Source organism: Pseudomonas sp. B21-019 (genome assembly GCF_024749225.1).
GTDB lineage: Bacteria > Pseudomonadota > Gammaproteobacteria > Pseudomonadales > Pseudomonadaceae > Aquipseudomonas.
The window spans coordinates 2,231,987-2,289,657 of the sequence record NZ_CP087193.1 but is presented as its reverse complement, the minus strand read 5'-3'; the positions used below and the strand labels follow the sequence as shown (position 1 = coordinate 2,289,657).

Annotated in this window: 40 protein-coding genes, 1 tRNA gene and 3 pseudogenes (2 of these 44 running past the window's edge); 28 read left to right on the top strand and 16 right to left on the bottom strand. The window is 54.9% G+C overall.

Features of this window, described 5'->3' with window-relative positions:
* Nucleotides 1–591: the 5' end (the start) of a glutamate--tRNA ligase gene (gene gltX, locus LOY36_RS10260; protein ID WP_018928106.1), read on the bottom strand. 891 nt of this gene lie to the left of the window's left edge; 591 of the gene's 1,482 nt are visible here — the first part of the coding sequence; it begins with the start codon at nt 589–591; the stop codon falls past the left edge of the window.
* A 189-nt stretch (nt 592–780) separates the two neighbouring features.
* A complete protein-coding gene (gene uvrB, locus LOY36_RS10255) occupies nt 781–2,796 on the bottom strand; it encodes an excinuclease ABC subunit UvrB (protein ID WP_019582112.1) in 2,016 nt (671 codons plus the stop codon).
* A 336-nt stretch (nt 2,797–3,132) separates the two neighbouring features.
* Here uvrB and LOY36_RS10250 point away from each other — a divergent pair, with 336 nt between their 5' ends.
* Nucleotides 3,133–4,329, top strand: a complete 1,197-nt coding sequence (locus LOY36_RS10250) for an amino acid aminotransferase (protein ID WP_019649342.1) — start codon at nt 3,133–3,135, stop codon at nt 4,327–4,329.
* 140 nt (nt 4,330–4,469) lie between these two features.
* Nucleotides 4,470–4,670, top strand: a complete 201-nt coding sequence (locus LOY36_RS10245) for a hypothetical protein (protein ID WP_258673267.1) — start codon at nt 4,470–4,472, stop codon at nt 4,668–4,670.
* Here the strand turns inward: LOY36_RS10245 and LOY36_RS10240 are convergent.
* Nucleotides 4,667–4,897, bottom strand: a complete 231-nt coding sequence (locus tag LOY36_RS10240; RefSeq protein ID WP_019649343.1) for a hypothetical protein — start codon at nt 4,895–4,897, stop codon at nt 4,667–4,669. The genes LOY36_RS10245 and LOY36_RS10240 overlap by 4 nt on opposite strands.
* A gap of 227 nt (nt 4,898–5,124) precedes the next feature.
* Here LOY36_RS10240 and LOY36_RS10235 point away from each other — a divergent pair.
* Both LOY36_RS10235 and LOY36_RS10230 read left to right on the top strand, forming a co-directional pair.
* Nucleotides 5,125–5,200, top strand: a tRNA-Asn gene (locus tag LOY36_RS10235).
* Nucleotides 5,201–5,472: 272 nt separating this feature from the next.
* Entirely contained in the window at nt 5,473–5,931 is a 459-nt protein-coding gene (locus LOY36_RS10230) for a hypothetical protein (protein WP_258673265.1), read from the top strand.
* Between the two features lie 282 nt (nt 5,932–6,213).
* Here the strand turns inward: LOY36_RS10230 and LOY36_RS10225 are convergent, their stop codons facing one another.
* The gene (locus LOY36_RS10225; RefSeq protein ID WP_258673262.1) at nt 6,214–7,731 is read right to left on the bottom strand and encodes a nucleobase:cation symporter-2 family protein; all 1,518 of its coding nucleotides are present in this window, start codon (nt 7,729–7,731) and stop codon (nt 6,214–6,216) included.
* Between the two features lie 254 nt (nt 7,732–7,985).
* Between LOY36_RS10225 and LOY36_RS10220 the strand changes: the two genes are divergently transcribed.
* Nucleotides 7,986–8,267, top strand: a complete 282-nt coding sequence (locus tag LOY36_RS10220; protein WP_258673261.1) for a BrnT family toxin — start codon at nt 7,986–7,988, stop codon at nt 8,265–8,267.
* A 3-nt stretch (nt 8,268–8,270) separates the two neighbouring features.
* The gene (locus tag LOY36_RS10215) at nt 8,271–8,615 is read left to right on the top strand and encodes a BrnA antitoxin family protein (protein ID WP_258673258.1); all 345 of its coding nucleotides are present in this window, start codon (nt 8,271–8,273) and stop codon (nt 8,613–8,615) included.
* A 73-nt stretch (nt 8,616–8,688) separates the two neighbouring features.
* Here LOY36_RS10215 and LOY36_RS10210 read toward each other — a convergent pair whose 3' ends face one another.
* The 4 genes and pseudogenes from LOY36_RS10210 to LOY36_RS10195 all read right to left on the bottom strand — a co-directional run bounded on the left by LOY36_RS10210 (nt 8,689) and on the right by LOY36_RS10195 (nt 14,082).
* A complete protein-coding gene (locus LOY36_RS10210; RefSeq protein WP_258673257.1) occupies nt 8,689–9,528 on the bottom strand; it encodes an arylamine N-acetyltransferase in 840 nt (279 codons plus the stop codon).
* 113 nt (nt 9,529–9,641) lie between these two features.
* A pseudogene (locus LOY36_RS10205) lies at nt 9,642–9,746 on the bottom strand (exodeoxyribonuclease III); the annotation flags it as partial.
* A 10-nt stretch (nt 9,747–9,756) separates the two neighbouring features.
* Nucleotides 9,757–12,342 (bottom strand): EAL domain-containing protein, encoded by a 2,586-nt coding sequence (locus LOY36_RS10200; RefSeq protein WP_258673255.1) that lies wholly within the window; start codon nt 12,340–12,342, stop codon nt 9,757–9,759.
* A 167-nt stretch (nt 12,343–12,509) separates the two neighbouring features.
* A pseudogene (locus tag LOY36_RS10195) lies at nt 12,510–14,082 on the bottom strand (diguanylate cyclase).
* Nucleotides 14,083–14,274: 192 nt separating this feature from the next.
* Here LOY36_RS10195 and LOY36_RS10190 point away from each other — a divergent pair.
* Complete coding sequence (locus tag LOY36_RS10190) at nt 14,275–14,757, top strand: hypothetical protein (protein WP_018928117.1); 483 nt, start codon at nt 14,275–14,277, stop codon at nt 14,755–14,757.
* Nucleotides 14,758–14,760: 3 nt separating this feature from the next.
* Here the strand turns inward: LOY36_RS10190 and LOY36_RS10185 are convergent, their stop codons facing one another.
* Nucleotides 14,761–16,512, bottom strand: coding sequence for a murein L,D-transpeptidase (locus LOY36_RS10185; protein WP_258673253.1), 1,752 nt, complete (start codon nt 16,510–16,512; stop codon nt 14,761–14,763).
* Nucleotides 16,513–16,593: 81 nt separating this feature from the next.
* Between LOY36_RS10185 and LOY36_RS10180 the strand changes: the two genes are divergently transcribed.
* From LOY36_RS10180 to LOY36_RS10150, 7 genes are all read left to right on the top strand, one after another.
* Nucleotides 16,594–17,301 (top strand): murein L,D-transpeptidase catalytic domain family protein, encoded by a 708-nt coding sequence (locus tag LOY36_RS10180; RefSeq protein ID WP_258673251.1) that lies wholly within the window; start codon nt 16,594–16,596, stop codon nt 17,299–17,301.
* 146 nt (nt 17,302–17,447) lie between these two features.
* Nucleotides 17,448–19,265, top strand: a complete 1,818-nt coding sequence (locus LOY36_RS10175) for a copper resistance system multicopper oxidase (protein ID WP_258673249.1) — start codon at nt 17,448–17,450, stop codon at nt 19,263–19,265.
* A gap of 10 nt (nt 19,266–19,275) precedes the next feature.
* A complete protein-coding gene (locus LOY36_RS10170) occupies nt 19,276–20,163 on the top strand; it encodes a copper resistance protein B (RefSeq protein WP_258673248.1) in 888 nt (295 codons plus the stop codon).
* Nucleotides 20,164–20,218: 55 nt separating this feature from the next.
* Nucleotides 20,219–20,602 (top strand): copper homeostasis periplasmic binding protein CopC, encoded by a 384-nt coding sequence (gene copC / locus LOY36_RS10165; RefSeq protein WP_258673246.1) that lies wholly within the window; start codon nt 20,219–20,221, stop codon nt 20,600–20,602.
* A gap of 3 nt (nt 20,603–20,605) precedes the next feature.
* Nucleotides 20,606–21,529, top strand: coding sequence for a copper homeostasis membrane protein CopD (copD, locus tag LOY36_RS10160; protein ID WP_258673245.1), 924 nt, complete (start codon nt 20,606–20,608; stop codon nt 21,527–21,529).
* A 154-nt stretch (nt 21,530–21,683) separates the two neighbouring features.
* Entirely contained in the window at nt 21,684–22,025 is a 342-nt protein-coding gene (locus LOY36_RS10155) for a hypothetical protein (RefSeq protein ID WP_258673242.1), read from the top strand.
* A gap of 153 nt (nt 22,026–22,178) precedes the next feature.
* Nucleotides 22,179–22,970, top strand: a complete 792-nt coding sequence (locus tag LOY36_RS10150; protein WP_258673241.1) for a transporter substrate-binding domain-containing protein — start codon at nt 22,179–22,181, stop codon at nt 22,968–22,970.
* Nucleotides 22,971–23,133: 163 nt separating this feature from the next.
* On the opposite strand, the gene LOY36_RS10145 is transcribed toward LOY36_RS10150, so the two are convergent.
* Nucleotides 23,134–23,331 (bottom strand): hypothetical protein, encoded by a 198-nt coding sequence (locus LOY36_RS10145; RefSeq protein ID WP_019582096.1) that lies wholly within the window; start codon nt 23,329–23,331, stop codon nt 23,134–23,136.
* Between the two features lie 491 nt (nt 23,332–23,822).
* On the opposite strand from LOY36_RS10145, the gene LOY36_RS10140 reads away from it, so the two are divergent.
* From LOY36_RS10140 to LOY36_RS10095, 9 genes are all read left to right on the top strand, one after another.
* A complete protein-coding gene (locus tag LOY36_RS10140) occupies nt 23,823–24,185 on the top strand; it encodes a DUF6124 family protein (RefSeq protein ID WP_019649362.1) in 363 nt (120 codons plus the stop codon).
* A 109-nt stretch (nt 24,186–24,294) separates the two neighbouring features.
* Entirely contained in the window at nt 24,295–24,828 is a 534-nt protein-coding gene (locus LOY36_RS10135) for a PAAR domain-containing protein (RefSeq protein WP_019649363.1), read from the top strand.
* Nucleotides 24,829–24,834: 6 nt separating this feature from the next.
* On the top strand, nt 24,835–25,545 hold the full coding sequence (locus tag LOY36_RS10130) for a peptidoglycan recognition family protein (protein ID WP_019649364.1): 711 nt from the start codon (nt 24,835–24,837) through the stop codon (nt 25,543–25,545).
* 689 nt (nt 25,546–26,234) lie between these two features.
* The gene (locus tag LOY36_RS10120) at nt 26,235–26,693 is read left to right on the top strand and encodes a hemerythrin domain-containing protein (RefSeq protein ID WP_258673234.1); all 459 of its coding nucleotides are present in this window, start codon (nt 26,235–26,237) and stop codon (nt 26,691–26,693) included.
* Nucleotides 26,694–27,091: 398 nt separating this feature from the next.
* Nucleotides 27,092–29,572: a hypothetical protein gene (locus tag LOY36_RS10115; protein ID WP_258673224.1), complete on the top strand. Its 2,481-nt coding sequence runs from the start codon at nt 27,092–27,094 to the stop codon at nt 29,570–29,572.
* 823 nt (nt 29,573–30,395) lie between these two features.
* The gene (locus LOY36_RS10110) at nt 30,396–30,611 is read left to right on the top strand and encodes a hypothetical protein (protein WP_258673221.1); all 216 of its coding nucleotides are present in this window, start codon (nt 30,396–30,398) and stop codon (nt 30,609–30,611) included.
* 302 nt (nt 30,612–30,913) lie between these two features.
* A complete protein-coding gene (locus LOY36_RS10105) occupies nt 30,914–32,176 on the top strand; it encodes an N-6 DNA methylase (RefSeq protein WP_258673219.1) in 1,263 nt (420 codons plus the stop codon).
* Nucleotides 32,177–33,859, top strand: coding sequence for a hypothetical protein (locus LOY36_RS10100; RefSeq protein ID WP_258673217.1), 1,683 nt, complete (start codon nt 32,177–32,179; stop codon nt 33,857–33,859).
* Nucleotides 33,859–34,707 (top strand): hypothetical protein, encoded by an 849-nt coding sequence (locus LOY36_RS10095; protein WP_258673215.1) that lies wholly within the window; start codon nt 33,859–33,861, stop codon nt 34,705–34,707. Before LOY36_RS10100 ends, LOY36_RS10095 begins: the two co-directional genes overlap by 1 nt.
* Nucleotides 34,708–35,376: 669 nt before the next feature.
* On the opposite strand, the gene LOY36_RS10090 is transcribed toward LOY36_RS10095, so the two are convergent.
* The 3 genes from LOY36_RS10090 to LOY36_RS10080 form a co-directional block, all read right to left on the bottom strand.
* Nucleotides 35,377–43,299, bottom strand: a complete 7,923-nt coding sequence (locus tag LOY36_RS10090; RefSeq protein WP_258673213.1) for an RHS repeat-associated core domain-containing protein — start codon at nt 43,297–43,299, stop codon at nt 35,377–35,379.
* Between the two features lie 1,170 nt (nt 43,300–44,469).
* Nucleotides 44,470–44,604: a HipA domain-containing protein gene (locus LOY36_RS10085; RefSeq protein WP_258674161.1), complete on the bottom strand. Its 135-nt coding sequence runs from the start codon at nt 44,602–44,604 to the stop codon at nt 44,470–44,472.
* A gap of 461 nt (nt 44,605–45,065) precedes the next feature.
* Complete coding sequence (locus LOY36_RS10080) at nt 45,066–46,340, bottom strand: YiiX/YebB-like N1pC/P60 family cysteine hydrolase (protein ID WP_258673211.1); 1,275 nt, start codon at nt 46,338–46,340, stop codon at nt 45,066–45,068.
* A 591-nt stretch (nt 46,341–46,931) separates the two neighbouring features.
* Here LOY36_RS10080 and LOY36_RS10075 point away from each other — a divergent pair.
* Nucleotides 46,932–48,179: a hypothetical protein gene (locus LOY36_RS10075; protein ID WP_258673209.1), complete on the top strand. Its 1,248-nt coding sequence runs from the start codon at nt 46,932–46,934 to the stop codon at nt 48,177–48,179.
* Nucleotides 48,180–48,408: 229 nt separating this feature from the next.
* On the opposite strand, the gene LOY36_RS10070 is transcribed toward LOY36_RS10075, so the two are convergent.
* Nucleotides 48,409–50,553, bottom strand: coding sequence for a hypothetical protein (locus tag LOY36_RS10070; protein WP_258673207.1), 2,145 nt, complete (start codon nt 50,551–50,553; stop codon nt 48,409–48,411).
* 193 nt (nt 50,554–50,746) lie between these two features.
* Between LOY36_RS10070 and LOY36_RS10065 the strand changes: the two genes are divergently transcribed.
* Nucleotides 50,747–51,058, top strand: coding sequence for a hypothetical protein (locus tag LOY36_RS10065; RefSeq protein WP_258673205.1), 312 nt, complete (start codon nt 50,747–50,749; stop codon nt 51,056–51,058).
* Nucleotides 51,059–51,073: 15 nt separating this feature from the next.
* Here the strand turns inward: LOY36_RS10065 and LOY36_RS10060 are convergent, their stop codons facing one another.
* A complete protein-coding gene (locus LOY36_RS10060) occupies nt 51,074–51,400 on the bottom strand; it encodes a hypothetical protein (protein WP_258673204.1) in 327 nt (108 codons plus the stop codon).
* 497 nt (nt 51,401–51,897) lie between these two features.
* Nucleotides 51,898–52,135: pseudogene (locus LOY36_RS10055) on the bottom strand (DNA adenine methylase); the annotation flags it as partial.
* 475 nt (nt 52,136–52,610) lie between these two features.
* Between LOY36_RS10055 and cas3 the strand changes: the two are divergent.
* The 3 genes in view from cas3 to cas6e are tightly spaced (at most 2 nt apart) and all read left to right on the top strand, a layout consistent with a single transcriptional unit that may run on beyond the window.
* A complete protein-coding gene (cas3, locus tag LOY36_RS10050) occupies nt 52,611–55,130 on the top strand; it encodes a CRISPR-associated helicase Cas3' (protein WP_258673201.1) in 2,520 nt (839 codons plus the stop codon).
* Complete coding sequence (casA, locus tag LOY36_RS10045; RefSeq protein WP_258673199.1) at nt 55,130–57,169, top strand: type I-E CRISPR-associated protein Cse1/CasA; 2,040 nt, start codon at nt 55,130–55,132, stop codon at nt 57,167–57,169. Before cas3 ends, casA begins: the two co-directional genes overlap by 1 nt.
* A 2-nt stretch (nt 57,170–57,171) precedes the next feature.
* Nucleotides 57,172–57,671: the 5' portion of a type I-E CRISPR-associated protein Cas6/Cse3/CasE gene (gene cas6e / locus LOY36_RS10040; RefSeq protein WP_258673198.1), read on the top strand. 136 nt of this gene lie beyond the right edge of the window; 500 of the gene's 636 nt are visible here — the first part of the coding sequence; the start codon lies at nt 57,172–57,174; its stop codon lies off the right edge, out of view.

Genomic DNA, 57,671 nt, shown 5'->3' with positions numbered 1-57,671 from the left:
CAGGAAGTACGTCGGCAGGCCGTCGGTCTTCATCAGCACTTGCATGTCCATGCGATCCCACGGGATCTCGACATCGCCACGCAGCATGTCCGGCACCACGCACACGCCTTCGGTCGGCACTTTCATGCGGATCACGTGGGGTTCGCCGGCGGCCAGGCGGCGCGCGACTTCTTCCTTGGACAGCAACAGCGCACGGCCGTCGTAGCGCGGGGTCTCACCGCGGGCCATTTGCTCGGCGCGCATCTGGTCCAGCTCTTCGGCGGTGCAGAAGCACGGGAAGGCATGACCCATGTCGACCAATTGCTGGCAGTACTTCTGGTAGATATCGCCGCGCTCGCTCTGACGGTAAGGACCGTGCGGGCCGCCGACATCCGGGCCTTCGCTCCAGTCGATACCCAACCAGCGCAGGGCGTCGAAAATCTGCTGTTCGGACTCGCGGGTCGAACGCAGTTGGTCGGTGTCTTCGATCCGCAGGATGAACTCACCGCCATGCTGCTTGGCAAAGCAGTAGTTGAACAAAGCGATGTAAGCGGTACCTACGTGGGGGTCCCCGGTAGGCGATGGCGCGATGCGAGTGCGGACGGTGGTCATGGCATGTCTCAAAAAGAATGAAAAGCGAAGATCAAACAAGGGGCGAATGGTAACAGGCGATAGCCGCCCGGCTCCAGTGAGTGCGGGATTTAAGCGCTGCAGGAGCTGCCAAGGCTGCGATCTTTTGACCTTGCCTTTAAAAACAAGATCAAAAGATCGCAGCCTTCGGCAGCGTCTACAGAGGGAGCGTCAAACCGCGATCAACCGCTCCCGCAGCTTGCCGATTTCGTCGCGCAGTTGCGCCGCGGCTTCGAACTCCAGGTCGCGGGCGAGCTGGTACATCTTCTCTTCCAGCTGACGAATGCGCTTGGTGATCTCGCTTGGCGAGCGCAATTCGGCTTCGTATTTGGCGCTTTCCTCGGCAGCCTTGGCCATGCCTTTGCGCTTCTTGCTGCGCGAACCCGGCACAGTCGCGCCTTCCATAATGTCGGCAACGTCCTTGAACACCCCTTTGGGCGTAATGCCGTTGGCCAGGTTGAAGGCGATCTGCTTGTCGCGACGACGCTCGGTTTCGCCAATCGCCCGTTCCATGGAACCGGTAATCCGATCCGCATACAGAATCGCCCGGCCATTAAGGTTGCGTGCCGCCCGGCCAATGGTCTGGATCAGCGAGCGTTCGGAGCGCAGGAAGCCCTCTTTGTCCGCATCAAGAATCGCCACCAGCGAGACTTCCGGCATGTCCAGGCCTTCACGCAGCAAGTTGATCCCCACCAGCACATCGAAAGTGCCGAGGCGCAAGTCACGGATGATCTCGACCCGCTCCACGGTGTCGATGTCCGAGTGCAGATAACGCACGCGCACGCCGTGATCGGCCAGGTAATCGGTCAAATCCTCGGACATGCGCTTGGTCAGCGTGGTCACCAGCACCCGCTCTTCCAGCGCCACACGCTTGGTGATTTCCGAGAGCAAGTCGTCGACCTGAGTCAGCGCCGGACGGATTTCGATCTGCGGGTCCACCAGGCCAGTCGGGCGCACCACTTGCTCGACCACGCGCCCTGCGTGCTCAGCCTCGTAATTGCCCGGCGTGGCCGAGACAAATATTGTCTGCGGGCTAATACCTTCGAACTCGTCGAAACGCATTGGCCGGTTATCCAGCGCCGATGGCAGGCGGAAGCCATATTCCACCAGCGTTTCCTTACGGGACCGGTCGCCCTTATACATGGCGCCGACCTGCGGCACGCTGACGTGGGATTCGTCGATCACCAGCAAGGCGTCGGCCGGCAGGTAGTCAAACAAGGTGGGCGGCGCCTCGCCGGATGCACGGCCCGACAGGTAGCGCGAGTAGTTTTCGATGCCGTTGCAGTAACCCAGCTCCAAAATCATCTCCAGGTCGAAACGGGTGCGCTGCTCCAGGCGCTGGGCTTCCACCAGTTTGTTGTTGGAGCGCAGGTATTCCAGGCGCTCCTGCAACTCGACCTTGATCCCCTCGACGGCGTCGAGCAGGGTTTCCCGAGGCGTCACGTAGTGGCTCTTCGGATAGAAGGTGAAGCGCGGCAGCTTGCGGATGACTTCGCCCGTCAACGGATCAAAAGCAGACAGACTCTCCACCTCGTCATCGAACAGCTCGATACGGATCGCCTCAAAGTCGGATTCCGCCGGGTGGATATCAATCACATCGCCGCGCACCCGGAACGTCGCCCGGGCGAAGTCCACATCGTTGCGGGTGTATTGCAGGTCGGCCAGGCGACGCAACAGCGCACGCTGGTCGAGCTTGTCGCCGCGATCCACGTGCAACACCATCTTCAAATAGGTTTCCGGGCTGCCCAGACCGTAGATGCACGACACCGTGGTGACGATGATTGCGTCTTTGCGTTCCAGCAGCGCTTTGGTCGCGGACAGGCGCATCTGCTCGATGTGGTCGTTGATCGAGGCGTCCTTCTCAATGAAGGTGTCGGACGACGGCACATAGGCTTCGGGCTGGTAGTAGTCGTAATAGGAGACGAAGTATTCAACGGCATTGTTCGGGAAGAACGCCTTGAACTCGCCGTACAACTGCGCAGCCAGGGTCTTGTTCGGCGCCAGCACCAGCGTCGGGCGCTGCACTTGGGCGATCACGTTGGCGATGCTGAAGGTCTTGCCCGAGCCGGTCACCCCGAGCAACGTCTGGTGCGCCAGCCCGGCCTCGATGCCCTCGACCATCAGACGGATGGCTTCCGGCTGATCGCCGGCGGGCTCGAAGCGGGTGACTAGCTGGAATTCAGACATACATACCTCTGGTTCACTCTTGCCCGGTTACACCGGACAGGAACGAGAAAGACCGCAAACGACCGATGTCGCCCGAGGAAAAAACTGGATTGTGCTCAATGTGGAGCCGATTGCCATCCCTTTCAAGGCAAACGTCCTACATCGGGTAAAACCTTTGACGATGTCACTCGACCAACGATCGAAAAATAATTGGAAAAACTTACCGTAAAAGCCGAATCGCCTGTCGCCATCAATCGCTGATGGCCTCTATACTAGCTCCCCGTTTGTGCACCGCTCTAGTGCATTCGGCTGGAGCGCGACACGTCCCTCCACACTCCATTCAGAGCCGCCGTAATAATGAGCCTGTTCTCCGCTGTCGAAATGGCACCACGCGATCCAATCCTGGGCCTCAACGAAGCATTCAATGCCGATACCCGTACCAACAAGGTCAACCTGGGGGTCGGTGTTTACTGCGACGAGCAAGGACGAATTCCTCTCCTGCGCGCCGTTGTCGAAGCCGAGACGATTCGCGCCGCTCAACACGTTTCCCGTGGCTACTTGCCGATCGACGGCATCGCCGCCTACGACCAGGCCGTGCAGAAACTGCTGTTCGGCAATGATTCGCCGCTGATCGCCGCTGGCCGGGTCATCACCACCCAGGCCGTCGGCGGTACCGGCGCACTGAAAATCGGTGCCGACTTCCTCAAGCAACTGCTGCCGAACGCCGTTGTCGCGATCAGCGACCCAAGCTGGGAAAACCACCGCGCACTGTTCGAAACCGCCGGTTTCCCGGTGCAGAACTATCGCTACTACGACGCCGCCACCCACGACGTTAACCGCGCTGGCCTGCTGGAAGACCTGAACGCCCTGCCGTCCGGTTCCATCGTTGTGCTGCACGCCTGCTGCCACAACCCGACCGGCGTTGACCTGAGCCCGGCGGACTGGAAAAACGTGCTGGACGTGGTGAAAGCCAAAGGTCACGTACCGTTCCTCGACATGGCCTACCAGGGCTTTGGCGACGGTATCGATGAAGACGCTGCTGCCGTGCGTCTGTTCGCCGAATCGAACCTGACCTTCTTCGTTTCCAGCTCGTTCTCCAAATCCTTCTCGCTGTACGGCGAGCGCGTTGGCGCCCTGTCGATCGTCAGCGAATCGAAAGAAGAAAGCGCGCGCGTGCTGTCGCAAGTCAAACGCGTGATCCGCACCAACTACTCCAACCCGCCGACCCACGGTGCAAGCATCGTCGCCGCTGTGCTGAACAGCCCGGTATTGCGTGCCCAGTGGGAAGAAGAACTGGCAGAAATGCGTCTGCGGATTCGCGGCATGCGCACCCAGATGGTGGACCTGCTGGCGAAAAACGCTCCACAGCGCGATTTCAGCTTCGTCGGTCGCCAGCGCGGCATGTTCTCCTACTCCGGCCTGACGGTTGAGCAAGTGACCCGTCTGCGCACCGAGTTCGGCATCTACGCCCTGGACACCGGCCGCATCTGCGTTGCCGCGCTGAACCAGAGCAACATCGACGCCGTGACCAAGGCCATCGTTCAGGTGATCTGAGTCGTCGCGTGACATGAAAACGGGAAGCCAAAATGGCTTCCCGTTTTTTATTGGCCTCAGATAAATCTCAAAGCAGCCGCTGCGCCCTTTAAACTCCCACAAGCTTTATGTACACCCGAGAATTCTTGCGAGAACCCCACATGAAAAACGACGACCTACGCGCCGACCGCGACGAGCTGGACCACTTCGTGCCCCGCTCCTCGGCCAAACGCGGTAAAAACCTGGTGCTGCAAGTGGCCGCGGGTGTGTTCCTTGGCGGCCTGGCGTTGTGGCTGGTGCAACTGGCCGCCACGATGCTGTATGCCAAGCTGATGCTCGGCACCATCACTTTTGGCGGTTAGGCCAATTCGCTCGCTCGCTGGCTGGCCGCGTCGTCATAGGCGACATAAAGCGACTCGGCCACCTGGCTTTTGATCGCCTTGGTGCTTTCCAGACCCAGGACAAAACCTTCGGCCTTGCCGCCTGCGCGGTTCAGCTCGTCAGCGGTGCTGGCCTGAGTGATTGCGTCGAACAGTTTCTCGGCGTGTGGGCCGACACCTTTGGGCAGGCTGATCTGAGCGATGCTCATGCGAACACCCCACTGTTTCGGGGTGTGAAGGCTGGGTGATTCATGGCGCGTACCTTTTCGGCTGAGGGCCGGCAGCGCGTGTCACCACTTCCGGGCGGCCATGGTAGACCTCTACCGCGCTTCTGGTAACCGCCAATGGCCGATAAACCTCCCTCTGATCCGATGAAAACATCAAATTTCCAACAGAGGCTTGACTTCTCTTTTTGAATCAGTAACATACACGCCATTCCGCGATAGCTCAGTTGGTAGAGCAAGTGACTGTTAATCACTGGGTCCCTGGTTCGAGTCCAGGTCGTGGAGCCAGACAGCAAAATCGAAAAGCCCCTGAATCGAAAGATTCAGGGGCTTTTTTGTGCTTGACGAAAAGACACGATCCTATGAATTCCCTACCCCGACAGAGTAGGAAGCTTCCTGATTTTCTGTAGCCGTGTTTCAGGCTTTCGCCTGAGCCCCCGTAAACCCTGGACTAGAGCATCAATAGCCACTTTCATAGTGGCCGGATGCTGACTGTAAAGCAGCGAACTTGTGCGTTATGAATAGCGCCTCTCGCCTGCCAACATCCCCGGATCGTTCACGTGTCAGAGTTACTCAAACTCAAGGAGAACGTCCTTGTCCCTCACCCTGGCGGCTCACTGAGCTTTGGCACCCTTCCCGAGATGCCCAGGTTCAATTTACGGGGTGGCGAAATATTCCTGCGGGTCGGAATTCACAAAGGCATCAACAAAGGATTTGGCGTTCGACATGTCTGGGAAGCCCACAAGACCGACCTGGCAATATTTGGCTGCCACACCATTGATGACGTGGCAGCCCACATCGCCAAAATGATCGTACCCGGCGGCGCCATCTACTGTGAGTTCAAGGAAATGAGAGGTGATCACAGAGTCGCCGTGCTTAAAAATCCTACCGGCTCGCTCATTCTGGAGCCTCGAAATGAGCGTCGCGGCTTCGGATACTACGTCGTAACCTGGTATCCCAAGAGACGTGCAGAAGGCACCCTGGTCGGCACAATCGCCAAACCAGATCCCAAGCAATAAAAAAGGCGTCCTGATGGACGCCTTTTGAATTTTCGAGGAGTAGTCGCAGCGATTCTTTAGCTCCTGGCCACAAATGACCTTGGGTTCAGAATCCGACCGGCATGCCAGTCGTCACTACTTCAGAGGGAGCCAGCTTCTCTGCTGCCAACAAGATGGGGGGCCAATGCTGGAGGCCAAGCCCAAGGATGCGCAATTGCAGACCTCGAATTCGATTCTCAACCATGCGTGGAGCGAGTGTCAACCTGACCGACAACTGAATCGGTCGCCCCCCCCGATCGCCAGTCAGACATGCTCACTGCTTTTCGCATGCACCGCACGCAGCTCGGCATGCCCATGATCCGTCTCCACCACCGGAATTTCATTCCCGTCGCAGTCGCGCAGTTTACCTTCGCTGAAGTAGTCCCCTTCCCGCAGCGCCGCCAGGTCTTGATAACGCAGGACTCGTTCAGTACCGGCGGCAAATACCGATTGCTGGTCCGAGTTGCCGGCCGTGAGGTGATTGAAGGTCAGGTTCAGCACGATGGCCATGATCGCCGAGGAGCTGATGCCCGAGTGGAAGATCGTCGAGAACCAGCTGGGGAAGTGGTCGTAGAAGTTCGGGGCGGCGATGGGGATCATGCCGAAACCGATGGAAGTGGCGACGATGATCAGGTTGACGTTGTTGCGGTAGTCGACCTTGGACAGCGTCCGAATGCCGCTGGCGGCGACAGTGCCAAACAGCACGATCCCGGCGCCGCCGAGTACAGAGGTCGGCACGGCGGCGATGACCCGGCCCATGAACGGCAGCAATCCAAGCACCACCAGAAACACACCACCTGTGGCCACCACGAAGCGGCTCTTGATCCCGGTCACCGCCACCAGCCCGACGTTCTGGGCGAAGGCGCTCTGAGTGAAGGAGCCGAAGATCGGCGCGATCATGCTCGACAGCATGTCAGCGCGCAGGCCGTTACCCAGACGTTTGGAGTCGACCTTGGTGCCAATGATTTCACCGACAGCGAGGATGTCGGCCGAGGTTTCCACCAGGGTCACCATGACCACGATGCACATCGACAGGATCGCGGCAAAGTGGAAGGTCGGCATGCCGAAATGGAACGGTGTCGGGAAGCCGAACATCGGGCCCTGGGTGACGGATGAGAAATCCGCCATGCCGAGGAACACAGCGATGACCGTGCCGATGACCATCGCCAGGAGGATCGACAAACGGGAAATGGTCGCGCTGCCGATCTTGCTCAATAGCAACACCAGCACCAGCGTCATCGCCGCCAGACCGATGTTCGCCATGCTGCCGAAATCCGGCGCATGGCTGTTGCCACCCATGGCCCAGCGCGCGGCCACCGGCATCAGCGTCAAGCCGATAGTGGTGATCACAATGCCGGTCACCAGCGGTGGAAAGAACTTGGTAATCCTTGAGAACACCGGCGTGATCAGCAAGCCAATCAGCGACGCGGCAATCACCGCCCCGAGAATCGACTGAAAGCCGCCCTCCCCGCCACTGCTGACAATCGCGACCATGGTCGCAACGCCGGAGAACGACACGCCCTGCACCAGCGGCAACTGACAGCCGAAAAACGGCAAACCGAGGGTTTGCAGCAATGTCGCCAGCCCCCCTGCAAACAATGAAGCAGCAATCAACAAACCGATGTCCGCCGGTGAGAGCCCGGCCGCCTGGCCGATGATCAAAGGCACCGCGACGATACCGCCGTACATGGTCAGAACGTGTTGCAGGCCATAAGCCATATTCGCGCCGATCCCGAGGTTTTCGTCCTCAGGCCGTTGGTGTGAAACATGGGGCGTTTTCATGGTTGGGAGGTTCCCTGGTTTTTGTTGTGCGCACACTGTATTCAATACTCAGGACAAATGTCTATAGAGTTGTATACAACTATCCAGTCAGATTATGGACACTTGTCCACGCCACGCTTTGGCCATAGCGCCTCCAGCCCCAAACGTCTTGAAATACATCCCTGCGCCCCTATCCCTCCTCACCGCTAATCTTTTGCTTTCCAAGCGACCGCCGGCACGGACGCCTCCTCGCTTATACATATAAAGTATGCATAATGAAGTCATTCGAGATTCAGTATCACAGGGCAAAGAACGCGGCCAACAAACTAAAACATCAAGGCATCAGCCTCGCAGAGACAGAACCAGTGTTTTATGACGAACGAGCCCTGACTTTTCAGGACGACCATCATGATGAGCAGCGGTGGATCATCATGGGGCTGGATGCCAAAGGTCGCTTGCTGGTCGTTGCGTACACCTGGCGCGACCCGAATTTCGTGCGAATCATTTCCGCACGCATCGCCACCAAAGGCGAGCGTCGCCACTATTTGGAAACTTGAACGATGAAAGACGAATACGACTTCAGCAACGCCAAGCGTGGAGCCGTTGCCACAAGCAAAGGCAAGACCCGAATCACCATCATGCTCGACGATGTCGTCATAGAGGCTGCGCGCGCTCTGGCAGAAAGCGAGGGATATGGCTACCAGACTGCGATCAACAACATCTTGCGCCAGGTGTTGCTCAGCGATAAAGGCAAAGCGGCGAAGCCCGATCAGAACGCTGCTGTTGCAAATGTCGGGCAGTTCAAAAAAGGCATAACCGCGTCGGAGCTGAAAAGCCTGGAGAAAAAACTGTCAGAAGCCCTCAGCGAAATCCATCACGTGATGGAGCATGAAGTTCGTTCCTAGGCACAAACCTCGCACTTGAGTCGGCCCAATGAAAAAGGGGCGGATTGATCAAATCCGCCCCTTCGCGTGGTGCTCAGTTTGCCTGCGGCACCGGCTCGATCAACCGCTCCAGCACCAGCTTCAACGCCTCCTTCGCCGGCACTCGGATTTCGAATTCACGTTCCAGCAACCCGATCAACTCATCCACATCCGTCACCTGCCGCCGCTCGCTCTCACTGCCCATGCGGTGAATGGCAAAACTGCCGTTGTTCAGCGTGCGTCGCCATCCCTCCCCCGTCCGCGCCACCATCAGTTGTTTGACGAAGGACGATTCGGGATGAGTCGAGACGTACCAGTTGCCGAGGGTGTAATCGATGTCTTCCTGACGCTGCAAATCGAAGATGTACATCGCCCGCCATTCACCGCCAACGTTGGCACGCAGGGTGTAGCCGTCCGCATGCTGTTCGATACGATAGGGTTCGTGGGGCGTGAGCTGTTCGGCCCCGGTGTCGAGCATCAACGGCGCGGTGGGCACCATGCCACCGAAGCCGACGTCGGTGATGTAGCGCACGCCGTCGAGGGTCACCAGGCTCAAGCGGTGAGTGCGTGCGGTCCATGCGCCTTCGGGCTGGTTCATGACTACGCGGCCGGTGATGCCGCGCGCCTCGAAACCCAGCGTTTGCAGCAAGGCCAGGAACAGGTTGTTGAGTTCATAGCAGTAACCGCCTCGGCCGTCGTGCAGGACTTTCTGCTCGATGGACGGCAGGTCGATGAGTACCGGTTGCCCTAACAGCGTGGTGAGGTTTTCGAACGGGAAGGCACCGGTGTGGCGCAACTGCAGTTGACGCAGGGTTTGCAGGGTCGGCGCCGGGGGCGCGTCGAAGCCCAGGCGTTGCAGGTACAGCGCAAGATTTGTCAGTCGTGGTTCGCTCATCGCTCAATCCTTATGCATGGAGCCCGCGGATCGCTCCGCCGATGGCCGCCATGTATAAGGGAAAAAGCGCTCGGGCCGATAATTGATTTCGCCAATCGCCGCACGTGCCAAATCTATCGCCGTTTGCGTGAACCCAATCGAATCCATGTCGGCGCGTGATCGCTGGCATGCGGCTCGTTGCGAACCCAGGCGTCGACGCCGGCATCGTGCAAACAAGGAAACAGGCGACTAAAGGTGCGCGCCCTGCTGCGCAAAGTCTTCCTGCGAGGCCTTGAGCAACGGCAGCAGTGCATACCTGTCTACCGGGCGACTGAGGTAAAACCCCTGCACTTCATGGCACTGATCCAGGATCAGGAAGTCCAGTTGCTCCAGCGTCTCGACACCCTCGGCAGTCACGGTCAGGCCCATCGCCTTGCCCAGGTTGATGATCGCCTGCACCACGGCGCGATCGTTGCTGCCGCTGCCCATGGACGAAATGAAGCGCTTGTCGATCTTGATCCCGTCGAAAGGATACGTGCGCAAGTAACCCAGCGAAGAATAACCGGTGCCGAAGTCGTCCATGTTCAGGCGCACGCCCAACTCCTTGAGTGCATTCATGGTCGCCAAGGCGCCATCGACGTCGATGAGCATCACGTTTTCAGTGATCTCCAGCTCCAGCCGACTGGCAGGCAAGCGGGTCTGGATCAACGCTTCGCGCACGTCCTCGATCACATCGCTACGGGCGAATTGAACCGGCGACAGGTTGACCGACACCATCATCGCACCGGGCCAGGTCAGAGCCGTCTCGCACGCCTCGCGCAGCACCCAGCGGCCCAAGGGCACGATCAGATCGGTCTGCTCGGCCAGCGGGATAAACGCGTCGGGGCTCAACAAGCCTTGCACTGGATGCTGCCAGCGCAGCAGCGCTTCGACCGAGACGATGCGCTTGCCATCGACGTGATAACGCGGCTGGTAATGCATCACGAATTCGTTGTTCTTGATCGCCCGACGCAGGTCGGTTTCCAGTTGCCGGCGATGCTGGATCTGATCGTTCATGTGTGCGGCAAAATAGCACCAGGTCTTCTTGCCATCGGATTTGGCCTGATACAACGCGATATCGGCACACCGAATCAGCTCCTGCGGAATGTGCCCCTGGCGCCGACTCAAGGCGATACCGATGCTCGCGCCAATGTGCAGCGAGTGATGGTCGTAGTGAATCGGCTGATGCAGGCTATCGAGCAAGTGCTCGCAAAACCGGTCGATTTCCGCGTGGCTGTCCATGCCATGGAGCACCAGCACGAACTCGTCGCCGCCCAATCGGGCGACCAGGTCAATGTCTCGTGTGCACTCGCGCAAACGGGTGGCGACTTCCAGCAATACCGCATCGCCGGCCGGGTGGCCGAGGGAGTCGTTGATCGGCTTGAAGTTATCCAGGTCGATCATCAACAACGTCAGCGCCGTCGACTGCTCTTTCAGTGCCAGCGCCTCATCGAGAAAACGCGCCAATTTGTTGCGGTTCGGCAGGCCAGTCAGGGCGTCGTGCAATGACAGATGCTGGATCTGCGCATGGGCGGCAACTTCGTCGGTGATGTCGCTGGCCGTTCCGCGATAGCCCAGCACCGCGCCCTTGCGCTGGATCGGCCGCGCCGACACCCGGCAGACCCGCTGTTGCCCCGATTGATCGCGGTAGGAACAGCGCAAATGGCTGACGGCTTGCTCTTCATCGAGTTTGTTCAGCCACAGCGACAACGGCGTCGTATCGCAATGGAGCAATTGCCCGATGTTCTGTCCCAGCCACTGCTGATCGGAGAACCCGGTGACGGTGCTGAAGCGTCCCGACAGATAAGTGATGCAATGCTGATCGTCGATTTCCCAGATCCAGTCGGACGCGGCCTCGGCTACCGCACGAAAACGCTCTTCACTGGCCTCCAACGCCTGGTTCGACAAATCGAGGCTGGTGTAACTGGCATCCACATGCCCGGACGTGCGCAGGACATAGCGAAAGAAGTAAGCGGTCAACAACGCCAGAACCAACAGCGCCCCGCCCAGTGGCGGCAGCAGCGACCAGAGCAATTGATGACCCGGCCGCTCGAGCCGGGAGACCAGACTGTAACCGGTACCAGCAAGGGCAATAGCGGGCTGACCGGGAGCGATGACGTTGTCGGGCGTCAGGCTCAAGTCGTGCAAACCGTAATCGACGCTCAAGGTGCTGAGCTTTTCAGGGTTCAGTTGGTCGACGTATATAAGCACCGAAGTGCTTTTGGGATCGACCGCCGGGCGTTCGTCATTGGGCACAATCGCGGCGGCCGACAGCAGCGCGGGTTTGCCCTCGAACAAGGTGTAGTGGCTGACGGGTTTGATGAGGTTCTCCTGACCCTGAACCTCGTCAATGATCGTCGCCATCGAGGTCGACAGATAGGCCGCCGCCTCGTCCTGCACCTGAAGCCCACGCACCACGGCGTATTTTGTTCGCTGAACATCGACCACGAAAACACCCTCGTAGTGGTCCATGGTGAACAGGGTTTTACCCATGTTCTGCTCGACGTAGGCCCACTGCACATCGACCTCGCCGTTCAGGTGATCGTAGGCCGACGTCCAGTCGGCATAACTGGCGATGTAGTTTTTCGTGGCGGTAATGCGGTTTTCCAGCGCGCGCTGGGTATAAAACGTGGTTTTGGCCAGGTCCTCGGCATCGAGCCGCCCGGCAATACTGAACAGGGCGATCAGCGCGATCAGCACCCCAACCACAAACAACAGACCGACCACCAACATCAGGTTGCGGGTAATCGGGGTATGGCGTGCAGGTGCAGCGGTGGTAACGGCAGACAAATCCATGCACTTGATCCTGTCAATCGATTGCCCGATCGGAATGAGACCGGTGGGCCCGGTCGGTCAGGTGTGACAGCCAGGCTCTCTGCACTGACCATAGCAGGCATGCCTGATCATCGCTCCTGGACTGTAGCAGTGTGCATCGTTTTACCCCCCAGCCATGGTGGAAAGCGTCATCGATCCGAGCGCATCAGCGCCTCGACGCCCCCTTCCATCGACAACACCGCCGAGCGATTTCGCCCTGAGTGCTTGGCCTGGTACAGCGCCGCATCCGCGCGCTTGATCAACATTTCGGTGCTGTCGTGCGCCGTCGGCACAAACGAATAACAGCCAAGACTGACCGTCAGATAGCCCGTGGGCGAACCGCTGTGGGTGATGTTTTTGTCCATGACGCTGCGGCGGATTTGCTCGGCGATCGTCAGCGCGCCATGAATGTCGGTGTCCGGTAGCAACACCGCGAACTCTTCACCGCCGTAGCGCACCGCCAGATCGGCTTTGCGGTGGCAGCAACTCTTCAGGGCCCGCGCCACTTCGGCCAGGCAATGGTCCCCGGCCACATGACCGTAAGTGTCGTTGTAGCGCTTGAAGTAATCGATATCGAGCATAATCAGCCCCAGCGAGCTCGACCGCCGGGCACCGCGCCCGAACTCTTTCTCCAGCGCCCGTTCGAACAAGCGGCGGTTGGCCAACCCGGTCAGGCTGTCGTGGGTGGCGATCAGCTCCAGGGTTTTCTGCGCCTCGCGCAAATCCGCCTCGATGCGCTCGCCCGCGCGAACCTGATGAATAAACACCCAACCGAACAACCCCACGCCGAGGACAACCAGAGCGACGATCACACCGGATTGAATCGCCGTGTCGTACCAGTCCTTGAGGACGGCGTCTTTGGAGGATGCCGCCGCGACCACCACCGGATAGGCATCGAGCTGACGGTAGCCATACAGCCGAGGGATGCCATCGACCACCGAGTCGATCATGGCGTTGCCGGACGTGGCGTTGGGCAAGAGTTTCTGAAAAATCTCGCCCTTAGCCAATGACGTACCGATCTGCGATTCCACAAACGGCCGCCGCGCCAGCAGTGTTCCATCGGTCAATGCCAAAAACATCGCGCCGTTGTCGTCGAGGCTGAAGCTTTTGAAGAACTGATCGAAGTACGACATCTTGATCCCGGCCAGCAACACACCCTGGAAATGACCGCCCTGATCGTTTATCCGCCTGGAAACCGGAATGATCCACTCGCCATTTTCCCGACTACGAATTGCCGGGCCGATGTGCGCCAGGGTTGAGATGTTTTGCTGGTGAAACCTGAAATACTCGCGATCCGCCACACCAGCCCCCGCGGGGTAGATCCTCGAACGACGTCACGGCCCATTGCCCCTGCCTGTCGAACAGAAATATCCCGTGCAACTGATGCAGCGCCTGCACCCGCCGGGCGAAGGTTTTCTGCAGGCGTGGCGTCTGGGCAGCGTCGAAACCTTCAGCCTGAATCCAGTCCACCAGACTGGTCAGTACCAGATCGGCCTTCATGAACGTGTCTTCGGCCTGCTGCGCCATGGCCCGGGTCAGGTTCGACGACGACACCTCGGCCAACGCGAGGTCGTGCCGACGCGACTGCTCCAGTTGCAGGTAAAGCAGCCCACAGAGACAAAGGCATACCGCCGCAATGAACAGCACCGCGGCCTTGAGCAAAGGCAGTCGCTTCAAGGCACCGCCGGACGCGTGCTGCGGATCGTGAATGGGGATAGGCAAAAGTGAGTCCTGGAAGGGTAAGACATGGGCAACGGCCCAAAGCCCCTATTTTTTTGAGCGTAGTCTACGGGGTTGTGCGGGATAAACAGAGGATTGAGGGATAAATGGTTGTGTTTTAATTCCATGACGCAAGGCAAAACCACATGACCTTGAAGGAGCTACGATTAACTGACATCACGACAGGAAATCGAAATGAGTAAGGTAGACGAGCTCGCCGCGAAGCTTAAACAATCCCGGCAAACCAGTGCCGACGCGACCATCGCCGATCAAGCCATCGACAGCTGGCCCGCCCAGGTCTACGAGCTGTATCACCAGATCGAAGCCTGGCTGCAACCACTGATCGAGGTGGGCCTGAAGCTGCGACGCAATTCCACCCATGTGTTCGAGAGTGCGCCGGACGGTGCGACTTACGATTATGCCATCGACCAACTGCTGATCGAAGGCAACCACCACGGCATCACCTTCGACCCCGTCGCGCGCTTCACCGTCGACGGTGCCGGGCGGATCGAAATCCACTCGACAGGCAAGGAACTCGCCTTGTTACGAACCGTGAACGAACACGGCGAGACGCAGTGGTGGCTCCAGGCGAGCGAACAATCCGGACAACAACCGGATGCGATCGCGCTGACGGAACACAATTTGCTGCTGGCCGTGCAGGAAGGCTTGGGGCTTTAAGGCCTACAAATTGCTCTGCTCCGCCGCTACCGAGGGAGGCGCCGCTCGCCTCCCGTCCAGCGCCGGCGGCTCCGAAGTCCGATTCAACGCCCGCAATACCGGGGAATCGTATCCATATACATCGGGCTTGAATGTCACGCGTCCATCAAGACTCAGGTCCACCGTCCAGTAGGCCAACAGCACCGGCACTTTTACCGGGAGCCTGATGTTCTCTGTCTTGCCGTTGGCTAACTGTTTTTGAATCCCTTCGCTGTTCCAGTGAACCGGATCGTTGAACAACAGCTCCACCAATTGCAGCGGGTTTTCTACCCGAATACAGCCGGAGCTGGTCGCGCGATTGGATTTCGCGAACAACTCTCGATGCGGCGTGTCGTGCAGATAAATCGAATACTCATTGGGAAAACGAATCACCACCTGCCCCAGCGAGTTATCCGACCCCGCATCCTGCCGTAAGGTAAGGCCGCGCGGGTTGTCCCAATCGACAGTGGACGGATCAAGCACATTGCCATCTCGATCGATCACCCGAATCCGGCTTGCCTCAAGGTAACCAGGATTGTCGCGAATCTTCGGCAGCATGTCCTTGAGCAGAATCGTCGGTGGCACGGTCCAGGTGGGGTTGAACGTGACGTAGGTGATCGCGGATTGAAAAATCGGCGTGCTGCGAAACGGCTTACCGACCTGCACCCGTGAGCGCCAGATCGGTTTGCCATCGCGATAGAACGCGACTTTATACCCGGCAATATCGACCACGACGAAGGTGCCCTGAAGCTTGTACAGCAGCCATCGCGCCCGCTCCATGTTCACCCGCACCTGATCGATTCGCGCCTCGACCGGTACATTCAGCTCCGCGAGTGTCGCCGGCCCCGCTACGCCGTCCGCCCCAAGGTATTGCTCGGTCTGAAACTTCTTCACCGCCGCAGTGACGGCGTCGTCGTAGTCGGTGCGAGCAGTCCCTTGCGCGGCGAGATAACCGCCCGCCGCCAAACGCGTACGCAATAGAGCGACCGAGGCGTCGTCCATGCCGGGCCTGAGCGTCTGCCCTTCCGGGATCTTTGGCCAGCCACCCCGATCACGAACCTTGCGCAGTTGCGCCAGGCCATGGCGCAACGTGCCGTAAACCGCTTCTTGGGGCGGCGCCTGGGCGAAGGCGCGCGCAATGTCATGGCTGTCGAGGGCGGCAAAAAACTTATTGACGTCCTCCCGAGGATCGACGCCAGCGGGATCGAAGTTCCAGTGGATGTCCAACCGCGAAGGGTCGACCTTGCCGCGCCGCAACTGCAGCAGCGCCGTGATGAACGTCCGGGTGGCGGAGATATCAAAGGCTGCCCGTTGCCCGGGGGTTGGGGTGGTTGTCTGCATCAACGTGCGGGCCTCGGCCAACTCGGCGATCCGGAAATCCGCGGGGTTCAGGCCATCGGCCTGGGTATCACCCAAGCTTTTCAACAACAGGGCGACATCGTCATCGTCCGTCCAGGCGGCGCGATAGCCACGATGGCTATAAAAATCCAGCACGACTCGGTTCACATCGACCCGTTGATGACGCGGCGAGGTGAGCAGCGGCGGAAACGCCGAACTCAATGGCGCCAACTCCGCCTGAATCGCCTGGCCGACATAATCGCCGGGTGCCGCTTCAGCCACAGTACTTACGGGAGATAGCGGCTCAATCGGCGAAGTTTGCGCGATCGCCGTGCCGCTTATCAGAAAGCCCATAAAAAATATGCGGCTTATGACGAATAACCTTGTTAACTGCGCCATGGATAATCCTTAATCTCCCGTTTTCAACCGGCTAGCGTCGTGCGCGCTGCTAGACTCGAAATATTCAGATGAGACTTGCATATGGCCCCACACCGCTTTGGCTGCTTAATGACGGCCCTGCTGCTGACTGCTTTTTTTACATTACCGGCAGCCTACGCCGATTCACTTGAAGCTGCCTTGGTCAAAGCGGCCCCCGATGCCAACGCCAAAGTCATTGCCCTGGCCGTTCGCGCCTCCCAATGCAGCCGGGCCCAAGGCACGTCCCCGGCGCAGAGACTCGCAGTGATCGATTATTCCCTGCCCTCGACCGTACAACGTCTTTGGGTTTTCGACCTTAAACAACGCAAATTGTTGTTCCATGAACTGGTCGCCCACGGTCGCAACAGTGGCGAGAACATGGCCAGCCAATTCTCCAATCAGAATGCCAGCTACGCCACCAGCCTGGGTTTGTACCGCACCCAATCCAGCTATGTCGGGCAGAACGGTTATTCCCTGCGCATGGAAGGTCTGGAACCGGGTTTTAACGACAACGCCTTCGAACGGGCGATCGTCATTCATGGCGCGCCTTACGTCAGCCCTGCCCTGGCGCGGGCCAATGGCCGGATTGGCAGAAGTCTCGGCTGCCCGGCGGTGAGGCCTGCGATTGCACATCGGCTGATCGACTCGATGAAGGATGGGCAGTTGTTATTTTCTTACTACCCGGATCAGCGTTGGTTGAAGTCTTCTTCGTATATCAATTGCGGTAACGCCACCGTGGCGGATTCGTCCAGGTCCAATAGCAGTCCTTGAACACCGCGTGAAACTGTCAAAACTGTAATCTTGGCCTCAGCCTGCTGAAAGGCACCGCCCGTTAGCCTCCTCCCCATTGAGTTCTCTTCCTTCCGCTCAGGATGGACCTGAGGGCTTCATCAGGCTGACGGACGGGATAAAACGGCATGCATTCCAACACCTCAAGACGCACCTTCGTGAAGGGCCTGGCCGCTGGCGGGGTGCTCGCTGGCCTCGGGCTGTGGCGCACGCCAGTATGGGCGGTCACCAGCCCCGGCCAACCGAATGTGCTGGCCGGTACCGACTTCGACCTGTTCATTGGCGAATCCCCGGTCAACATCACCGGCAACCCTCGAACCGCGATGACCATCAACGGCGGCATTCCCGGCCCCCTACTGCGCTGGCGTGAAGGCGACACCGTCACGCTGCGGGTGAAAAACAAACTCAAGGACAGCACGTCCATTCACTGGCACGGCATTTTGCTGCCGGCCAACATGGACGGCGTGCCGGGCCTGAGTTTTCACGGGATCGAACCGGATGGCATGTACGTCTACCAGTTCAAGGTCCGGCAGAACGGCACTTACTGGTACCACAGCCATTCGGGCTTTCAGGAACAGTCCGGGGTTTACGGGCCGTTGGTGATCGACGCCAAGGAGCCGGAGCCGTTCCAGTACGACCGCGACTACGTGGTGATGCTCACCGACTGGACCGACGAAGACGCCGTCGGCCTGATGAAAAAACTCAAGAAACAATCGGACTACTACAACTACAACAAACGCACCGTGGGCGATTTCATCCACGACGTCAGCGAGAAAGGCTGGGGCTCCACGGTGGCCGATCGCAAGATGTGGGCCGAGATGAAGATGAACCCCACCGATCTGGCCGACGTCAGCGGCGCCACTTACACCTACTTGATGAACGGCCAGGCGCCGAACATGAACTGGACCGGCCTGTTCCGTCCCGGCGAAAAGCTGCGCCTGCGTTTTATCAACGGCTCGTCCATGACCTACTTCGACGTGCGCATCCCGGGTTTGAAAATGACCGTGGTCGCGGCGGATGGCCAACACGTCAAACCGGTGAGCGTCGACGAGTTCCGCATCGCGGTAGCGGAGACGTTCGATGTGATTGTCGAGCCGACCCAGGACGCCTACACCCTGTTCGCCCAGTCGATGGATCGAACGGGTTATGCGCGAGGCACCCTGGCGGTGAAGGCCGGGTTGTCGGCGCCGATTCCAGCGCTGGATCCGCGACCGCTGGTGACCATGGATGACATGGGCATGGGCGGCATGGATCACGGCAGCATGGGCGGTGACATGGCGGGGATGGACCACGGTGACATGCAAGGTATGAACGGTGGTGACATGCAGGGCATGGACGGCGGCGACATGCAGGGCATGGACAGCATGGCCGGAATGGATCACAGCAGCATGGCCATGGGTGGCATGGCCGGGATGGCCGGGATGCAATCCCATCCCGACACGGAAAAAGACAACCCGCTGGTGGACATGCAAGCCATGAGCACCACGCCAAAACTCGACGACCCGGGCATCGGCCTGCGCAACAACGGCCGCCGTGTGCTGACCTACTCCGACCTGCGCAGCACCTTCGAAGACCCGGACGGCCGCGAGCCCGGCCGCACCATCGAACTACACCTGACCGGCCACATGGAGAAGTTCGCCTGGTCGTTCAACGGCGTGAAGTTCTCTGATGCCGAACCCGTGCGACTCAAGTACGGCGAGCGGGTTCGAGTGGTGCTGGTCAACGACACGATGATGACTCACCCCATTCATTTGCACGGTATGTGGAGCGACCTCGAAGACGAGAACGGCCAGTTCATGGTGCGCAAACACACCATTGATGTGCCGCCGGGATCGAAGCGCAGCTATCGGGTCACCGCCGATGCGCTCGGCCGCTGGGCCTACCACTGCCATCTCCTGTACCACATGGAAATGGGCATGTTCCGTGAAGTTCGCGTGGAAGAATAAGGCGCTACCCATGACCAGACTCACTCCGATCTCTTTGGCCCTCGTTACCGTGGGCCTGACGCTCTCTTCGGCCATGGCCGCCACCGACAACATGCAGGGCATGGACCATAGCCAGATGCCGGGCATGGATCACAGCCAGATGCAGAGCGAGGATTACGGGCAAATGCAGCCCGCCGCACCGACCCAAAGCCGCACGCCGATCCCGGCATTGACCGACGCCGACCGTGCCGCCGTTTTCGTCAGCCCCGCCGGCCATGACATGCACGACAGTGCGCTCAACTATTACTTCCTCGCCGACAAACTCGAATGGCAGGACGCCGATAACGGCAGCGCATTGGCGTGGGATCTGTCTGGCTGGATCGGCGGCGACGTTGATCGCCTGTGGTTGCGCTCCGAAGGCGAACGCGTCAATGGCAAAACCGAAGATGCCGAAGTCCAGGCCCTCTGGGGCCACGCGATCAGCCCATGGTGGGACGTGGTGACCGGCGTGCGCCAGGATTTCAAACCCGGCGCCCCGCAAACCTGGGCCGCGCTCGGCGTGCAAGGCATGGCCCTGTACAACTTCGAAACCGAGGCCACCGCATTCATCGGCGAAGGCGGCCAGACCGCTGCACGACTGGAAGGTGACTACGACATCCTGCTCACCAATCGGCTGATTCTGCAGCCGACCGCCGAGCTTAACGTCTACGGCAAAAACGACCCACAACGGGGCATCGGCTCCGGACTTTCCAGCACCGAAGCCGGGCTGCGCCTGCGCTATGAAATCCGCCGGGAATTCGCGCCCTACATCGGCGTGACCTGGAACCGCACCTACGGCAAAACCGCCGATTACGCCAGGGACGAAGGCGAGGACCGCAGCGAAGCCCGACTGGTCGTCGGCGTTCGGCTGTGGTTCTAAACATTTCAACTCAAAAACCTAAAAACCAACCGCTTAAAGCGGTAAGAGGCCTTGCATGCGCACCATCAAAACCACCGCTGTCGCCATCGCACTTTCCACCGGGCTGCTCATGAGCGCACTGGCTCAAGCCCACCCGAAACTGCTCTCCTCCAACCCAACCGAAGGCGCGGACGGCGCAGCACCGAGCAACATCGAGCTGCACTTCTCCGAAAACCTCATGACCCAATTCTCCGGCGCCAAACTGGTCATGACCGAAATGCCCGGCATGGCCCATTCCCCCATGCCGATGAAAGCCAAAGTCTCCGGCGGCAGCGACCCGAAAACCATGGTCATCACCCCGCTCTCGCCCCTGCCCACCGGCAGCTACAAAGTCGAATGGCGCGCCGTGTCTTCGGACACTCACCCGATCACCGGCAACGTTACGTTCAAAGTGAAGTGATTGATGAGCGACTCGGTCGGCATTGCCCTGCGGTTTGCGTTGTATATGGATTTGATGCTGTTGTTCGGGGTAGCACTTTTTGGCTTGTATAGCCTTAAAGGGCAGGAACGGGTGTCTGGGGCGGTGCTGCCGTTTCGGTCGATGTTGGCGGGGACGGCGCTGCTGGGCGCGGTGTTGTCCGTCGCCAGCATGGTGATGATGACAAGTGCCATGAGCGGTGAAACGGACTTCGCCGAGCTACGCCCGCACATCGAGATGATGCTGTTTGAGACGGATGTCGGCTTGGCTTGGGGGATTCGCATTGTTGCGCTGGTGATCGCTGGCTTAGCGGTGATGCTCCGTGCATCTGGTTTCAGTTTATGGGTCGCGGCTTTTGCCGGTGCTGTTGCCCTCGCCAGCCTGGCCTGGAGCGGACATGGGGCGATGGATGAAGGCAATCGTCGCTTTTGGCATTTCACGGCGGACATTCTGCACCTGCTGGCGGCGGGGGCTTGGCTTGGCGCGTTGCTGGCGTTTGCGTTGATGGCGAAGATCAACGCCCTGCAAACCGAAGCGCGCCTCAGGTTGCTGGCCCGCGCGGTCAATCGGTTTGAGGCGATTGGCGCGGCCATCGTCGTGGTCATCACCGCGACGGGAGTCGTGAATTATCTGTTCATCGTTGGGCCGAAGCTGGACGAGGTGTTTCTCAGCACTTACGGGATTCTGCTGTTCGTCAAAGTGGTGCTGTTTGCCGGCATGCTGGTGCTCGCCGCGTTGAACCGGTTTCACCTCGGGCCGTTTCTGGAGCGGTCGTTGCGGGACGGGCAATACACGGTCGCCGCCAATGCGTTGCGGCGCAGCGTGGTGGTGGAATTGGCGGCGGCGGTGTTGATCGTGGGATTGGTGGCTTGGCTCGGAACGCTGAGCCCGGAAATGGGTGCCCAGTAGGGAAATGAAAGCATCCGATGACCGGCCAGAGCAGTCAGTGGACAGGGTGAGGGGCCTTTACTAGCGTTTAACCACACTAGATTTCAAGCCAGAGGGTTCAACACCCAAGCGCCAAGGTGAAAAAAGCGGCGCAATTATCGAAAGGAGTTCGAAAATGGCTGAAGTAATGAAAGTGGTGGATGTCGACTTAAAGATACTTAAATCAAACCCACCGCAGCTACACATATCGGCAATTGGCCTGGTGAATTCTGGTGGATGGACAAACCCGAGACTGGAGCCGCGGGTTTACATTCAGTTCCCACCAGACGGCATTCAGGACTTCGATTTTGTTGCTGATCCGCCCCAAGGGGCTGCTATACAGGTCATCCTTCCCATCGACGCATCAAAACTTTGGAAAGACCCGCCACTCGATAAACTCAAGGGAGTAAGAGTGCACTCGGCTAGCAACTCGATTGAAGCGCATCTTAAGAGTTCGAAGTCCGTGGCTTGTGCATAAACAACTCATGTAGAGGGATACGTGTCGGGCCTTGCCTGACACGTATCATGCGCTGGAGTGAATGGGGTATTGGGACAGTAGATGACAGCCGAGAAGCGCTTTCACTACACTGCTTCCGCTTGAACCCCACTCTGTCACAAAAGCCCGATAACAATGAAAATCATAAAAAGCACAATGCTGCTCTGTGGCCTGCTGGCTCTATCCTGCGGCGCTCAGGCAGAGCAAAGCCCTTCGCACCTGGACACCGTCCTGCAACAAGGCCTACTGCGCGTTTGCACCACAGGCGACTACAAACCCTATACCTTCAAAGGTGAAGACGGCGAATACTCGGGCATCGACATCGCCATGGCCCGCTCGCTGGCCGACAGCCTGGGCGCGAAGGTCGAGTGGGTCCAGACCACTTGGAAAACCCTGATGCCCGACATGCTCGCGGGCAAATGCGACATCGGCGTCGGCGGCATCTCCGTCACCCTGGAACGCCAGAAAAAAGCCTTCTTCAGCACCACCCTGGACGTCGACGGCAAAATCCCTCTGGTGCGCTGCGAAGATCAGGCGAAATACCAGACCCTCGAACAAATCAACCAGCCTTCGGTTCGCTTGGTCGAACCCGCCGGCGGCACCAACGAAGCCTTCGTCCACGCCTTCCTGCCCAAGGCGCAATTGCAGCTGCACGACAACGTCACCATCTTCCAGCAGCTGCTGGACAAGAAGGCTGACGTGATGATTACCGACGCCTCGGAAGCGTTGTATCAGCAGAAACTCAAACCGGGGTTGTGCGCGGTCAACCCGACGCAATACATGCAGTACGGCGAGAAGGCATATCTGCTGCCACGGGATGACATCAGCTGGAAGATGTATGTCGATCAGTGGCTGCACCTGGCCAAGGTGACAGGGAATTACCAGAAAATCCTCGGTCAGTGGATCGCGGTGCCAGAGGCTAAATAGCCCGTTAGTCCATACATAGCAGCTGGCGCAGCCTGCGTTCGACCGTAGCAGCTGTCGAGCCTGCGAGGCTGCGTCCGGCTGCGCAGCAGTCGTAAAGTCAGAACATGCGGTTCATCAGGCAAATCACGCAACGGCGAAAGCACCCCAGCCGTTGCGTCATGCATTAGTCGTGCAGCAAGCCCGAGCTGTACTCATTAAAGCTGTTGCCGATCGCGCTCCCACCAAAGTTCACCTTGTTGGGGTTATGACCATCGAATTGTTGGCAGCCTTCTGAAAAGCAGGAACTGGTGCTCACACCCGAACAGGCGCTCAAGAGCAAAGCACCGGTGATCAGCATGGCTTTGAAGAGGTTCGAGATCATCTTGTTGTTTCCTGTGGGCTGGAGGTAAGGCAGCACGGTCTTAGGTGGTCATCCTATGCCGCGAGCCTACCCAACTTGATGAAACATTACTGAGCGACAGCGTTGGTTCAGCATCCTTGTTTTCTCTGAAGCGACCCACCTGTTTAGATGAGCGTTTAAAGACACTCACCGTTACTTCACCAAGGCTACAACGCCTTGCGTCGTTGCCTACGACTGCGCCAGAATCCGCCGGCTGTGCGCCTGGCGCTCCCGCCGGTAACTTGATTCCCGTCACTGCTCATCAGTGATCGGGTCTGCAAGCCCGCCGGAATACCAGTCGCATAGCCCTACCGTAGGACACTCGTTTGTGTCCGCTCAATGGCGGCTTTGTGCGGGAGACCTTCGGGTCTGCCGGGTTCCTGGTTTCCCGGTCTTGCAGACCCGCGCATAGCTGCCACCCATCATCTGCAAGTGATGCTGGTAGCTCCTAATGAATAATCAGGAGTTTCACCATGTTCAAGGCCACACCCAACCCGCCGGTCACAGACCCGACATCCCCTTACGAATCACTCGACTCAAAAAAACTCAACGCCGCCGCTGAACGCGCCCTCGACCACTATCTCAAACCGGCCGGTCAGATCATGGCCACGTCCAACGAACCCGAGCGCATGTTCCTCGCCAACCCGAAGTACAACACCGAATCCCTGCTGGCCAACGCCTGCGAATCATTGGGCTCGGCCACAGTTATGCTCAATGATTTTGCTGCACTGCTGGAGGGGACCCAGCGCAAAACTCTGCTGGGTATTGCGCAAGTGGTTATGTTGGGGGAACTGGCGGTGAATCAGGCGTTGGATAAGGTTGAGCTGTCTGAGTAATTAATGCTGCACATCGGCGTGGGGAGCGTGAGCTCCTCGCGCCTTAGCCACCTTTCAAAGCAACTCTGATACAGTCGCCCCCGGTAAATTCGTTGACAGGAAGTCAAACATGGCAAAGCCCGCCGCACGTATCACCGACCCCACCAGTTGCCCCATGCCTGGGCACGGCCCAAAAGCCATCGCCTCTGGTTCTCCCGACGTGTTCTTCGACGGTCTTGCAGCCGCGACCAAAGGCGATGCCTGCACCTGTGGCAGTGTTTTGGCCTCGGCCGTAGCAGCAACGGTCTTCATCAATGGCAAAAACGCCGCACTGGTCGGCACTGTCGGCGCCCATGGCGACGTCGTGATTGGTGGCTCGGGCACGGTGATCATCGGTGATTCGCATACACCAGCACCGTTCACGCCCCCACTCCCACTTTTACTGCAAAAAACCTACGGACACAGCTTCAGCATCGTCGATAGCGAAACCGGTCAACCTTTAGCCGGAAGAAGTTTCACTGCCACCGTTAACGGTGAAAAGATCATTGGCATTACCGATAGCGCAGGAATCGCGCACGTCAAAACCCCCATCAAAGATGCCACTATTTCTGTGAGCATTGACTTTACCTCTCCAGCTCGGACGCTTAACGAACTCACGGACTGATCAAATATGGCTGAACAATTTACGACTGAAGCAAAAGCAACCGAAGTCAAACCCAAAGAACCAGCGGCGCCCACTACCATCACCGTCAACGATAGAGCTGCTACCAGAGAAGCGATCCTCAGACTCGTCCGCAAAAATGGTGAGTTTATAGAACGATCATCTTGGGGAGCGCATAAAGCAAAAGGCGAAATGGTCGATGACTGGGACTACTCGATGATCGCACTTCACCATGCCGGTAGAAGTGTCGGCTGTGGTGCCGGCGCAGGACAGATGCGTGCGATTCAGAGCGAGCACCAGGCCAAGTTCGATGACATCGGTTATCACTACGGCATCGATTGTATGGGTAAAGTATTCGAAGGACGCGACATCCGGTTCAAAGGCTCAAGCGTACATAATTACAACACGGGCGTAATTGGCATCGTTTTGCTAGAAAATTTGACAACCGCCGATGAAGGTGGCGATGTGGTTGCCCTTGCCCGTCAGGCTCTTGAAGCCATCAACGGCAATATGGACCAGAAAATCCCAGCCATACAAATCGACACCCTACTGAACTTAATTCAAGCCCTGACCAGCGTTTTCAGGGTGACGACTTTGGGTGGACACCGGGAATTTCCCATGCAAGCCGGGGAAGGAAAGATTTGTCCCGGCAACATTGGGATGGAGCTGGTGAGAAACCTTCGAATTAAAACCAAACTGTTACGACCACCCGCATCATGAAATTTCTACTTATCATTGTTCCGACCATACTCGTCGCCTTCCTCTACATCGGCTTTTACGAAAGGATGGAAGACTCCTACCCGGAAAAAGTATTTTTCATCAAGAAATATCCGACATTTCAGATTAAGTTTGAAAATATTTTCGCGTACGAATCAGATGACAAAAAATTGAGTGAGCTAAGTGACACGGAGCGACAGTTGGTCATCCAGTACTGTACATATCGGTTAGGTGTGACTACGACATTGAAAAACCAAAACGAGCTTGAGGAATGCAAAAAAAGGTAAGATAAACCATCTTTTGGATGGTAAAAATTGGACAGATCTATTTCATACGCAAAATAAATCCGCCCCTGAGGGACGGATTTATTTACTCGTACTAAGACGCTCAACCCCTCCCCTTTCTGCTTTTCTCCGGAATTGATTTTCCACCTAGCGGTTGTCGATTTTGGCGCTGCTTTTCCTTCCTTTTTCGCTGGAGGACATCCGGCAGATCAATAGTGCATATAACATACACTTGATATTTCAATTTTTTCCAAGGGTGGCAAATTTACTGCCGCGAGGGCTTTGCGCTCACCTATACTAAAAAGATTAAATAGTGCTAATGAGCATGCTTAATAAGATATTGAAATTATTGAAATTTAAATGTGTAGATACCCTTGCGAACTACTGGTATCGCAACGAGGATTTGACATGAACGTTTTGTTGAAAGAGCTTCTGACCTATCATCACGAAGTGGCTATAAAAATTACTCAGATCAAAGAGTTGCTGAGGAAAATCAGACATGAACCCGATGAAACTGATGACTGCAAGCTGTTGTTCACGATGCTGGAAGCCTTGCATGGTGATGCAGAGCGACACCACCATGAAAATGAAGAACTTATTCGGCTGGCCTTGCTAGAGACTGAGGCGCCGATCCACCAACGGGTCAAGGATATCGAGCGAGATCATCAGGCATTTGAGCGCATTGCTGGGCAGTTGAAGATGTTGGGGGATACCACTAAGGAAACGAGAGTAATTACTGACACTATCGATGACTTCATCAAAAAATATTACGATCACATGGACGCCGAGGAGAATATTTTCTTTCCGGCGGCAGATAAGTGGCTTTCAGACGACCAGTGGCAGGAAATCAAGCATCAATGGCATTAATTGGAGCTCGCCGCATACATTAAAAAATTAGCTACTACTTAGTACTGACCTCACTAAGCAATTACGCGAACACCACGCATTAACTTACAGGGGTGTCCGTATATCGATGGCTCTTTGTTGCAAGTCACTCAACCCCTCCCGCTCCTGTTCTCACTCGCTCTCAACTACCTCCGCTAGACTCACCTGAGCCCCGCAAGCCCAATCCTGATAAACTCCCCACCTCCCAGCCTCACCCATTCCAGAAACGCCAATGCCACCAATCACCGCCACACTCGCCCTGCTCTCCCGCCGCTTCTGCGTCGCCCCATTTTGCGTCGATCAGGCTGGTTGTTGGTAACTCAGCATCTCTCTTTTACGCAAACACGCTTATTTGAAATCGCACATTTATTCTCGAGGTAATGGTGACCCACTCTTCTGATCAACGTGCTGACGAAAAAAGCCTGCCTCGATTGTTGCTCGATCTACTTTGGCAAATCGCCGTACTGTTGATCCCGATTTTTCTCGTGGCGGTATTACCGCTGCTGTGGGCGCTCGGTGTCGTACTGGGTTGTGCTGCCTTGATGTGGCTGACGGCACGGGCCGGTTGGCAACGAACCGGTCGAGGGGCTGCCCGGGTCATGACCTCTGCCGCAATAGGCCTGGGTTTTAATCTGGGCAGGGCTTTGCCGGCGTACTGGGATATTGCGGGGGCAGCGGCTGTGATGTTCTTCGGGCTGGCTTGCGTCAGTCACTTGGAAAGACGTTTTGGCCTGGTCGATAAAACACAGGCCAAGTCGTCACCGCTATCGCCTGGTCAGTCTTCAGGCGGCGCCAGTGCCTGGGGTGGGGACGAACCGCAGCAAACTCCCGAGGGCGAGCCCATCAGGGTGTTCAACTACAGCGAAATCGCCATGGGCGGGCCCGTCCTGTGCGATTACCTGTTTCCCGATGGGGTGCTGCTCCAGGGCCTTGGGTCGTCGGCTCGCTTCTCGAATGACGGACGTTATTTCGCTGCGCCTTTACCCTCGCGCCAAGCCTGGGGGTTGGTGATTCTGGATCGACAGTTGCGTCAGCTTTACCAGTGTTCGTGTGATGAATTTTGGGAACTGGATGCCTTTAACGACGGCATCCTGAGTGGGCGTTACAGTCCTCTGGTCGACAACGGCGCACGGGAGATCAGCCTGGAGCAACTGCTGACGACGGCTGAAAAGATCAGCCTGGTGCCCGTTGTTGACCTTTGGGTTGAGCCTGGAGCCTGGCAAAAAAAACTTGCGCTCGAAACGTTCCGGCATACGTCCCCCGATGGTCAGCAATGTTTGGACGCCTGCCTGGCGCTGCCGGCCAGCCTGCGTGAATTGCCACAGCCTTGCGCCCCGCTGATGAGCCCGGAATACCGCGTGAGCATAAACGGTGAGCCCACTTCGTTGCTGATCAGGGCCGATACCTCAATCATCTGGAATCACGATAGTCGCTCGTTCGCTTGCCATGCACGGATGGATGATGAGCAACCGCAAGCCCTCGAATACTGGCTCTGGCACGTAGACCGCGGCTGGCAAGCATTGCCTTGTCCGTGGCTATCCGCCGACAGCGAACCTTCCGTGGGTTGGAGCGCCCCCCTAGAGCTGGATGACCACTACCTGCGGCTATCGTCCTACTTCGACTACCCGCAGCCTGATCGCGGTCGCTATGGTTATGGCTTGTACAGCATACACAGCGACTGTGAGTCTCAGGTGGGCCATGATCCGAACGGCCGGGTGCAGGTTGCGCAGCGGCACCTGACTCGCGTGCGGTTGGCCGTGCCTCTGGTGGGTGATGGACAGCGAGGCGCGACGATGGTCGAGTCGGCACCATTGACGGGTGATACGCGGGCTCAATTTAGCTGGCGGCAAGACAACAGCTTGGGGCTCGGGGGTTATACCTGCAGGATTGGGGGCTGGGAGTTACCGGGCGTTTGGCTGCTCGATCATCGAGTTTCAGACACTGGACGTTACATCGCATTAATACCGTTCGCCCTGCCGCCCGCCACAGCAGGTCACGTGGTGGTGGTCGACGCACAGGAACGACAATTGATGAACAGCCCTCCTCTGTTGGTCGCACGATTGTTGGACTTTCGTGGGCCGAGACTGAGCCTGGCAGTGATTCGAGGTCGCCTGGATCAGGATCGGCAAAGCAGTCCATTGCAGCGCTTTGATCAATCGCCACCCGAGGCGGACGATGCTGCTGTATTTTGCCAGTATCGACAGGACTCGCGGCTTTACTACGAGTGGTGTGAGCTCAATGTCAGCCAACAAGGCCTGAGCGCCCTCCCCGATTGGCGCCTGGTTAAACAGCCACAGTCTGCAATCGCCGATGGAAACTTTGTCCAGCCAGCACCGATGGATAAAGATGCCGCTTGGCTGTTCGGTTGTGAAACCGAATACGCCGACAGTTGGCTACGCGTCCAGAGCCCACGCCTGGGCGGGTATTTGCTGACGGCGTCCGGTTGCGCCATCAGCCATCTCGCGCCCTCGATGATCTGGTCCGAGGATGCACGTTATCTCGCGCTGACTCGACTCCATACCAACGTCGACGATGACCACGGAGGTCGCTTGGCATGGCAGATCTTGCTGTTGGATGTCCAGGAGCGAACCTTGAGGCATTCACCTCAGTGGCTCCATAATCGACCACAGTTTGAAGGTTTTAATGCCAATGTCTTGAAGGTGCGTCTATTTCTGCGCGACTGGGAAGCCGAGGATGAAAGAGACCGAGGCTCAATCAGCGCAATGAAGTTGAGCGACCTGCTGGCACTCCCCGCCGAATCCCTGTGCCCGCACGCAGGACTCTGGCTGACGAAGGATCAACTGTGTCACTCCGAAGCGTGGCAAGCATTGGATACATCGGCCTTACGCCATTGGCGCTAGTCACGTTTATCACTGGCGCTGGCATGGCGCGCAAAAAGAGACGAAGCCGACTGAGGCACGTTCGGTTGAGTCACGTTAGATGTCGGGCCTGAGCTTAATCTTGCCTGACAATATCGGAACAGACGTATCTGTGCCGTGTAACTGGTGCCGCCGTCGGTGCGCTTGCGTGCTCTGATCGTGGCCATAGTCAACTGGTACAATTGTTAAAGGGGTTGGTACATTGTATCAACGCCCCTCAAAACGCCCATTTACCCCCTAAAACCGGCTTTGAACACGTAGAGCGAAATGGTACAGAAATCAGCTACATACTCAGTAAATTCAAGCTCTACAGTGTCTAGACGCTTTAGCGTTGCGCCCATGATGGACTGGACCGACTTAACTAAAATTTAGTTATATTACAGTGTGATAAAAACCAACTCATCCCTGCCTTAGCAAAAATCAAGCAGAGAAAAAATCGGGACTAGTCCCGGAAAAGCTATTTTTTACATGAAAGCCGGTCCAATCCATGACATACCGGACTGGCATCCAAGACATGCGGCAGATTTCTCAAACTAGCCAGCACCTATGACCGCTGCGTTAAAGATAAAACTGAGTAAGGAATTTGAACCCCTTTCGTATTCACCGCATACCGCTGCAGCTCCAGCGGCCGTCGCGTGCGTCCTTGAGTAGTTCGTCATACAGGTCAAATGCGAGCCCCGATCTTCGCATTGTCGGCTGATGCTCAATTCAATTTCCTACATCCGCCGTTGCATCCTGGCGCAGGCGAAATTGCAGTCGAGAATGTCACTGCTATGCTTTGGGTTTCTCGAAAGGAATCGACACCATGTCAAGCGATTATTCACTGTCGGATGTACTGGAAAGGCTGTACGAAAACCAGCAGGCCCTAGAGGCGGCCGTTATGGAGTTGACACTGCTGGTTGAGGAGCAAGGGACACGGGAAGTGGGCGAAAATGTCCGCGGCGCACTGTGGACCATGGGTGAAAACGCTGGCCATATCAAACAAGGCCTGGCTCGTTTGAAGAAATTGGACATCGATTAAACTGATTGCACACCAAAGGCCCGTCGGCATTCATGTCGGGGTAAATTCGGAGGACCAGTCTGTTGCATCCACCGGTTGAATCCACACCCATTAGCTGACGTTCGTTCGGCCCAACGCTGGGGCAACACTCGGCCGGAAGGGGGCACGCGGACGAGCGCAACAGGCTAAGAGCAGTGCGCAGTACCTCGATGAAGTACACAGAAAATCCGAACGGCCCCAACGGCAGCGACCTTCCTTCCATACCCGTCGGGATGGCTGTAGAATCGCGCATTAGCTTTTTTGCAAAGAAATGAGACTTAAAATTGCCGATTATCACCACCAATTCTGGCTCAGATATTTTAGGTCGATATTATACTAAAAACGAAATTAGCTCTTTTTTGGTAGAGCAGTTCGATATCACCTCTCCCGTTCGGCTGCTCGATCTAGGAGCAGGCTCGGGATCTCTGAGTTGCGCCGCAAAAACACGCTGGCCTGATATAAAAATTCTAACCGTTGATATCGATCCAAAAGTTGATCTCCCTACCATTCCAACAAAGCAGATCTATGATGAATTATCTCACGAACATTTCGTAGTTGATGCCTTGTGTGAAAACCTATCAACAGTGCTGAACTGCACTAATGCCCCCATTGATATAGCTGTCTGCAATCCTCCATTTATTACTCCAAAGTGGCGTAATGAGTTTAGCTCGATTTTGGAAGATGCAGGTTTTCTTGACTGCCTTCCTTTCCCAGCGGACGTAGATGCGGGCCTGCTTTTTTTGGCGCAAAATCTCAGATTAATGAGTGAAAACGCTACGCTTGGAATTATACTTCCCGACAGCTTAATCACAGCAAGCAAATACAAAAAGTTTAGAGCAACATTACTCAACACCTACGCAATTACAAAAATAATACAACTTCCGCGCGGTTCATTTCATCACACAGATGCTTTAGCAAGCATTGTAATATTGCAAAAAACAAAAAACCACCAAGACGCCGTTCGTGTTTATTGCCTGAATCGAAACAAGAGTCTTAGCAAACCAATATTGGTCGATATCTCTTCTGCGGCCGAACGTCTAGACTATTCTTTTCACTTCCACCGTTTGCACACAATCGATGTAACTTCTCGTAGAAAAATCACCTTACACGAGCTTGCTGCTGAAATAAAGCGTGGCAGCTTATCTAGCGCTCAAGTCAAAAACTCTGACTTCCCGGTCTTACATATTACAAATATAAATGAGGGAGACATCGGACAGTGGTTGGATTTTAGCTCTTTTGAAACAGAGATGCCGGATGATTATTCAAATATAGTTAAAGCACAGCCCGGGGACATATTAATTTCAAGAGTAGGAAGAAACCTCGAAAGTAAAATTGTAGGCGTGATGGCAGGCACCTTTGCTGTGAGCGATTGCGTATATGTTATCAGGTGTTCACCTAGCACCCGTAATACAGTGCTGGCTCAACTGGCCAGCCGGGAAGGTCGGGCTTGGATGTCAGCGCATGCTTATGGCGTAGCTGCAAAACAACTAGCAAAAAAAGAACTAATAACATTTCCAGTCTTTCTTGACGAACGCAAGGATGTTTAAATGGAGTTTGAAGAAAGAGCCGATCAGCTTTCTACCGAAGAAATTTCCACTTCATTGGCAGACGGGGAGATTCTAAAGAAAGCTAGGCAGAAACTTTTGGCTACCGGAGCAAAACTATTAATAGGGCCAAGAGGGACGGGCAAGACGCATCTCATGCGTTATACCTACTCACAATCTCTTCTAAATAAATCTACGCCACTAGTCCTTTACTCTAGCTTCAACAGATATCTCCACCTCGAGCCTCTACTAAAGAAGACACCGGACGCACTTAAAAGATTTCACTCATGGGTATTAGCAAGGATCTTACTCAGTGCCTTTGACTACATCAATGATCTCAGCAGTAGTGGTGAATTCCTCAAAGATCTCGATCCAATCTACGATGAACAAAAGCTGCGCGAACTTATCTCACTTCTGGAAAGGGGTTCAGGAGTTGAGCTGTATGAAAACTACGGTCAGTTCATAACCGTCGACCATGTTATCAGAGCAGTTCGATCACTTACCGCTAGATTCAACAGAAGTCGCGCCATATTGTTGTTGGATGATGCGGCACTGAGCCTCTCTGATCAATATCTAGTAGCCTTTTTCGAAGTCTTCAGAGTATTAAAAGTTGAAGGCATCGCACCAAAGGCGTCAGTCTACCCAGGCACCACCCAATATGGTCCTACTTTTCACGCCTCACATGAAATTGAAGAAGTCCCTCTCTGGCTTTCCGTAGAAGATCCAGCATACTCCACTATAATGGGCGACATCGCCAACAGAAGGTTATCATCTGAGCAGCAAAAGAGCATATCTCCCGACATTCTTGAACTGTTCAAATACACAGCATTCGGAATACCACGCGTTTTTTTGAGACTACTTAGAGAGTTCTTTTCAGAGAGGGCTGGCACCTCACAATCCAAAGTCAATAAAATCATTGACCAACAGGTTGAACTCATAGGCGCTGAGTATGACTCTATTGCACTAAAGCTCAAGCAATTCTCTTCAGTCATTCAAATTGGGCGGTCTTTTTTCTCAACTACGGTATCAGAAATATCTGAACTCCAAAACAAAGATCTCTCTAGGCGCAACATTGTTTTAGGATTACTTCAGAGTGATGACCGCTCCCCATTAGCTGATCGCATGATTAAGTTTTTGATTGAGGTCGGTATGCTTTTCCCTCTGCAGTCTGTATCGCACGGGCAAAACAGAAAGTATGATAGATATATTCCTCACCTAGCTTTCCTCTATCAAGGCGGCGCATTTAAGGAGGGGAAGCGCAATACATTTCGCGGACTGCCTGAGTTAATGTTAGCTGGCGCTGCAAAACATCCTTTGAGGCGCGAATTTAAATCTTTGCTGTCTTATCGTGAATTGGCGAATCTGAAGCTTGATCTACCACCATGCCAAAAATGCGGTACGCAACGCTTCAATGATTCGCAGCAGTTTTGCCATAATTGCGGAGAGCCTTTAGTTGGCTCATCACTCTTTGAAGAGTGCATGAAGCTTCCACTGAGCGAGGTTCCCGGCATCAGTGAAACGCTTATTGGAAGAATCCATAAGGATACGAACATCCGTAGTGTTTCTGATGTAGTTATTTCGCAGAACGCTTCCAGCGAGCTTCAGAAAGCTAACTACGTAGGACCTAGACGTGCAGAAAGTATAATTAAAAAGGTTGAGCTCACTGTTGAGGAGTTTCTTTCATAATGGCCACTCCTTTCAAAACACAGCTAACAACTTGCTTAGTATCTACACCACCAAGGCTAAGCACTCACTTATTATTTGACAATAACCACTTAGAGCCGACCACCTCACCAATTGACCAATTCCTCGACCGATTACATTCAATAAACAGACTTTCTCCGGACCCCGCTAACTTTGACCCCTTACAGGGACAGCTCGTTCTATTAGGTGTAATCGCTGCAGTAGAAAGCTATCTGAGAACTTTGCTTAGAAAGATAATCTCTGTTGATGAGCTTTCACAGGACGCCTCCTATAAGCGAGATATTTCGTTTGGGGCTGCTGTGCACCTACATAAAGATATGATGCCGGAAGCCATTCTTGAAAGAGTCTCATTCATTAGCAAAGACAGTATAATCGGCACGATAAAAGAGTGCCTAGGGATCAGAGGCCATTCACCTTCCTACGTCGAAGCCTCGATCGATGACTATGTCAAAATTTGCCATCTTCGGCACTGCGCTGTGCATAGGTTTGGCCGGCTGGGCGCTTCAAATGCATTGGCTCTAGGGATTCAAGATCATAGAGAGCTATTGGAAAAGCCTCTGCTGCTCGACTACCTATCCCTTCAAACCGCGATATCGATATCAACAAACTTAGTAAAGACCATAAATAATTTTTTGTTCAACGAAATAATATCTCGCTTACCCGATCACAGTTGGCAAGGGACATATACAAAGGACAAAAAACAGTTCTTACTTTACTATCGCTTTTTTGCTGACAGCGTAAGTTCAACAGGCTCAACAGTTGACGCCAAATCTTTATACGCTGAATTCCAAGTGCAGCGAAGGAATTATCTAGCGGGTCAACAGCGGTAATTCTTACGACAATCGCATGCACTTACATATGTTGACGCCGAGGGTTGAGTGTCCTCCTCCAGCCAAAAACGGATCGTGCTCCGAACGACCGCTTTTGGCCGGACAGCGAGGGTCTAGCCTCTACCGTCACTTCGGATGGTCAGACTTCTGTCTGCTCCGCCATTGCCATAGTCTCGCTCAGCGATAGGGACTCTGCGCGGACCGCTGAGTTTTCGTCTGACCTACCCGTCTAGGTGCAACAGTCCACAGTCGTTTCCTGCCTTTCGCGATGGGCAGATAACGACTAGAGACCGATAGTTGTTACTCCCCCTTTGGAGTGGGCGTCTGAACCAGCAATATACCCTAAAACAGGAACAACCCTGGCATTGAAAAAGTGCGCGTGCACGTCAATCACCAAGGAAGGAGTTTCTCGCCCTTAAAGACACCGGTCGAAGGATTGGCCACAATTATGCTGGAGCCTCGCCCCGAATTCCGACTCTAGGCCTCTGCATAAGTCGGCGCAACCACTGACTCCAAGCAGTGCCAATGCAGACATGGAGGAAACGAATCCTCTGCGCGAGACATGGTTGTGATCTAAGGAGTCATGTTCAACTACTCCACGATTGCATCTCGCTATTTGACTTGCCGAGTCAGAAGAAGAACCAGGAAAAACAAGTAATTAGCCCACCTTCAAAATGGTGTTCTAGCACCAGCCCCATATCTATCCGCCCCCTCTTCGAAAGGATTTGAATCATGGCGGCCGCCACCGCCTATAAATCCAGCGCCATAAGTCGGGAAAAATAGTGGACCCAGCACTTCATATTGGTATGTGTGAGCCTGCTCATGAAGTCCGACATTGTACATAAATCCATGCTCAGAATTTTCCTGATCTTTTGGAGAAAAATTACTGCCGTACGATACCGTATTCCCAATTGTGATGGCCGTTCCACTTATGGTCAGCGGATTGTTAAGAAGGGTAATGCTGTTTCCTTCAACAAGAAATCTCGGATTATCATTAAATCCAAATGCATACCCTACCTTACCCACGGTGTATCCCAGCCCAGCATAAGCTGCGCCCAAGGCAGTATTCGGAAGGTTCCACACCTTCACCAAAATTGATGAAATAGCCGAACGCGGACCACCGGTCGCCGTGTCACTAAAAGATCGTCTGAATGCGCTGAATATCGCTCCGTTTTCGAAGCTACCCCCACCCACCGACGATACAACTCCTCCAGCCACTGCATCTGCAGCGAGACGCATGTCAGCATCTTGCATCGTTTCTATATTCGGGGACATTACGCGACTAACAAAGCCTGATGCAAATCCCTGCTCGTACTTGCCACCCACAGCGACAGACCTTACACCTCCGACGTGCCCCATTAGCATGGACGCCCCATAAGTGTTCTTAACAGATGACGCTATTCCAGATGTAATTCCGGCAGTGATTGCACCCAATACTGCACCTCTAACAATATCTTCAAAGGACCCTCCATACATAGCAGCAGATCCCCCACCGATTATTGCGCCAACAAGCACCGCATTTAATCCAATCCCTGCGGGCCCGAGGGCTACCGATGCCGCGATTATTGCAACTGTTCTCCAGTTTTGACTAAACCACTTCCCAGCTTTATTTATCTGCTCTCCAACCCAACGTAGAGGCTTACCGACAACGGCATCAAACGCATCACGCGCTGTGTCAGCTACGGTCCCCAAAGGATCATGGACGAAATCATCAAGCCAACCCATACCCGTTGGATCTATCAAACGAAATGGGTTGTTAAGAACATAGCTATACCTGTTATGTGACTGCGAATACCCTGGTGCTTGTACCAATGGGTCTGGGCTAACAAATCTAGCCAGTGAAGGGCTATAAACCCGCCCCCCCATATGAACGAGCTCCAAGTTATCCAGGTGCTCGTGCCCAGTGAACCCTTGCCTTATGGAGTAGTAGGAGGCAGCGCCTGTTTGACGCCGTTTCCCCCACGGGTCGTAGTCAAAGCGTTCAAGCACGTCACCCCGCTCGTTGAGCGTTGCCCGCAGCGAACCCAATTGATCCTTGACGAAGTAGGTCATCCCAGTGCTGACTTCACTCGAGCGCAGCGGGTTATCCATGACCAGCATATTGTACATGGGTGCCGCATGCCGGAATGGAAAGTGCCAATACGTGGTCTCGAAAAAGCCCAGAGCCCCAGTAGGCGCTGAGATGAAATGCCGCACCCGGGTGCGCTCAGGCGTGGGGTTGAACGGAGGGGCGTAGGCCTCTCTCACGATTTCAGTATCCCCGAGATAGGTCACCTCAAATCGCGTTTCCCCAGAACGGGACTGCTGAGTGATCAACTCGCCATCTGCGCCGTAGAGGAAACTCGATTGATTACGCTGTCCGTCGGAGATGCTTGTGACCCTTCCTTCTGCATCGTACGCCAGCCTTTTGTCGCCGAGCTGGACCATGTTCCCAGCGGCGTCGTAGGAGAACGTGGACTTCGCCCCGTTTGCATCCTGCAATCCGCATAACATTCGGGTTCGCTCACTGTCGCAATACTGATAGGTCCCGGTGTTCGACTTTTGAAGAATGTTCCCAAGAGGGTCGTAGTTGACGGTGACGCGCTCTCCCATCATTTGAGCAGCGCTTGTGATTCGGTTCAGGGTGTCGTACTCGAATCGCTCCATCTTCTTGCTCGCGCGGTCTGCACGCTGCAAGACGTTGCCTACTAGGTCGTAGCCCAGTGTGAAGTCCTGAATGGATGTCCCGTTCGCGCTGCGTGCGGATGCAGTCGTCAAACGCCCGGAATCAAGATCGAATGCCTGTGTATTGACGACGCCGTTACCCAAACGCTCCTCGGTGACTCTGCCGAGTGCGTCCACATTGAGCGACTCCCACGCTGTCCTGGCTGGAGTCGTCCCGGAAATGAGGACGCGACGCCAGAACCCGTCCTTGTCATAGGCGTTGGCAACGATCAAGCCAGTGGAATACTTGCGCTCAAGCGGTCGGCTCAGTTCGTCATAGTTTTGATCAATGCGGGAGCGGTCTTTTCCTACCTGCAAATCAACAGCGCCAACCCGCCCGTAACCATCGTAACTGATGGCCCGTGTCGCCCCCTGTGAGGACTTCACTGCCACTAAACGGCCGATTGCGTTCGGTCCTTGGTCAAATTCATATTTGGCAACATCTGTCTTCGAGCGGCGCTCAACCAGACGGCCAAGCCCGTCATACTTGAGGCTTACGATCTCTCCGCGAGCATCGGTTTGTTCAACAAGCTCACCATAGCCGTTGTACTTGTAAGTCCAACGCCCGAGGGTCGGATCATTCAGCATGATGCGTTGGCCGGCAAGGTTGTACTCAGCCTTCGAAACTTGGCCCAGCGCGTTGACGATACGCGTCGCTTTGCCTGCCGCGTCGAACTCGAACTGTGTGCGTCCCTTCAATGGGTCGATGGTGAGCCAGGTCCGACCCCGCGCGTCCTTCTCGATTACGGTTTCCCGCTTAAGCGGATCGACGGCTACTGTTTTGAGTCCCTCATAGCGTGTGGACAATATCGCGCCATCCGGGCGACGCTCCTCAACCTGACGATCCAGCTCGTCGTACCGTCGCACAGTGAATCGTGCTTGCCCTTCCTTGAACCGAGGAGTAGTCGAGCGGATCAAACGCCCCAAGGGGTCGTAGTCGTACTCCACAATCACTGGCTTTCCCGCGAAGCCGGTCGAGGACTGCCAGCGCGGCCGCCCCGCCGCATCATGGGCGGATACGGTGACGGGCAGTGTTCCGACCTGCTTGATAATTGTGAATGCCAATGCACCCGAGCTTGCGAAATCTGTCTGCGTTACCGTCGCCACACCTGTAGCATCAATTTCCTGACGGACACGCTGCAAGGTGTCGTAGCGCACGACTTGGCGCAGCCCATTCGGATCGATTCTCGCCGTGATGGCACCAGACACTTCATCAAACTCCGCCCGGCTGGTCTGTCCGAGATTATTCGTGGTGGACACCGGGAAGCGCCCCAGTGCGTCGTATTTCACTTGAGACGCACGTAAGGCCTCGCCTGTCTTCACGGAGGTACGAGACGCCACCTTGTTTCCGAACACGTCGCGCTCGTACTCGGTCACTGACTCTGATGGCGAACCGACGAGAGACATCTCTCTGACCAGCTGGCCTGTCTCTGGCGAATACGCGAACTTGGCACGCCTGGTTTGGGAGGGCTTGCCCGGCGCAAATTGGGTTACTGACGACTCCGTGAGTCTAGCCAAGTGCCAGTTGACTAAGCTGTCGTCATACTTGTTACTTGTTTCAGACCCTGCCTCATCGGCGAATGTCGTCTTGATCTTAGTGGGGTTGCCGGTATCGTCGTAAGTGAATTCATCAACCTGACTGCTCAGCACCGTGCCCTTCAAATCAGCGCTGACGCTTTCAGTGCGATCAAGCTTGACCCGCAGGATTTCGGGGACGAAGCCGCCATCAACAGGCGAGCCGGCTCTGCGAGAGACAGAGAAGGTCGATGCTGAACGCGATATTTCCACCTCCTTGCCGCCTCGCAATCCCTGCCGGACCGACGTGGATGCGATATTGCCGACGAGACCGTCCTGCTGAACAAATTCGATGACAGTTCGTCGATCGCGCTCTTGATCTGTTATCTCCTGCGCTGAGAATCCATAAGATTTCCCAGTGCTCGTATCGACGCGATAACCCTTGTACTTATATGAGGAAGTGCGCATAGGAAACCCGGGGCCAACTACCGTCAAATCCGTTGCGACATATCCCGGCATGGGTGGATCGAGAACTGGATACTCTGGACTCCTGTCGATTTTCTGGCTAGCCCTTGTTCCCAAGTATGCCTTGGACAATTCCCCATCTTGATCAAAAGCGGTACCAATGTATGAGCGGTAGGTCAGTGCGGTGCGACGTCCAAGACCATCAACAACCGCGGCAAGTAGATCAGTCTTGTAGGGGCGACTGTCAAACGCAGCAAATGGCTCGTTGATCCAAATGGCGGATGTTGTCTCTGAATCGCTTCGCCTGTAGATCTGGACAAGGTCTACGATGCCATCCCCGTTCAGATCTAGCGGGCGCACTCCGAGATCTCCGCGGCCTGCCTCAACGAACGCAAGCGGTGGAGCATAGACATCGAGATCCGGATCGGCCGCCCCCTGCTGCTTCTGCAACCAGCCAACGCCGGTATTTAAGTAAGCGCCCTTTTCGTGCACACCGCCGTCGAGGATGCGATGGTAGACAAGGTCCACTAGTCCGTCTGCGTTGACATCGAGCAGCCGGTAGCCTTGGTCCCCTTTTGTGTTCTTCAACAACGCTTCGGCTGGCAGATCATAAGCGGGCTCATATACCCAACCAGCCCCTGTATTTAGGTACGTCTTGTTGATGGCTTGGGCACAGGAACCTTCGCAGCGTTCAGCGTAAATGAGGTCAGGCAATCCATCACCATTCACGTCCTGAAAATTTACCTGAGTGGCGGAATTTGCTCTTTCAGCTGCATTGCTATCGTCCGAGTCGATGCGATATGGTGGTATAAAGGCAGGTGCATTAATCCATTTCCCGTTGCGATTTAAATACGCGCCTTGAATCCACTTTTCTTCAAAAGGAATTGGGCGATCTTCGGCTATCCTTTGCTGCCTCTCTTCATCAGTCTCACTCTTCGGAACCGCTGATCGGAATCGATAGACAATATCTGGGAGACGATCTCCATCAACATCAATTAGCTCGACACGATTTTCTCTTACCGATGAGAGTGGATTTCCCAACTCTCCAAGATCTTTCCTATATGGGCGAACAAAAGGTACAGGTGGCAGTAAATCGGCTCCCACCAACTCGACCCACTTACCGCTCTTTTGGCCTGCCGCATTGGCCTCTATTCTGTTAAGAAAGGCCCTTTGGACGAGATGTGGAATCCCCTGAGCATCATCCTCCTCCCTCGACACGACGAGATCAGTTAATCCATCTCCATTGATATCGATAGCATGAACACCTAGAGATCCAATACCTTCCTTTGCAAACGGCACAGGAGGAACATATCCACTGTATCGATTTTTAAAAATTGGATCTGAAACGCTCTTCCAATAAGCACCTTCCTGGCCTTCTGGAACATTCCTACATTCAGACGCTAAACTGCAATTTACATAGGACTCGAGAATTGGCGACCTAGACGAATCACTAGGCTGATATGCGTATAACAAATCAGTCAATCCATCCCCATTGATGTCAACAAGAAATACACCCGTATCTTTTAGGTCCTCGGAGAACGTAGGGCGTGGTATATTATATCGAACATCCTTCTTCCACGGGTTCTGCTCCCCTGGCTGAAACAGATATGAAACTTTGATCAGCTTTCCATCCGTTGTCTCCTTGGTGTACGCGATGTCAGCAAATCCGTCACCATTAAGGTCCGGGAATCGGACGCCGAGATCGGACTTATCAAATTGAGCAATCGTTTCTGGTGGGGTCAACTGTGCATCAAGACGCCAGCGTCCTCCGGTGTAGGAGTAGATACTGGGGCGCCCCTGCTCCTTAAAGAATGCAAGTTGAGTCATGCCTTTTCCGAACACTTGGATTGCAGCGAACGACGCTTTTCGATCTGCTACGTTGCTGGGTAATGGCTCCGGCGGAGCAAACGAGTTGTCGGCGATCCATTCGTTTGCGTCAATCCAGTAAGCACCGAATCTTTGTCCTGGCGGCGATTTGTCATTCCGCCAATAGATAAATGGAATTCCATCTGGTTTGAGAGCGCCAATTTCAGCGATCAATCGCCCCTTTGATCCTGGGTCACGAGTATAGAAGTAGGTATCAGGGAGAGGACGCTTATCGAGTTGATACCCCTTGGAAGTAGCGAGCCATGACTGCTGTACAGATCGACTGCCAACCCTGTAAGCGATCACTACGTCTTTGCATGCGTCGCCATTGAGGTCTGCCAGCTTTAGCGCCGCACTGTGTGGTACAGGATCAAAAGCAATCAAGGTTTGGATGTCCTTGAGCGGCTCCCAACCTTTCTGAGAAGGGCGAAATGCGTCCCGAACAATCGTACCGTCACCACTAGCATAGTTGTATACGAGTTCGAGCCCCCCATCGCAGTCTACATCCATTGCGTAGACACCATTTAATTGAACATCGGCATCAGTTGAAAACGGCAGCGGAGGCGCGAACTCTGGAAGTTGACTCCATTGACCACTAACCAAGCGTGCTGCACCAGAGCTCGGGACCTGATTCGGTGAAGACCAAATGAGTACAGGTTGTTTCTTGCCTTGAATGTTAATCCAGGTATGCAAATAGCGGCCATCACGCGAAATTTTGAAGCCCAGTCCTCCATTTACAATCTGTTTCCAGCCCGCGCTGGGATCAGATATGTAAGTGAAGTCGTCGGTCAAGATGTCGTCAAAGCCATCGCCATCGAGATCAGCGACCAGGTAGGATTTTCCCATCAAGTCAACGGGCGGATCCCACTTCTTGTCGAGTTTTACCGGATGTCCGCTGGTCTCGTACTCGAAAGCACCGCTGACGCTTTGACCGGCAGTAGTAAAGCGATAGAAAAGCTCTAGACCACTTTGCCCATAAATGTTTGCATACTCAAAATTCTGCTTTCCGGAAACACTCAAGACGTCATCAGGAAGATTTTTCTGGACTGCTTTCCAGCCTCCAGCAGAGCTTGAATAGAGAAAGTGAAGTGGCTTATAAGAGAGCCCATCGGAGCCTGACTCCGTCAGTGATATCAATTTCTGCGCCGGCCTGAACTTGTCGATCGCTTCGAATTTTGGCGTATATTCGCGTAGTATCTTCCCCCGATAAGAGCTCACAATTCGACGCAGTTGCGCACTTTGCACTGCCCTGCTGCCTTGGATGTACCTCAGATCGTAGGGAGCGATTTGGCCATATTCGAAGACAACTTTCGCGTACGGCTGCAGCTTTTCTTTGTCATTTCCTGTATACGAAACCTCACGAATCCGATGATCAAGGCCGTCAATGGAATAAGCGAAAACCATGTAGTTACCGACACTGTCTTCGATGCGATCACATAGCCATGTCAATATGGGGCCGTTTGGCCCCTGACTAACTCTGGAAGAGCTCGAACTTCCGAAGAAGAGCTTGAGGCCTGCCCTTGTGCTAACTACAATCCGCTGTGGGCCTCGATCGGTCCAGTCATATGCACGGATACGAGAATAGTTGTCAATTCTTGTTCGAAACTCTCTCGATCCATCAGCACTCACAGACACCTGCACCAACTTCTCACCGTCTAAATAGAGAGCATCTTGCTGATCGAGGTACACGCCGCGAACGGCTCCGTCCTCTGGGATGTTCCTCGGGCCACGCTGAACGGAGGACACGCCTCCAACTGACCAACCAAATCCATATGCCGATGGGCCACTCCTGCTATTGTATGCGAGGACCAAATTCGGCTCGATTCCAGCAGTGCCTGGTGGCACGCGAATTGGTATTGAAAAGCCTACGCCGCCATCAGGCCCTACGCTCACCTGACCATCTGTGGTGCCAGGGGTAACGCTGACTGCGGCTGCTTCAACCGAGTCAACAACAAGCAGAGTGAGTGCGAGCAGCGCAAAACTTACTGCGTTGCGAACACTCAAGATGAGACTTAGAAGCGATCGGATTGACCAAATACTCATCAACGGAACTCCCAGACATAATTTATGCCGACAGTTGCCCCGCTGGGCCTGCTTTGCAGGGGGTCCTGATTCAAATCTGAGTCGATATAGCCGATGTGGTAGTGCAAACTTTGATTAGCATCTAGCTGTGAACGTCCCATCAATCGAACTGACCATCCATTGGTCTCCAGAGTGTCTGTCGTCCAACTACTGGCACTTACGCGAAAAACAATCTGGTGAATACCGCGCTGCCACAGCATTTGCGACGCGCCAACCGCGAAAAATCGACATGTGTCAGAAAGGTCGTTTTGGATAGTCAGATCGAGTTTTGTAGACGAGATGCTATTAGAGCTAGCAGTTAAACTCGCGGAACTGCACTCATCTGAATACTCCCCATCGATCCGGGCATGCGCGATTCCAAGGTGCAAATCCGCATAAGGAAGCTTGTGACTATATGTTGCAAGTAATTCGGAGGCACGAGTTCCTGTTGACTCAATAGACTGATCCAGCGCGCCTGACAACGACCACCCCCGGTAAGTTGCCGTCCCGGCCAAGCGTGCAGACGCTGACCTCTGCAACAGAAGGTCTCTGAACTCAGTAGTGGAGCCGACACCGGGCGCAATAACAAAGTGTGGCCCTAGGTCTAGGTAATCGTGGGGAGGAGCATCGGCCTGAGCCGAAGCCTGCGACGACCCCATCAAGACTAAAGTGAGTACAAGATGGATCAGCCGCAGTAGCAAGAAGCGACCGTCCGCTTGAGCGTGGTGACCTCGAAAGCGTGTCTTCCATCTAAATAACTTTCGCGCGGCAACTACCATGTCCCCACCCTATAGATTTTCTCTACATCGCTGATGCTTCTCTTAGCTTTTCTCTAACTTTATGAAAGTGTAGACGAGGCTCGCTCCTTGGACTAAAGATTTCCCCGCAGGGTGCCATTTAGGTAACCATTAGTTCAAAGTGGCTGTGCACCCATAACCATCACCCATGTCGCATCCGGATTTGCTCCAACGCAACCCGAATCTCAACCTCCTGTTGAGCAGCAATATCGAGCCCACGACACAGCCCCCTAACCAGATAACCCCTCCAGCGTTTGCTTGATGTAGCGATCCAATTTCAAAATCTGAAGGGTTCGTAAACCTTGCACAGCGTCTTGCCAGTCGGCAGCCCAGAGCCAGCAAAAGCCGTCGTATGCTAATCCGCCATGCCGCGCACCCGGATTAAGCTCAAGTCGTATGCTGGAGATAGGACCCAGCGCCCTTGCTCGAACAGACACGCGAAGTTTTTTGAATGCTCGTGGTAGTTGTGCGCGAGTACATTAAAGACCATCTGGAGCGCCATTTTATTCACCCCCGGCATGACCTGTAATCGTCCTGGTGGCACCAGACTCGTCAGCTTGGAGGAAGGGCACACCAGTGTGCCCTTCCTCCTGATCCCCCAACGCCCGCTTTTGGAAGCGGCCGTTCACGGTTGACCCCTTACGGCCCAGAGTGTGTAAAAACGCTTCGCCAAAATTGAAGTGCGTGCGTCTACGTTAAATCTGAAATTTATCGGCACGTCAGCAGATGTGGATTTCGCGTAGAAGCACGATTTCCAGTCCGGCTTTGAGTACCTGTCGCGCTCAAAAACGTTTTTACACAGCCTCGGCCGGAAGCGGTCAATAACATGCGAACACCTCGCTTAAGCGAATAGTTTCAGCGACGCGGTTCCCAAGCGCAATCACACTACGCAGAAGCAGGATATAGCGTCAGTCAGCAGAACTGGCCGACGGACGCGGAAAGATTGTACGGTTAGAACGTCTTCATTGGTTCGTCGATGGCGCGAATGCGAAAACAGTCGTCGCAGAGCCGAAGCGTCCCTGGTCCAGCCGCTGGAATACTCAAGAGGACAAAATCGCGGACTGGCTCATCTGCACAGACAGTGCATACATCCAAACTTCCCGTTGCCCTAATGACCGCTTCCGTCATTGCAGCCTGCTTGGGATTCCATTCGCGCAGCGAAGCAAACCATTCCGGCGTGTGCGGACGGAGCAACGTGGGAGATGCGGGCTCGAGCAGTCCCTTACGCTCAAGCCAAGTAGTTGCCGCCCTAATGCGCCGAGCATGAAACTGCGTCAGAAGCTCGTACAGCTCTATCTTCAGAGCGAAGTATTGGCGAGGGTGCAACGCGTTAACGGTCACGTAGCCCGCGTGGTTCAGGATAAAACGGTTTTGGCCCAACTTCTCGTTCGCTAGCAGCTCTTCGCAGTACCTCTGCTTGCGTTTCGACGAGCGATTGTGCCCCTCCATGAAGGCGACGTGGTATTGCCAGGCATTCCTTTCGAACTCATCTTTCCACAGCTCCAGATACCTCGAAGATCGCAGAGCTTGCACTAGGTGAGCGTCTGCCTCCTGATGCTCCACCAGGTAGGCATCTATGTCATTGAGCGACTCAATCTCAGACGACAGTTTGCGGGCCTCCCGAAGCAAGACGTTGGTTGAGTCGCGCATAGCCTGAACGTTGTCAATATCCTCACGCCAGTCAGCCTCTTCTTCTGTACTGAGATTTCTAAGCACATTAGGGACCTCAACAAGCGCCGCGCTCTTCAGGAACTCCCCGGGATGGCAGAAGTCCGCATCCGACACTAGGTTCACGCCGGCATGACGATAAGCCTGCGCGACCAAACGCGAGCAGAACTGCCTCCGGCCGGCCACGAAACCAGCTAACACACTCTTGGCGGCGCCGGTTTTAGAGTATCGAGTACCAACCGCAGCTCTGGCGAAGGAGATGGCGGAGTGCAGTTGGTCAGTCGTCAAGGGCTTCACAGGTCGAAGCACATAACCAGCGCAGCCCGGCTCAAGAATGAGCCGCTCGAGGTTGCGTGCGTGAACCCCGTCGCCGGTTGAATCGATCACACTCGACTTACCCACACAAATCATAGCGTGAGAGATATCCGCGCCGATGACCTTACGAATCGTTTGGCTCATTGGGTCGGGCGTGGTTGTCAGTACAATATCGCCGAGCTGGATGAGGTCGGAGACGAATACCCGAGGCCGCAGTTCCGATTCATTCATCTCAGTTTTCATATTGATCACTTCTCCGGTATGGGTTCTGAACGATGAGGTCGATTGCTATCTGCCCTAAAGGCCAGCCTTCGACGCATAGCAAGCGTTTTCCAGCGACTGCTTTCGGCCGATTCTGTTGAAAAGTCGGCCATGGTTTGCGCATCAGAAAAGTACGCGCCGAGATTGAAATCTTTACTTTTGGCAGAGACTTCCGGACTCGGATTTCACGTAGCAGCGTGCAAAAAAGGCGTTCTCACCAGTCAATGATCAGGCAGTTTGGGCAGACCGACTTTTTCAACAGAATCGGCCACAAGCAGCCACTCGAAGCAGCCCCCAAACGGGACTTACGGTGAATCTTAAACTCCGAAACCTACCGCAGGTTATCGATACCCAAAGTGATCCCACTGAGTATTCGTGACAGGCGACAAGCCCTCAGGGGACAAGCTCAAACCAAGACTTGAAGTCCCTTCGTTGTGCTTGTCCACAGCTAGGCGCATCATGGCCTTTTAGTAGCAGTCATACCCAGTCGCACCACTTAATCAGCATCGTTGGTCTTGAATGGCCAGTGCCTAAAGCTTTCGGACTGCCATGACCTCGGTATAAGGACGCACTATGTTCGGAAACATCGACAAGAGCAAAGGCTACCTGTTCAGCAGTATCTCTCTCCAGTACATCCTTACGGAGCAGGCCCAAAAACTCCGCCAAGAGGTGGAAGCGCTCGATGCAAATCGGTTACTGAACACTGCTCCCGAAGACCTGAAGCATTACCTCGTAGAAAAGTACTACGTTGAACCCCTAACCCTCCGTCGTGACGACTGGTACGCAGATAATGCGGAAATCCAAGTCGACGTCAGGTACGACCGCAGGCGCTTAATCAGTGACACGGGGAGACCTATCTATGTCCCTGGTGAACGCGTAGATATCCACGTCCCCTTCGAAGGTGATTCAGAGCTTTTCTATGCCAATGCCAATCAGTTCAGTTCAAACCCTCCCCGTGCGGTGGTGAACAAAACGGATTTGCTCTTCCGGTACGACTCCCCTTCCGATACCCCCAATGTTGACGTGCGAAGCAGTGTTGAGCACGTCCTCAGCGAGATTGAGCAGTATCTGGAGGTGCAGCGAGCGATGATTCAGGCCTACAACCAAGGGCTGGCCAACCTATCCGCGCAGTGTATTGAGCAGCGACGAGCGCGCCTCCTTGCCCAGTCGGATCGAATAGCAGCATTGGGTATCCCCGTGAAGCGACGGGACGACGCACCGAAGACCTACGCCGTTCCTACTGTCCAGAAGAAAGCAGCCCCCAAGCTGCCCCCAGCGAGCACTGCGCCATTCAAACCGGAGCCCACTTGGGCCATGGATCAGTACGAGCAAGCGCTACGCATTATGCAAGACATGGCCGTAGTCATGGAGCGTAGCCCTGGGGCATTTAAATCTATGAACGAGGAGGCGCTGCGGCAACACTTCCTCGTTCAACTCAATGGTCAGTTCGAAGGTAAAGCCACTGGCGAAACCTTCAACATGTCGGGTAAAACGGACATCTTACTGCGAGAGGCAGATCGTAATGTCTTCATTGCCGAATGCAAATTCTGGAAGGGACCTAAAGCCTTCAATGAAGCGATAGACCAGCTCCTCAGTTACGCCACTTGGCGGGATGGGAAAACTGCGATCCTGGTCTTCAATCGCGGTACCGATACTACGACAGTCATGAATGGCATCGACACCCAGGTAAAGGGACACCCTAATTTTAAGCGTACCAAGTACTGGCCTCATGAAAGCGGCTTTCGATATATGCTACGCGCGAACGATGATGCCGGCCGCGAGCTGATCCTGACAGTATTGGTATTCCACGTTCCAGACTAATCCATATTGGAGAGAGCGGTCCCGTTCCACAGCAGGAAAAAGGGACCGCTTTATTTTAGCTGTTTCTGGCCGGCCCATGCTTTTCTATACCGGCAGCTATGGATCGATTACAGCCCTTCTCGAAAGGCAGCAATCGACAGATTCTGTTGAAAAAGTCGGTTTTCCAAAAATGCCGGAACAATGCCCGCTTTGGCGGGCATTTTTATATGCAGTCAGCATTAATTAGAACTTATTCTTCGTCTTTGGAAATATCGATTCCTTTGGCACGCAGAAACTCATCGACCTTGGAGTTTACTTTCAACTCCTCATCATCTCCGGCAGCATCAGCTGTCTCAAGCTCGGATATCAAATTTTTCTTGAAATTTTCAAAGTCATTTTTAAACTCCCAATTTTGCAATTGATCAGATGCATAGCTCACAACTCTGTCAATTATTCTTGCGGCAATCGATAATGTTTTAGCGCTAGACACTGCCAAACTATGAACAAGAGACACATATTGCGTGTCTGACAATGACTGAGATGACGCCGTTATATCAAGAAATTTATATGGAGTCACGATCCATCCAGCGTGGCCTGCCCCCGCACCAACTCTCGTCATGGCGTTGTCAAAAGTTAATATTGCCCAGTGCGTATTGTTGTTGATAATTTCGTTATGCGTAAACTGTAAAGCCCAGACATCATGATCCATAAGGTAGCGGGATTTAGATTGATTTCGCGAAGCCAAATAGTGTGTATATTCGCGCTCAAAGGCAATGCAGTCCTCAGGCTTATAGAACGGCACCTCAATGAATTGAACCCCAGACTTACTAAGTATCGACTGGACGTCAATCATTACGGCCCGGACCCAATCCTTCAAACTAGAGCGCTCGATAACAACCGCGGAGCTAAAAGTTTTTAGATAGTCAAGTATTGTTCCGGGAACCCTGCCACCTTGAGCTTTGAGTGCATAGTAATTTGCGATAAAAGCATTTCTTGAGTATTGAAGCTCTTCTGGGCTAGCAATATCCTCTAACGACGAGTACTTTCTTGCCCATATCAGGTGTGATGCACATTCATTGATATAGAAATACGGTATAAATGGCGTGGCGTTTAAGTTGATTGCTCGTTGAACTGATTTTTTGCTGATACTAAAAAACCCATTTACATCACCATCATACAGACGGGAACATATCCAATGGATAGCTACCGACGGCTCAATCAATACATTGAAATCACTCCATCTACTTGCGCCTAGAGCTTTTGCTGAGGCGACAGCGCTTCTGCCCTCAAGAGCTACATAAACCGATGCCCTAGCTAGTTTTATAATAAGTGGATGATTCGACGCGCTATTTAATAGCGCCGTGGCAGCTTGTGCGGCCTTCCCTTTAGATAACCCAGATCTATCACGAATATAGTCACGTATGCTATTTTGGTCGCGATCACGTTGATTGAGTATAGGTTCAACAGTGACTTTTGCTTTTATGTCACCTAGGAGATCCATTTGCTGGCCAATGTATGCATCCGCGATATAGATACTTATGTCTTTCGATTCGGAGATAGACCAGTCCACTTCGAAATCTTTTCGCATGATATCTATCTGCACCGCAGCTAGATCACTCAGCTCTTGTTCGTAAATTCTTTTTCGAGATTCAATATCCTGCTTGGAACTCTGGGAAAGCCCGATAGCACCCGACTCCAGTCGCTGAATGGCCATTTTAGAGAACAATGCGCCAATGCGTTTCTTTAAATATTCTTCCTTATCGGACTCGATATTTAGAAAGCTCAAGACTCTGGCGATTAGCTCACCATCCTGAAGCGCTCCACCATCAGATAAAACAAAGAGAATCGTATCATCATAGACTCCGTCTCGCATTCCCTTTGCATCATCAGACATTATAGTGTAGCTGTGAAGCGCCATCTCCTTATAATCAGTAGCTCCGCTGAACGATCTTGGGAGTGGGTAGTTAACCGCATCTAAAAAGTGATTTAGAAGATTTCCATCCAGTAGAAATTCCGCAATATGCCTAGCGCTAAAAAAGGAAACAGGAATTTCTAACTCTGTAGAGTATTTTAACTCATATTTTCGAGATTCTATTTCGCTAACATTCGTCGTGGTAAAGAAATAAAATCTCTTAGCAGAAAGCTTTTCAATTGATTTTGCGACGTCTCGCCCTAGTTTCTCTGGCACTTTCTCTTTTTGTGTGGTGAGCTGGTAAATCGCGTCGCTACGCACCCCATCACCACTTACGCGTATGAAGTCAGCGCCACCGTCATTTGATCCATCAACATTAATGGCATTAATGCCAAAATACTCTTTGAGCACTATATGACAGGCTGCGTCAAATAGGACCTTGCTCAAGCCGCGAATATGATTAACTAGCGTGTCATGATCCATGTATTCTCCTTAAAATTTTTGACTTGCGCAGATTCTAGCTTGAGGAAAAATTACGGAAACCAATACCTGCCGCCGTCTAAATGGCTCACTTGTGCCTTGGAATCCGTAAAGCTCAGATTCTCATGAGACTCTTGTAGCATTGGGCAAAAACAATCTCAATCGAAATGGCCTCCCTGGCCAAGGGGCGTCATTGTTGAACAACCGCTTTTGGCCGACGACGGCTGGTTGTTACGAGGGTGAAGGCAGCTTGAACGGTGGTGTTCTCTCAAATGACCGCTTTCAGCCGATTCTGTTGAAAAAGTCGGCCATGGTTTCCACAGCAGAAAAGTACGCGCTTGAGATTGAAATCTTTACATTAAACAGAGGATTCCGGGCTCAGATTTCGCGTAGCGGCGCGCAAAAAAGGCGTTTTCAGCGGGCAGTATGCGAGCTGTCTGAAAGAACCGACTTTTTCAACAGAATCAGCCAAAAGGAGCCAGTCGCAAGTGTCCAAATCAGTGAGTAAACTTCGTCGTCTCGTTCACGGTTTATCTGTCGAGCGTCCGCCGTCGTTGAAGAAATCGTCCACTGCGACCAAGCCGAAATTGTCAGTTAATTTGTCCTTGTCGTTTTCACTGAACGTCGTTTGGGCACGCCTCTCCTGCTTAAGGCTAGCAACTGCCTGGAAAAAGCAGCGTTCACACAGATGTATCTCATAGCGCTCACCATCGTGGGCCGAGCCGTATCCCCAGCGGGCCTGCAACATGGCATATTGGAGGCTATCGCCCTCGACGCGAGTGCTTTCGAGGCAAACATCGCACAGGATGTCGCTAACGGTCTCAACGACTTTCTTTTCTTTGACCTTCATCATCACCTCCCGTAGCCATAAACAAACCCACCTAGAAAAGCATAGTAGACGCTGCACAACGACAAAACACTGCCCATGGGAAGTCGCATGCGCCGCCTTCTTTCAGGCTTAGTCCCCTTGTAGTCTCGGGTCGTTGACTTATGGCTTAGTCAGCCGCTATCGGCCCAGGCTGTATAAAAACGCAAGCACCGTTTGAAGTCCTCGCTGCCACGTTAAATCTGCCTGCATTCGGTCAGTCAGCGGCCCCGGAGTTTACGTAGAAACGAAGTTTTCGCTCCGACTCTGATCGCAGCATCTGCTCGAAAGCGTTTTTACACAGCCTCGGCCAGAAGCAGTCGCCTAGCGAGATGTGCGTTAACCGTTTCCCGAGCTTCGTCGGATGGGGCGAAGCAGACAACTCGGCTTCAAGGCCCCTCCTCAAAGCCCGCTTTAGAAAGCAGCCCGTAGCAGCGGCCGCCAGGTCGCGTCCCGGACGCTACGGTAAACTAGACACCGCGCGGTTTCATGTAGTGGAAAGTGTGAGCGTGGTCATAGCGCTCGGCGCATTCAAGAGCAATCAAGTCAAGAGAGGTTTTCAACGTGGACATCTGACAGGCACTGCCAGGTGACCGAGAGGTTTCCTCGATCCGCAGCAGGGTTTAATGGTTGGGCCGATCGTAGCGGTGCCGGAAGTCTATCCAGTGACCTTGCCAGCGGAGGCAGGTTCTGCTGGTAAAAAAGTCGGGCGGCGCGCTGACGTTGGTGAGGGTTTAGGGACGGGTCAGCTTCAGACTCATTCAAATTGATCGGCAAGTGGTCCCAACCGTGGCGACTGGAATGCGTGCATGAAGCGTCTCTGCAATGCCACTATCCAGAGGAGTTAGCCGACGATTGGTCGTACGGTTTGGCGGCGAAACTTGAATCCCTGCACCACACTTGGAGATCTAGATCATGACGCTGAGAATCGCAGAATTATTGGCTGGCACAACCCTTCGCACCCCGCCCTACGGAAACCACCAAGGTAACAACTAACGTATCCAAAGGACCTTTCGGTGAGCGGGAACTCATGATTTCCCGTGCGGGCGAAGTCACCATGGCTGACTGCGAAGCTTCAGGCGCCGAATAATCCCGACACCGACAGGAAGGCTCTCAGGTGTTCAGCGGCCCACCCAGGCGCCATAGTGGCGCATTTCCGGTTGTCCCACTCGCCAGCTGTCCGGCCAAGACGTTCGTGGTCGACGATAAAGTGCTGGCCGGCCGCATCGTGGAGCACCACTGCCGTATTGTCGGCGAGGTGGCCAAGGAGCTGATCGGCCGGTGCCCGAAAGCACTTTCCAGGCTGTTGTTTCCTGCCGGCGCCGCCATGGTCGCGGCGGCGCATGACATTGGCAAGGTGAGCCCGTTTTTCATCGAGAAGCTTCGCCGGGCGTGTACCGACGGCATAGCAGGCATACCCGAACTAAGCGCCATCAATCCGCAAGACGAGAGTAAATGGGGTGGCCATGCGGGCGTGAGCCAGCTAGCTGCCGCGGCAGCTGGCGCCCCAGCCTTTGTGCCCGAGATCCTCGGCCAGCACCACGGCTTTTCACCGGTGCTCATCGGCCGGTTGGCGGATGACTCGGTCTTCGGTGGAGCCGAGTGGCAGCGCCAGCGCCTCATACTGATCCAGGCTCTCAAAGACCAAATGGGGATGGAGTGGCCGGACATTCCGTCTGAGGCGATAGCTCGTGTCGCGGCCGGTTTGACGTCCGTTTCGGACTGGATCGGCTCGGGGCCCCTCTTCGAAAATCCCGCTTCCTCTTGGGAGGGGCTCATTGCACGGGCCGTCGACGAAGCCGGCTTTGTTATGCCCGCCGTCAATCCCGACATGTCCTTTTCCGACGTGTTCAAGAACTACAGCGCCAATGCTACGCAGGCGAAATTGATTGAGGAGGTCACAGGCCCCGGCGTTTATGTGCTTGAGGGCCCTATGGGCATTGGCAAGACCGAGGCGGCGCTGTACTGCGCCTATCGCATGCTGGCCTCAGAGCAGGCCACCGGAATTTACTTCGGCCTTCCCACACAGCTGACATCCGACAAGATCTATGACCGGTTCACGCCGTTCCTCGAACGGATCCTTGTACGGGGCAGCGCACCACGCACTCATCTTCTGCATGGCAGAACCTGTCTGATGGAGCACCTGCAGATGGGTGAGGAAGGCAAACCAGGTGGCTCTTGGTTTGACCACAGGAAACGCGGCCTGCTGGCACCGTTCGGCGTCGGAACCATCGACCAGGCATTGATGGCCTGCATGAACGTGAGGCACGGTTTCGTGCGCACCTTTGGCCTAGCCGGCAAGGTCGTAATCCTCGACGAGGTGCACACCTATGACAGCTACACGGGCACCATCCTGGAGGCCCTTGTGGGTCTGCTGCGATCGGTGCAGTGCACGGTCATCATCCTAAGCGCCACTCTTAGCATCGATCGGCGTCGCGCCTTGCTGGGTGACGACATATCGGCGGACGCCTATCCACTAATCACGGCTGCCCCCTCCGCAGGGAAACTGGCCGAGTGTCCGGTCGAGCCCGATACCGCCAAGACCGTCAAACTACGCTGGCTGAACGATCAGCAGGAGGCTTTCACTGAAGCTCTGGAGCGCGCGCAAATGGGCCAACAGGTGATGTGGGTGGAAAATACCGTCGACGATGCCCAGAATCGTTTTATCGCATTCAGCCAGCATGCCGCAGCGCTCGACATCGAATGCGGCCTCCTCCACTCTCGCTTCACACACCAGGATCGACAAACAAACGAAACGTACTGGGTATCCCAGTTCGGCAAAACCGGCTGGCATACCAGAAAAGCCAAGGGCCGCATTCTTGTCGGTACCCAGGTACTTGAACAGTCGCTCGACATTGACGCCGACTTCCTGATATCACGCTTCGCGCCCACTGACATGCTGCTGCAGCGCTTGGGCCGACTCTGGCGCCATGGACGCAAAACGCCACGCAGTCCGAGCGCTACACGTGAGGCTTGGCTGCTTGCACCAAGCCTTGAGAGCGCGTTGAAGAATGCCAGCGAAGCGTTTGGCCTGAGCGCTGCGGTATATAGCCCCTATGTGCTGTGCCGCTCATTAGAATGCTGGCAGTCGCTGCAGTGCATCACCCTGCCCACCGATATTAGGCTGCTGATCGAGACCACCTATGCCATCCGCCAGGAGCACGGCCAGTTAGATGCGTTGCTAAACGAACTGGATGAAGGCACTCCCAACCGTAACGGACGCAAGGGGCGCAAGGCGCTGCGCCAGCTGGCGTGCCTGACCCTGGCCACCGACGGGAAAACCCTGCCCGAGGAAAAAGCAGAAACCCGCTACAGCGATACGCCATCGGTTGAGGTCCTACTAGTGCGTGATGCTCAGTCAGGGCCGGACCGCAATTCGCATCTCACCCTGCGCAGCGGGAAGGTGCTGACCATCCCCCGTTCACGCATCGCCATGACGGCGGAACAGTGGCGTGCCCTCAGCGCCGAACTGATGCGTGAAGTGGTCAGCGTTCCGGCCAGCAGAGCCCCACAGGCTCAATCCGTCAAAGCCCTGACCACCCTCGGCCTGCACCACTGCTTCTATCTCGGCGACGCTGAGTGCAAGGAGGCCCTCCTGCGCGTAGCGATCGTGGACAGCCGCGGTGGCATCACCCTGCCCTCTGGTGGCGCGGGCCACAAGGGACTCAACCTCAGCTATCAGCCCACCCTCGGCTATCGGGCGCTGAGGTTGTAATGAAGAATCGATTCAACCTGCTGCATGAGAAGTGGATTCCAGTTGACAACCATGGACTGGTCAGTCTGCGTGACATCTTCAGCCGCTTCGAGCTTCGCGCCATTGGGGGCACCCCCATCCAAAAGATAGCGATCTTCAAGCTGCTGCAGGCCATCGCCCAATCGGTGTGTACGCCGGCAGACGAAGCCGAGTGGAGCACCTTGGATACGAATACCCTGGCCAACCGCTGCCTGTCTTACCTAGACGAACGTGAGTCAGCGTTTTATCTGTATGGAGAGGATCCGTTCCTGCAACTGACAGTCGTCGCGACAACAATGCCCAAGTCATATGGATGCGTGATTCCTCATGTATCCAACGGCAACACCACCGTACTAACGCAGATCCAGCAAGGTCGCCCGCTCGGCGATGCGGAGAAGGCTCTTCTGCTGGTGACGCTCATGTCCTTTGCCTTCGCCGGCAAGCAGTGCGACAACAGCCTCGTTTTGTCAGTCGGCTACATGGGTAAAGGGAAAGGCAGCAGCGCACCACCAGGGCCTGCCTTGGCCGACCCTGGGCTACTCCATTCGATGATCTTGGCCGATACCTTGCTCGACACCCTGCACATCAACTTGCTGACGCACGAACAGATCAAGGCGAGCAAGATGTATAGCTCAGGCTTGGGTGTTGCCCCCTGGGAGCGCATGCCGGTAGGCGAAGACTGCCCGGCGGCACGAGACCTGAAGAACTCCCTGATGGGCCGCCTGGTACCCATGTGTCGGTTTCTCCTGCTACAGCAAGACCACCTGAACATAACGGAAGGCCTCAAGCATCCAGGCTACCAGGACGGTCGAGCAGACCCCACCGTTTCCGTGGACCACACCGGCGACAATCCGCGGGCAAAGTGGGTCGATCCTGAGCGCCGTCCGTGGCGCCAGTTGAGCTCGATACTGGCGCTGTTTGGCGAAACCTCGAGTACTGGCTTCCAGTGTCTGCAGTTAAAAACAGGCCTCAACCGCGTCCGCCGTACCCTGCCGAGCTTTGCCATTTGGGCCGGCGGAATCCGCCTCAAGATCAAGTTTGGTGAACAGTATGTTCAGGCCGGCAATGACTATGTCGAGTCGATCGTGTGGCTGCACAGCACAGCCCTCGGCGAAGTCATGTTTACGGCCGTCAAGACCGAACTGGATGACCTCGAACAGCTGTCTCGCACGTTGGCAGGTCGAGTGATCGGCTACCACGAGACGCTTAGTGTCCACAAAAAAGCAGCATCAGAACGGGCTAACACCGCTGAGAGCATGTTTTGGCAAATGGTCGAGCGCGATTTCCAAGCGCTGGTTTATACCTGCGAACCGGATACCGATTCACAAGTTGAGCGCATGAAGCTCAGGCGGAAATTTGCGAACCACGCCCTCCTCGCATTCGACGCTACTTGCGCGAAATCATCGGCACGCCAGATGACAGCCTGGGCCAAGTTTCGTATCAACATCAAGCCATACTTAGGAATCCGAGCTATGCAGACAACCATCCCAAAACACTCATCCAGTTTCGCCGAGCGTTTTGTCGGCGCGGTGATCAGCAAGTGCGAGACCGATACCGGCACTGCAGCGAAGTTGCGCAGAGCCATCAGGCCGTCACAAGAGCACCAAGCATGGGATTTCCTCGTCCGGTTTGGCGTTGACCTTGAGGACGACTATGCACGTATCCCAGCACTCACTGTGGCCGCCGCAATTGCTGGCTCCAGAACCATACGCGGATCGAAGGAAAACGGTGAAATGAAGCTCGGAAAGGCCTTGGCGAAATCCTTCGACGACGGTGCGAACTGCAAAGGCGCCATCGCTCGCCTCCGCCGGCTTGTTGCCTGCGACACGCTAGCCGAAGTCTCGACCAACCTTCGCTACCTGCTGCCCCTTATCGACAGCCGTTGCAACCAACGACTCGACTATGTGCGTCTCATGCATCAGTTGCACGACTTCCCGAGTAATCCCCAACAGATCAAGCGTCAGTGGGCCATGGAGTTCTATGGGCAACCCATTTACGAAACTACCGGTGAGGACCTATGAGCATGATTGCCAGCGTTTTACACCTCGATCGCAAGGCCGTCCGTGCTCTGAAGGTGACGGACTGTTACTCGGTGCACCGGGTGGTCTACAGCCTTTTCGATGACATGCGCAACGATTCTCAAAAGATCGCCAGCGAAAGCAGTGGGATCCTGTTCGCCGATCAGGGCAACACGAAGGACGGTCGTAGGATCCTGCTGCTGGCCGACCGGTCGCCCAAGAATTGCATTGACGGTACTGTTGTCGACATCCGCAGCCTCTACATTTCTGACGATTTCCTCGACCACGATCAGTATCGGTTCAAGGTCATCGTCAACCCGACGCGGCGTAGCAGCACCAGCAAGGTTCTAGTGCCGGTAAAAGGGGTAGAGGCGATCGCACAATGGTTTGCCGAACACGCGAGCTCCAGCTGGGGGTTTGCCGTTGCCCCAGCCCACCTGAGCGTGGGTCCGGTGAACGTTGCTCTATTCCAAGAGAAGGCCAATCGCCAGGTCACGATCGCGCA

Coding starts and splice junctions, on each gene's coding strand:
- uvrB (WP_019582112.1), bottom strand. CDS start 2,796: ATGTCTGAATTCCAGCTAGTCACCCGCTTCGAGCCCGCCGGCGATCAG.
- LOY36_RS10250 (WP_019649342.1), top strand. CDS start 3,133: ATGAGCCTGTTCTCCGCTGTCGAAATGGCACCACGCGATCCAATCCTG.
- LOY36_RS10245 (WP_258673267.1), top strand. CDS start 4,470: ATGAAAAACGACGACCTACGCGCCGACCGCGACGAGCTGGACCACTTC.
- LOY36_RS10240 (WP_019649343.1), bottom strand. CDS start 4,897: ATGAGCATCGCTCAGATCAGCCTGCCCAAAGGTGTCGGCCCACACGCC.
- LOY36_RS10225 (WP_258673262.1), bottom strand. CDS start 7,731: ATGAAAACGCCCCATGTTTCACACCAACGGCCTGAGGACGAAAACCTC.
- LOY36_RS10220 (WP_258673261.1), top strand. CDS start 7,986: ATGAAGTCATTCGAGATTCAGTATCACAGGGCAAAGAACGCGGCCAAC.
- LOY36_RS10215 (WP_258673258.1), top strand. CDS start 8,271: ATGAAAGACGAATACGACTTCAGCAACGCCAAGCGTGGAGCCGTTGCC.
- LOY36_RS10210 (WP_258673257.1), bottom strand. CDS start 9,528: ATGAGCGAACCACGACTGACAAATCTTGCGCTGTACCTGCAACGCCTG.
- LOY36_RS10200 (WP_258673255.1), bottom strand. CDS start 12,342: ATGGATTTGTCTGCCGTTACCACCGCTGCACCTGCACGCCATACCCCG.
- LOY36_RS10190 (WP_018928117.1), top strand. CDS start 14,275: ATGAGTAAGGTAGACGAGCTCGCCGCGAAGCTTAAACAATCCCGGCAA.
- LOY36_RS10185 (WP_258673253.1), bottom strand. CDS start 16,512: ATGGCGCAGTTAACAAGGTTATTCGTCATAAGCCGCATATTTTTTATG.
- LOY36_RS10180 (WP_258673251.1), top strand. CDS start 16,594: ATGGCCCCACACCGCTTTGGCTGCTTAATGACGGCCCTGCTGCTGACT.
- LOY36_RS10175 (WP_258673249.1), top strand. CDS start 17,448: ATGCATTCCAACACCTCAAGACGCACCTTCGTGAAGGGCCTGGCCGCT.
- LOY36_RS10170 (WP_258673248.1), top strand. CDS start 19,276: ATGACCAGACTCACTCCGATCTCTTTGGCCCTCGTTACCGTGGGCCTG.
- copC (WP_258673246.1), top strand. CDS start 20,219: ATGCGCACCATCAAAACCACCGCTGTCGCCATCGCACTTTCCACCGGG.
- copD (WP_258673245.1), top strand. CDS start 20,606: ATGAGCGACTCGGTCGGCATTGCCCTGCGGTTTGCGTTGTATATGGAT.
- LOY36_RS10155 (WP_258673242.1), top strand. CDS start 21,684: ATGGCTGAAGTAATGAAAGTGGTGGATGTCGACTTAAAGATACTTAAA.
- LOY36_RS10150 (WP_258673241.1), top strand. CDS start 22,179: ATGAAAATCATAAAAAGCACAATGCTGCTCTGTGGCCTGCTGGCTCTA.
- LOY36_RS10145 (WP_019582096.1), bottom strand. CDS start 23,331: ATGATCTCGAACCTCTTCAAAGCCATGCTGATCACCGGTGCTTTGCTC.
- LOY36_RS10140 (WP_019649362.1), top strand. CDS start 23,823: ATGTTCAAGGCCACACCCAACCCGCCGGTCACAGACCCGACATCCCCT.
- LOY36_RS10135 (WP_019649363.1), top strand. CDS start 24,295: ATGGCAAAGCCCGCCGCACGTATCACCGACCCCACCAGTTGCCCCATG.
- LOY36_RS10130 (WP_019649364.1), top strand. CDS start 24,835: ATGGCTGAACAATTTACGACTGAAGCAAAAGCAACCGAAGTCAAACCC.
- LOY36_RS10120 (WP_258673234.1), top strand. CDS start 26,235: ATGAACGTTTTGTTGAAAGAGCTTCTGACCTATCATCACGAAGTGGCT.
- LOY36_RS10115 (WP_258673224.1), top strand. CDS start 27,092: ATGGTGACCCACTCTTCTGATCAACGTGCTGACGAAAAAAGCCTGCCT.
- LOY36_RS10110 (WP_258673221.1), top strand. CDS start 30,396: ATGTCAAGCGATTATTCACTGTCGGATGTACTGGAAAGGCTGTACGAA.
- LOY36_RS10100 (WP_258673217.1), top strand. CDS start 32,177: ATGGAGTTTGAAGAAAGAGCCGATCAGCTTTCTACCGAAGAAATTTCC.
- LOY36_RS10095 (WP_258673215.1), top strand. CDS start 33,859: ATGGCCACTCCTTTCAAAACACAGCTAACAACTTGCTTAGTATCTACA.
- LOY36_RS10090 (WP_258673213.1), bottom strand. CDS start 43,299: ATGAGTATTTGGTCAATCCGATCGCTTCTAAGTCTCATCTTGAGTGTT.
- LOY36_RS10085 (WP_258674161.1), bottom strand. CDS start 44,604: ATGGTCTTTAATGTACTCGCGCACAACTACCACGAGCATTCAAAAAAC.
- LOY36_RS10080 (WP_258673211.1), bottom strand. CDS start 46,340: ATGAAAACTGAGATGAATGAATCGGAACTGCGGCCTCGGGTATTCGTC.
- LOY36_RS10075 (WP_258673209.1), top strand. CDS start 46,932: ATGTTCGGAAACATCGACAAGAGCAAAGGCTACCTGTTCAGCAGTATC.
- LOY36_RS10070 (WP_258673207.1), bottom strand. CDS start 50,553: ATGGATCATGACACGCTAGTTAATCATATTCGCGGCTTGAGCAAGGTC.
- LOY36_RS10060 (WP_258673204.1), bottom strand. CDS start 51,400: ATGAAGGTCAAAGAAAAGAAAGTCGTTGAGACCGTTAGCGACATCCTG.
- casA (WP_258673199.1), top strand. CDS start 55,130: ATGAAGAATCGATTCAACCTGCTGCATGAGAAGTGGATTCCAGTTGAC.